Annotated in this window: 38 protein-coding genes; 16 read left to right on the top strand and 22 right to left on the bottom strand. The window is 74.8% G+C overall.

Annotated elements, in window-relative coordinates; all coding sequences use genetic code 11:
* Nucleotides 1–121 precede the first annotated feature (121 nt).
* Genes GYH36_RS12880 through GYH36_RS12870 form a run of 3 tightly spaced genes read right to left on the bottom strand, consistent with a single transcriptional unit; the run spans nucleotide 122 to nucleotide 5,009 of the window.
* Nucleotides 122–532 (bottom strand): DUF742 domain-containing protein, encoded by a 411-nt coding sequence (locus GYH36_RS12880; RefSeq protein ID WP_021483501.1) that lies wholly within the window; start codon nucleotides 530–532, stop codon nucleotides 122–124.
* 10 nt (nucleotides 533–542) lie between these two features.
* Nucleotides 543–992: a roadblock/LC7 domain-containing protein gene (locus GYH36_RS12875; protein ID WP_024839165.1), complete on the bottom strand. Its 450-nt coding sequence runs from the start codon at nucleotides 990–992 to the stop codon at nucleotides 543–545.
* 36 nt (nucleotides 993–1,028) lie between these two features.
* On the bottom strand, nucleotides 1,029–5,009 hold the full coding sequence (locus tag GYH36_RS12870; protein WP_162290031.1) for a sensor histidine kinase: 3,981 nt from the start codon (nucleotides 5,007–5,009) through the stop codon (nucleotides 1,029–1,031).
* Nucleotides 5,010–5,241: 232 nt separating this feature from the next.
* Here GYH36_RS12870 and GYH36_RS12865 point away from each other — a divergent pair, with 232 nt between their 5' ends.
* Complete coding sequence (locus GYH36_RS12865) at nucleotides 5,242–6,219, top strand: NAD(P)H-quinone oxidoreductase (protein WP_162290030.1); 978 nt, start codon at nucleotides 5,242–5,244, stop codon at nucleotides 6,217–6,219.
* Nucleotides 6,220–6,319: 100 nt separating this feature from the next.
* Nucleotides 6,320–6,958 carry a bacterial proteasome activator family protein gene (locus GYH36_RS12860; RefSeq protein WP_281351533.1) on the top strand — a complete coding sequence of 213 codons (639 nt, stop codon included), beginning with the start codon at nucleotides 6,320–6,322 and terminating at the stop codon, nucleotides 6,956–6,958.
* Nucleotides 6,959–6,985: 27 nt separating this feature from the next.
* Here GYH36_RS12860 and GYH36_RS12855 read toward each other — a convergent pair whose 3' ends face one another.
* From GYH36_RS12855 to GYH36_RS12835, 5 genes are all read right to left on the bottom strand, one after another.
* Nucleotides 6,986–7,876: an EamA family transporter gene (locus GYH36_RS12855; protein WP_115943496.1), complete on the bottom strand. Its 891-nt coding sequence runs from the start codon at nucleotides 7,874–7,876 to the stop codon at nucleotides 6,986–6,988.
* Between the two features lie 124 nt (nucleotides 7,877–8,000).
* On the bottom strand, nucleotides 8,001–8,969 hold the full coding sequence (locus tag GYH36_RS12850) for a carbohydrate ABC transporter permease (RefSeq protein WP_024839170.1): 969 nt from the start codon (nucleotides 8,967–8,969) through the stop codon (nucleotides 8,001–8,003).
* Nucleotides 8,966–9,955, bottom strand: coding sequence for a carbohydrate ABC transporter permease (locus tag GYH36_RS12845; RefSeq protein WP_024839171.1), 990 nt, complete (start codon nucleotides 9,953–9,955; stop codon nucleotides 8,966–8,968). The genes GYH36_RS12850 and GYH36_RS12845 overlap by 4 nt, the downstream gene beginning before the upstream one ends.
* A 143-nt stretch (nucleotides 9,956–10,098) precedes the next feature.
* Nucleotides 10,099–11,499 carry an ABC transporter substrate-binding protein gene (locus tag GYH36_RS12840; protein WP_024839172.1) on the bottom strand — a complete coding sequence of 467 codons (1,401 nt, stop codon included), beginning with the start codon at nucleotides 11,497–11,499 and terminating at the stop codon, nucleotides 10,099–10,101.
* Between the two features lie 260 nt (nucleotides 11,500–11,759).
* Nucleotides 11,760–12,770: a LacI family DNA-binding transcriptional regulator gene (locus GYH36_RS12835; protein ID WP_024839173.1), complete on the bottom strand. Its 1,011-nt coding sequence runs from the start codon at nucleotides 12,768–12,770 to the stop codon at nucleotides 11,760–11,762.
* A 201-nt stretch (nucleotides 12,771–12,971) separates the two neighbouring features.
* On the opposite strand from GYH36_RS12835, the gene map reads away from it, so the two are divergent.
* Nucleotides 12,972–13,763, top strand: coding sequence for a type I methionyl aminopeptidase (map, locus tag GYH36_RS12830; RefSeq protein ID WP_024839174.1), 792 nt, complete (start codon nucleotides 12,972–12,974; stop codon nucleotides 13,761–13,763).
* A gap of 108 nt (nucleotides 13,764–13,871) precedes the next feature.
* Here map and GYH36_RS12825 read toward each other — a convergent pair whose 3' ends face one another.
* From GYH36_RS12825 to serS, 3 genes are all read right to left on the bottom strand, one after another.
* On the bottom strand, nucleotides 13,872–14,294 hold the full coding sequence (locus GYH36_RS12825) for a GNAT family N-acetyltransferase (RefSeq protein WP_162290029.1): 423 nt from the start codon (nucleotides 14,292–14,294) through the stop codon (nucleotides 13,872–13,874).
* A 113-nt stretch (nucleotides 14,295–14,407) separates the two neighbouring features.
* On the bottom strand, nucleotides 14,408–15,193 hold the full coding sequence (locus GYH36_RS12820) for an HAD family hydrolase (protein WP_034603318.1): 786 nt from the start codon (nucleotides 15,191–15,193) through the stop codon (nucleotides 14,408–14,410).
* Between the two features lie 35 nt (nucleotides 15,194–15,228).
* Nucleotides 15,229–16,512 (bottom strand): serine--tRNA ligase, encoded by a 1,284-nt coding sequence (gene serS, locus GYH36_RS12815; RefSeq protein WP_024839177.1) that lies wholly within the window; start codon nucleotides 16,510–16,512, stop codon nucleotides 15,229–15,231.
* 72 nt (nucleotides 16,513–16,584) lie between these two features.
* On the opposite strand from serS, the gene GYH36_RS12810 reads away from it, so the two are divergent.
* Entirely contained in the window at nucleotides 16,585–17,712 is a 1,128-nt protein-coding gene (locus tag GYH36_RS12810) for a diacylglycerol/lipid kinase family protein (RefSeq protein WP_162290028.1), read from the top strand.
* Between the two features lie 58 nt (nucleotides 17,713–17,770).
* Here the strand turns inward: GYH36_RS12810 and GYH36_RS19330 are convergent, their stop codons facing one another.
* Both GYH36_RS19330 and GYH36_RS12800 read right to left on the bottom strand, forming a co-directional pair.
* Nucleotides 17,771–18,337: a TetR/AcrR family transcriptional regulator gene (locus tag GYH36_RS19330; protein ID WP_203231828.1), complete on the bottom strand. Its 567-nt coding sequence runs from the start codon at nucleotides 18,335–18,337 to the stop codon at nucleotides 17,771–17,773.
* Nucleotides 18,337–18,861 (bottom strand): FBP domain-containing protein, encoded by a 525-nt coding sequence (locus tag GYH36_RS12800; protein ID WP_162290027.1) that lies wholly within the window; start codon nucleotides 18,859–18,861, stop codon nucleotides 18,337–18,339. Before GYH36_RS12800 ends, GYH36_RS19330 begins: the two co-directional genes overlap by 1 nt.
* Nucleotides 18,862–19,032: 171 nt before the next feature.
* Between GYH36_RS12800 and GYH36_RS12795 the strand changes: the two genes are divergently transcribed.
* Nucleotides 19,033–23,673, top strand: a complete 4,641-nt coding sequence (locus tag GYH36_RS12795) for a RodZ family helix-turn-helix domain-containing protein (RefSeq protein ID WP_162290026.1) — start codon at nucleotides 19,033–19,035, stop codon at nucleotides 23,671–23,673.
* 6 nt (nucleotides 23,674–23,679) lie between these two features.
* Here GYH36_RS12795 and GYH36_RS12790 read toward each other — a convergent pair whose 3' ends face one another.
* The 3 genes from GYH36_RS12790 to GYH36_RS12780 all read right to left on the bottom strand — a co-directional run bounded on the left by GYH36_RS12790 (nucleotide 23,680) and on the right by GYH36_RS12780 (nucleotide 26,227).
* Nucleotides 23,680–24,435 carry an SAM-dependent methyltransferase gene (locus tag GYH36_RS12790; RefSeq protein WP_024839180.1) on the bottom strand — a complete coding sequence of 252 codons (756 nt, stop codon included), beginning with the start codon at nucleotides 24,433–24,435 and terminating at the stop codon, nucleotides 23,680–23,682.
* A gap of 65 nt (nucleotides 24,436–24,500) precedes the next feature.
* Nucleotides 24,501–25,466, bottom strand: a complete 966-nt coding sequence (gene bsh, locus GYH36_RS12785) for a choloylglycine hydrolase (protein ID WP_024839181.1) — start codon at nucleotides 25,464–25,466, stop codon at nucleotides 24,501–24,503.
* 119 nt (nucleotides 25,467–25,585) lie between these two features.
* Nucleotides 25,586–26,227: a GntR family transcriptional regulator gene (locus GYH36_RS12780; RefSeq protein ID WP_024839182.1), complete on the bottom strand. Its 642-nt coding sequence runs from the start codon at nucleotides 26,225–26,227 to the stop codon at nucleotides 25,586–25,588.
* Nucleotides 26,228–26,339: 112 nt separating this feature from the next.
* Between GYH36_RS12780 and GYH36_RS12775 the strand changes: the two genes are divergently transcribed.
* From GYH36_RS12775 to GYH36_RS12745, 7 genes are read left to right on the top strand one after another with little or no spacing between them, the layout of a single operon-like run.
* Nucleotides 26,340–27,482, top strand: a complete 1,143-nt coding sequence (locus GYH36_RS12775; RefSeq protein ID WP_024839183.1) for a mandelate racemase/muconate lactonizing enzyme family protein — start codon at nucleotides 26,340–26,342, stop codon at nucleotides 27,480–27,482.
* Nucleotides 27,479–28,252, top strand: coding sequence for an SDR family NAD(P)-dependent oxidoreductase (locus GYH36_RS12770; protein ID WP_024839184.1), 774 nt, complete (start codon nucleotides 27,479–27,481; stop codon nucleotides 28,250–28,252). The genes GYH36_RS12775 and GYH36_RS12770 overlap by 4 nt, the downstream gene beginning before the upstream one ends.
* The gene (locus GYH36_RS12765) at nucleotides 28,249–28,671 is read left to right on the top strand and encodes a sensory rhodopsin transducer (protein ID WP_024839185.1); all 423 of its coding nucleotides are present in this window, start codon (nucleotides 28,249–28,251) and stop codon (nucleotides 28,669–28,671) included. The genes GYH36_RS12770 and GYH36_RS12765 overlap by 4 nt, the downstream gene beginning before the upstream one ends.
* Before the next feature lie 40 nt (nucleotides 28,672–28,711).
* On the top strand, nucleotides 28,712–30,154 hold the full coding sequence (locus tag GYH36_RS12760) for a sugar porter family MFS transporter (protein WP_312028629.1): 1,443 nt from the start codon (nucleotides 28,712–28,714) through the stop codon (nucleotides 30,152–30,154).
* 18 nt (nucleotides 30,155–30,172) lie between these two features.
* A complete protein-coding gene (locus tag GYH36_RS12755) occupies nucleotides 30,173–30,598 on the top strand; it encodes a hypothetical protein (RefSeq protein ID WP_024839187.1) in 426 nt (141 codons plus the stop codon).
* Complete coding sequence (locus tag GYH36_RS12750; RefSeq protein WP_024839188.1) at nucleotides 30,595–30,936, top strand: transcriptional regulator; 342 nt, start codon at nucleotides 30,595–30,597, stop codon at nucleotides 30,934–30,936. The genes GYH36_RS12755 and GYH36_RS12750 overlap by 4 nt, the downstream gene beginning before the upstream one ends.
* On the top strand, nucleotides 30,933–31,499 hold the full coding sequence (locus GYH36_RS12745) for a GNAT family N-acetyltransferase (protein WP_024839189.1): 567 nt from the start codon (nucleotides 30,933–30,935) through the stop codon (nucleotides 31,497–31,499). The genes GYH36_RS12750 and GYH36_RS12745 overlap by 4 nt, the downstream gene beginning before the upstream one ends.
* Before the next feature lie 70 nt (nucleotides 31,500–31,569).
* Here the strand turns inward: GYH36_RS12745 and GYH36_RS12740 are convergent, their stop codons facing one another.
* The 4 genes from GYH36_RS12740 to GYH36_RS12725 all read right to left on the bottom strand — a co-directional run bounded on the left by GYH36_RS12740 (nucleotide 31,570) and on the right by GYH36_RS12725 (nucleotide 35,209).
* Nucleotides 31,570–32,325, bottom strand: coding sequence for a glycosyltransferase family 2 protein (locus tag GYH36_RS12740; RefSeq protein ID WP_312028628.1), 756 nt, complete (start codon nucleotides 32,323–32,325; stop codon nucleotides 31,570–31,572).
* A 288-nt stretch (nucleotides 32,326–32,613) separates the two neighbouring features.
* Nucleotides 32,614–33,438 carry a DUF5926 family protein gene (locus tag GYH36_RS12735; RefSeq protein WP_162290025.1) on the bottom strand — a complete coding sequence of 275 codons (825 nt, stop codon included), beginning with the start codon at nucleotides 33,436–33,438 and terminating at the stop codon, nucleotides 32,614–32,616.
* A gap of 10 nt (nucleotides 33,439–33,448) precedes the next feature.
* The gene (locus GYH36_RS12730; RefSeq protein ID WP_162290024.1) at nucleotides 33,449–34,552 is read right to left on the bottom strand and encodes a pirin family protein; all 1,104 of its coding nucleotides are present in this window, start codon (nucleotides 34,550–34,552) and stop codon (nucleotides 33,449–33,451) included.
* Between the two features lie 84 nt (nucleotides 34,553–34,636).
* Complete coding sequence (locus tag GYH36_RS12725; RefSeq protein ID WP_162290023.1) at nucleotides 34,637–35,209, bottom strand: dihydrofolate reductase family protein; 573 nt, start codon at nucleotides 35,207–35,209, stop codon at nucleotides 34,637–34,639.
* 74 nt (nucleotides 35,210–35,283) lie between these two features.
* Between GYH36_RS12725 and GYH36_RS12720 the strand changes: the two genes are divergently transcribed.
* Nucleotides 35,284–35,850 (top strand): TetR/AcrR family transcriptional regulator, encoded by a 567-nt coding sequence (locus GYH36_RS12720; protein WP_155099516.1) that lies wholly within the window; start codon nucleotides 35,284–35,286, stop codon nucleotides 35,848–35,850.
* Nucleotides 35,851–36,490: 640 nt separating this feature from the next.
* On the opposite strand, the gene GYH36_RS12715 is transcribed toward GYH36_RS12720, so the two are convergent.
* Both GYH36_RS12715 and GYH36_RS12710 read right to left on the bottom strand, forming a co-directional pair.
* Nucleotides 36,491–37,495, bottom strand: a complete 1,005-nt coding sequence (locus GYH36_RS12715) for a hypothetical protein (RefSeq protein ID WP_246209386.1) — start codon at nucleotides 37,493–37,495, stop codon at nucleotides 36,491–36,493.
* 58 nt (nucleotides 37,496–37,553) lie between these two features.
* Nucleotides 37,554–38,129 carry a DinB family protein gene (locus GYH36_RS12710; protein WP_024839196.1) on the bottom strand — a complete coding sequence of 192 codons (576 nt, stop codon included), beginning with the start codon at nucleotides 38,127–38,129 and terminating at the stop codon, nucleotides 37,554–37,556.
* A gap of 69 nt (nucleotides 38,130–38,198) precedes the next feature.
* Here GYH36_RS12710 and GYH36_RS12705 point away from each other — a divergent pair, with 69 nt between their 5' ends.
* The 3 genes from GYH36_RS12705 to GYH36_RS12695 all read left to right on the top strand — a co-directional run bounded on the left by GYH36_RS12705 (nucleotide 38,199) and on the right by GYH36_RS12695 (nucleotide 40,980).
* A complete protein-coding gene (locus GYH36_RS12705) occupies nucleotides 38,199–38,813 on the top strand; it encodes a TetR/AcrR family transcriptional regulator (protein WP_024839197.1) in 615 nt (204 codons plus the stop codon).
* A 98-nt stretch (nucleotides 38,814–38,911) separates the two neighbouring features.
* The gene (locus GYH36_RS12700) at nucleotides 38,912–40,216 is read left to right on the top strand and encodes an MFS transporter (RefSeq protein ID WP_162290022.1); all 1,305 of its coding nucleotides are present in this window, start codon (nucleotides 38,912–38,914) and stop codon (nucleotides 40,214–40,216) included.
* Nucleotides 40,217–40,311: 95 nt separating this feature from the next.
* Nucleotides 40,312–40,980: a biliverdin-producing heme oxygenase gene (locus GYH36_RS12695; protein WP_024839199.1), complete on the top strand. Its 669-nt coding sequence runs from the start codon at nucleotides 40,312–40,314 to the stop codon at nucleotides 40,978–40,980.
* The last annotated feature ends 69 nt before the right edge of the window (nucleotides 40,981–41,049 follow it).

Genomic DNA, 41,049 nt, shown 5'->3' with positions numbered 1-41,049 from the left:
GGGCACCCCGGCCGGGGCGCTCACCGGTGCCCAGGCGGTCTGCCGGACGGCCGGCTGGCCACCGGGCGCGCCCCCGACCACCCCCGACGGCTGCCCGGCCTGCGGCGCGCTGCCCGAGCCGTCAGAGGGTGGAAATGCCATTGAGAACACTCTCCAAGACGCTCAGGGACAGGCCCGAGTGGTTGCTGCCGTGACCCGTGTGGACGTTGAGCGGGGTCGACGTGTGGACGGTGATGTAGTTGTCCTCCTGCAGGTCCGCGACGAGCACCTTCGTCACGCCGAGCGGCAGGCGCAGGAGCGCGGAGAGCTCGGCGATCGAGACGTACGTGTGCGCGGCGTGCTGGAGGATCGAGCGCTTCTCGGGCGGGAGCCCGAAGCTGTTCACGGCGCCCGGCATGACCTCGACGAGCGCCTCGAGCGGGAGGTCGGACGTGGCGGACCGGACGCGACCGCCGGTGACCGCGTACGGGCGGACCGTCGCCGCCTCGTACCCGTCGTGGGCGCCCATGCTGCCGAAAGGTACGTTCGTCATCGATCAGTCCTCATCCCACCGGGGCTCGCGTCGCGCCGTCGACGGGAAGGCTACCCCGCATCTCCGAGATGAGCTGCGGCGTCAGGGTCGCCTCGGTGCGCGAGACCAGGAGCGCCATCTCGTAGCCGATGAGGCCGATGTCGCAGTTGGCCTCGGCGACGACGCCCAGCACCGACCCGTTCGACACGTTCATGAGGAACAGGAAGCCGTTGTCCATCTCGATGATGGCCTGGCGGACGTTCCCCCCGTTGAGCTGGCGGGCCGCACCGCGGGTGAGGCTCGACATGCCCGAGACGATCGCCGCCAGCTGGTCACCGCTCGTGCGGTCCAGCTGGTCGGACATCGCCATGAGCAGGCCGTCCGCCGACACCACGAGCGTGTGCCGGCTGCCCGGGACGGTACGCACGAAGTTGTCGAGCAGCCACCCGAAGTTCGTTGCCTCGGTGCTGAGCGCGTTCACTCTTCCTCCTCGTCAGTTGCCGCAGACGGCAGTGGGTTACCGCGCCTGGGGCGCTGAATCAGGGACATAATCCACGGCCTGGGGGTCCCACGTCGAACTCGTCTCGTCCTGCCCCTCGACGCGGCCGCGCGCCGTCGCCGACTGGAACGCCGACAGACGGGCCCGCAGCTGCTCCGGGTCGCGGTCGATCCGCGCCGTGAAGCGGTCCACGTAGCCCTCGCGCTCCTCGCCGCGCGAGCGCCGGGCGAGACCCGACGCCGTCGTCGCGTCGACCTTGAGGGGCTGGTAGATGCCGTCGTTCGAGTCCGCCAAGGTCGCTTCCTGGAAGTCGGTGCTGCCCTGCAGCAGGGTGGACATCTCCTCGTACAGCACCGCGGACGCCATCCAGTCCGACCGCGCCTCGACCGAGTCGCTGATGTACCCGGGCTCCAGAGGCTCGAGCGTCTCCGACACCGGCCGGCGCACCAGCGGGCTCGGCGGACCGTAGCCGGCCGGCTCCGTGGCGTCGGCCGGCTCCGGCGCCCAGGAGTCGCGCGCAGGGGCGGGCTCGCGCCCGGCCTCCGACGGCGCGACGTCGGGAGCGTAGGCCTGCTCCGGCGCCGCGTAGGACGGCTCGTACGACGGCTGCGGCGCGGCGGGCGCCTCGGTCGCGGAGTAGGCGGTCTCGAGCGGGGCGTACGCGGCCTCGTGCGACGCGGGGACCTGCTCCTCGGCCGGCGTCGTCGGCGGGGCGAACGACGCCGCGGGCGCGGGCTGGTCGGCGCGCGGCGCGAACGCCGAGGTGCGTGCGGGGGCCGCGGGCTCCTGCGGTGCGACGGGGATCGACGGCGCGACCGGGGCCGCCGTGGGCGTCGCCGCCGCAGCGGGGGCCGCCGGTGCGGGTGCCGACGGTGCGGGTGCCGACGGTCCTGCGGGTGCGGGCGCCGTCGCAGCGGGGGCCGCGGACGCGGACGTGCCGGCGGGACGCGCCTGGGGCGTCGCCGTCGTCCGCGGACGGCGGCCGAAGAGCCCGCGCTTGCGCGCCTGGCTCTCGCGCAGCGACCGACGCGTCGGGAGGTCCGCCATGAGCTCCTCGAAGCGCGGCAGCGCCTCGAACGTCAGCTCTGCCGGGATGTCCTCGGCCGGAGCCGCGGCGTTCGCGCTCTCGACGACCGGGACATCCTCCGCGGGCCGGGCCTCCGGAGCGGCCGGGGCGGACACGGCGGGCGCACGCTCGGCGAGCGGGACGCGCGCGACGGTCGCCTCCTCCGCGGGCTCGGCCGGGACCGGCGGCACGACGCGCGTCGCGTCCAGGGACTCGTCGCCCACGGACGACGGCGCCCAGGTGTCCGCGGCCTGCGCGGGCGCCCAGGACTGCTCGGCCGGCTGCTCGGGCGCCGCGGGGGGCTGCTCGGCCGCGACGGCAGGCTGCTCGGGAGCCCACGCCTGCTCCGGGGCCCAGGCCTGCGCCTCCGGCGCCGGCCAGGCCTGCGCGACCGGCTCCTCTGCCGGGGCGGGCTGCGGGCTCCACGCGTCCTGCGGGACCGGCGCGGAGCCGGTCGGGACCTCGGTCACGAGAGGGATGTCCGTGGCGGTCACGTCCGGGGCGGCCGGCAGCTCGACCGGGTTCTCCGCCGGGCGGTCGCCCATCGGGCGGAAGCTCGAGAACAGCGCGCTGCGCGTGCTCACGTCGAGCACCGGGATCTCGGCGGAGACCGGCTCGACCGGCGTGGCGGCCGGGCGCGCACGGCTCGGGAGCGCCGAGCCGGCGTCGGCGACCTCGGCGGGCGGGGTCCACGCCTCGTCGGCCGCGGGGAGCTGGTCCGGCAGCGCGGGGGTCGCGAGCGGCGGCAGGACGATCGCGCCGGTCTGCGGGCCGGACGCGAACGACGCGCTCGGCGCCGCGGCGGCCGGGTCGACCGTGCGCGAGCGACGGCGGGGCATGCCCGTCTGCGTCGTGCCGTCGGTCAGCGCGTCGATGTCGACCGGCACGGCCGCGGGAGCCTCGGGCTCGACCGCGGGGAAGGAGGCCGTCGCCGCGGGCGCCGCGAACGGGGCCGGTGCCTCGGGCGCGGGGAGCGCAGGCGCGGCCGCCGGGCCCGCGAGCTGCTGCGCGGCGGCCTGCGTGCTCGTCTCGAGCGGGTCGGTCGGCTGCGGGAGCGGGACGCTCGAGTCCGGGACGAAGAGGACGGCCGGGAACGACACGACGACCTCGGTGCCCTGCTCGTCGCCGCCGGCGCTGAAGCGGACCTTCGCGCCGAGGCGGTCCGCGAGGCGGCCGACGACGAAGAGACCCAGGCGCTGCGCGCCGACGACGTCCGACGCGGCGTGCGTCGCGACCTTCCGGTTCGCGTCCGCGATCTCCTCGGGCGTCATCCCGAGGCCGTGGTCGCGGACCGTGACGTAGACGAAGTTCTCGTCCCGCCCGGTCGTGACCTCGACAGGCGTGTGCGGCTCCGAGAACATCGTCGCGTTCTCGAGGAGCTCGGCGAGCAGGTGCGCGGCGTTGAGCGCGTTGTGCCCGAGCATGAGCGGGTCGACCACGAGGTTGAGGCGCACGCGGTCGTACAGCTCGATCTCCGACGACGCCGTACGGATGACGTCGGAGGCCGGCATGGGCTGGCGCACGCGACGGCCGGAGTCGATGCCCGCGAGGACGAGGAGCGACTCGGCGTTGCGGCGCATTCGCGTCGCGAGGTGGTCGAGGCGGAAGAGGTTGGACAGCGTGCCCGCGTCCTCCTCGGAGCGCTCGAGGTCGTCGAGGAACGCGAGCTGGCGGTTGAGGAGCACCTGGTCGCGGCGGGCGACGTTGACGAACATCTCGGCGATCGAGCCGCGCAGCGCGGCCTGCTCGCGGGCGACACGGATCGTCGTCTCGTTCACGTCGTTGAACGCGGTCGCGAGCTGGCCGACCTCGTCCGTGGACTCCACGGCGATCGGCGCCAGGTCGATGCCCGGACCCTGACCCGGGACGGCGACCTGCTCGACGAGCTTCGGGAGCTGGTCGCGGACGTCCTCGGCCGCGTCCGTGAGGCGGCGCAGCGGGTTGACGATCGCGCGGGCGATGAGGCCCGCGACGAGGACGGAGAGGATGACGGCGGCCAGGGTCACGAGGATCGTCACGACCGCGCGGGTCGTCGCGGCGGCGGCGAGGTCCGACGCCTTCTTCTCGGTCTCGACGCGGACCGCGTCACGCACCGGGGCCGTCTGGTCGCGGTCGGCCTGCGAGAGCGCCGGCCACTCGGCCGCCTGGCTCGCGGGGGTCGCACCGGGGCGCGAGCCCATGAGGTTCTGGCGGATCTGGTTGTACGTCGCCGTCGCGGTCTCGAGGCGGAGCTCGCCGGGGAGCTGGCGCACCGCGGTCTGCGTGCGCTTGGCGAGCTCGTCACCGGTCGTCACGAGGACGGCGGCCTGCTGGTTGGTCGCGATGCTCTCCTGGCCCACCTGCGCGGCCTGGAGCACCGCGCCGGCCACCGGCTGCTCGAGCGCCTGCTGGGCGAGCAGCTCGTCGAGGAGCACGTACGTGTCGAGGTACTGCGCGAGGCCGCGGTCGGGCGTCGTGTCGGCCAGCGTGCGAGGCACCTCGAGCGCGTCGTCGATGAGGTTCCCGTACAGCGAGTTGCGCTGCAGCTGGCCGAGGCCGGAGCGGTCGATGGCCTGGCGGACCGACTGCAGGTCCGAACGGTCGGCGATCGTGTCGGCCAGGGCCTCGCGCACGCGGGGATCGAGCGCCGACGTGTCGAGCCGCTCGTACGCGCGGTCGCGCACGTCGAGCGCCTTGTCGGTCTTCTCGCGCTGCGCCATCATCTGCGCCTCGGCGTCCTCGGTCGCGCCCCGCGCGTCGAGGAAGGCGTACGTGCGCTCGGCCGCGATCTCGGTCCCCGCGACGTCCTGCGCGGCGAGCGCCGCGACGAGCGCGCTCGTCTGGCTCGCGTCGCGCGCCGTCGAGATGGCCTGCGCGGAGATGATCGCGGCGGCCGCGAAGAGGACGAGGACAGGCACCGCGAGGGCCGCAAGGATCTTCCCGCGAACGCTCAACCTGCGGAGCATACGAACCTGCCTCCATCACCCTGGTCCACCCGGTTCGGCAGCGCGGTCGGCGCGCGGCAGCGGCGCCTCCCGGGCTCCGGTCCCCGGTCGTGCGTACTAACTATCGGTGCACATCTCCCGGACACCTAATCCGTGAGCAGCACGGCCACGCGTGCCGTTCCCCACGGCGCCCCCGTCGGCGAACCGGCGCCCCCCGGGCCGCCCGCGTAGTCTCGGCGATGTGCGAGGCGTCACGATATCGGGCCCCGGTGGCCCTGAGAAACTAACGGTTTCCACGCTCCCTGACCAGACCCCCGGGCCGGACGAGGTCGTGGTGCACGTCGCTTCCGCTGGCGTGAACCGTGCTGACCTGCTACAACGCGCCGGTTCGTACCCACCGCCGCCCGGCGCGCCCGACTGGCCGGGCCTCGAGGTGTCGGGGACGATCGCGGCCGTCGGCGACGCCGTGACGGGGTGGTCGACGGGCGACCGCGTCGTCGCGCTGCTCGACGGCGGCGGGTACGCGGAGCAGGTGCGCGTCCGCGCGACCCAGGTGCTCCCCGTGCCCGACGGCGTCGACCTCGTCGACGCGGCGGCGCTCCCCGAGGCGGTGTGCACCGCGTGGAGCAACCTCGTGGACGTCGGCCGCCTCACGTCGGGCGAGTGGCTGCTCGTGCACGGCGGGTCCGGCGGGGTCGGGACGGTCGCGGTGCAGCTCGGCGCGGCGCTCGGCGCCCGCGTCGCCGTGACCGCGGGCGGGCGCGCTCGCGCCGACCGGTGCGTCGCGCTCGGGGCGAGCGTCGCCGTCGACCACCGCGAGGAGGACTTCGTCGCGGCCGTGCGCGAGGCCTCGGGCGGGCACGGGGCGGACGTGGTGCTCGACGTCGTCGGCGCCGCGTACCTCCCGGGGAACCTCGACGTGCTCGCGACGGGCGGCCGGCTCGTGGTCATCGGGATGCAGAAGGGTCGACGGGCGGAGCTCGACCTCGGCCTGCTCCTGGCCCGCCGCGCGACCGTCGCCGGCACGACGCTGCGCTCCCGGCCGCCCGCCGAGAAGGCGCGGATCGTGCACGACGTCCTCACGCACGTCTGGCCGATGGTCGAGGACGGGCGCGTGCGCCCGGTCGTGCACGCGCGACTCCCCCTCGACGAGGCGGCGCGGGCCCACGAGCTGCTCGACTCGGGCGAGGTCTTCGGCAAGGTGCTGCTCGTCCCCTGACGCTCGCGCGGTCCGGGCGGCGCGCAGGCACCTCGCCGCGGCCACGTCGCCCACGGCCCGCGTCGGTGCGCGCGTCGGCGGCGCGCGCCAGACTGGACCCATGGCTGACGAACCGCGCGACCCCCGCCCCGACGAGCCCACCCCGTCCGACCCCCGGTCGGCCCCGGACGACCCGAGCGAGCGCGACGACCCCGGCCGCGCCACCGTCGTCATGCCCGACGGGACCGGGGTCGGCGTCGAGGGTGCCCCCTCGCAGGACGACGACGGCCCGACGACGGTGATCGAGGAGCCCGCCAAGGTCATGCGCATCGGCGGCATGATCAAGAAGCTCCTCGACGAGGTGCGCGACGCGCCGCTCGACGAGGCGGCCCGCTCGCGCCTCGCCGAGATCCACGAGCGGTCGCTCACCGAGCTCGAGGAGGGGCTCTCGCCCGACCTGGTCGACGAGCTGCACCGCATCACCCTGCCGTTCTCGGACGACGCGGTCCCCACGGACGCCGAGCTGCGCGTCGCGCAGGCCCAGCTCGTGGGATGGCTCGAGGGGCTGTTCCACGGGATCCAGACCGCGCTCGTCGCGCAGCAGATGGCCGCGCAGGCCCAGCTCTCCCAGATGCGCCGCGCGCTCCCGCCCGGGTCGCTGCCCGGCATGGCGCCCGGCGGTCCCGGCGGGATACCGGGCCAGCAGGGCGGGCGCCCCGACGAGCACGACGGACGGCCGTCGCCCGGCCAGTACCTCTGAGAACGGGCGGCGGGCCGGTCCCGCGCCTCAGGGGAGCGGCGGGTCGGGCGGGGCGTCGCCCGGCGGCGCCCCGCCCTGCCGCCGGTCCCGGGGCGCTGCCGTCATGGCGATCGCGCCCGAGACGAGCAGGAGGCCCGCCACCTCGGGGAGCGTCGGCACCTGGCGCAGCACGACGGCGCCCACGACGGCCGCCGACGCGGGCAGGAGCGCGAGGAGCACCGAGAACGTCGCGGCGCTGACGCGACGCAGGACGACCTGCTCGAGCGCGTACGGCACGACGGACGAGAACAGCGCGATCCCCGCGACGGCGGCCACGTGGCGCCAGTCGCCGAGCACGGGCAGCGCGTCCGGCGCGAGGACCGGGGCGAAGACGAGCGCGCCCACGGTCATCGCGACCGCGAGCGACGTGACGCCCGAGCCGGCGACCGCGACGCGCCGCCCGAGGAGGATGTAGGCCGCCCAGCAGGCCGCGGCCACCGTGATCGCGGCGAGGCCGTGCACGGCGTCCTCGCGCGGGAGGTCGGACTCGATCGTCACGCCCGCGAGGAGCACGACCCCGGCGCACGCGACCGCGATCGCGCCGCGCTCGCGCCACCCGCTGCCCGTGACCGCCGCGACGGCGACGGGGCCGAGGAACTCGATCGCGACGGCCGTCCCGAGCGGCAGGTGGTCGATCGCGACGTAGAACGCGAGGTTCATCGCGGCGAGCGCGACCCCGAAGACCGCGACCCCCACGAGCTCACGGCGCGTCCACCGTCGGCGCCACGGACGGCGCCACGCGAGCAGGAGCACCGCAGACGCCGCGATCCGCAGCCACCCGACCTCGATCGCGCCCGCGACGGCGAACAGCCCCACGGCGATCGCCGCGCCGAGGTACTGCGTCAGCCCCGAGACGACGAAGAGGACCGGGACGGGCACCCGCTCGAGAGCGGCGACGGGGCGACGGGACACCTACGAACTCTAGGCACGCGCGGGTCGACGTCCGCGCACGACGACGGCCCGCCCCCGGAAGGGGACGGGCCGCGTCAAGCGGTGCGCCGGGTCAGCCCTTGACGGAGCCGGCCAGGAGACCGCGCACGAAGTACCGCTGGAGCGCGACGAACACGATGAGCGGCACGATGATCGAGATGAACGCGCCGGCGGTGAGGATGTGCCAGTCGCCGCCGCGGGAGCCCGCCATCTCGGCCACGCGCACGGTGAGCGGGTAGGACGACGTGTTGGCGAACGTCAGGCCCACGAGCAGGTCGTTCCACACCCAGAGGAACTGGAAGATCGCGAACGACGCGATCGCGGGCACGAGCAGCGGCAGGAGCACCTGGAAGAAGATCTTCACGTGCCCCGCGCCGTCGACCCGGGCGGCCTCGACCAGCGACCGCGGGATGTCCTTCATGAAGTTGTGGAGCAGGAAGATCGCGAGCGGCAGCGCGAAGATCGAGTGCGACAGCCAGACCGTCCAGAACGTGCCGTTGAGGCCGACGGTGACGTAGTCGCGCAGGAGCGGGACGAGCGCGACCTGGAGCGGCACGACCTGCAGCGCGAAGATCGCGACGAAGAGGATCTCGCGGCCCTTGAACTCGATCCACGCGAACGCGTACGCCGCGAGCAGCGCGAGCGTGATCGGGATGACCACCGCGGGCAGCGTGATGACGAACGAGTTGACGAAGTACGTGGAGAGGTTGCTGCCGCTCCCGTACAGCGCCTGGTCGTAGTTGTCGAGCGTGAACTCGGCCTCGCCCGTGAAGATGCCCGGGATGACCGTCCACCAGCCGCTGCGGCGGATGTCGAGCTCGGGGCGGAACGACGTGACCAGCAGACCGACCGAGGGGATGGTCCACAGGAGGGCGATGAGGATCGCGAGGAACGACGCCCACGGGGAGCTGAGCTTGCCCTTGGCGGCGATCGCGCGCTTCTCGAGCCGGGTGAGCTTGCGGGGGCCTCGGGGGCCCTCGAGCTCCGCCTCGGTGGTGAGGTCGGTGTCCGGGACGACCGGGGGGATCGGCGTGCTGGTCATCGGATCTCCTCCGCGAGGCGCATCTGCCGGACGTTGTAGACGATGATCGGGATGACGAGCACGAACAGGATCACCGCGAGCGCGGAGCTCAGGCCCTGGTTGTTCTGCCGGAACGCCTGCGTGTAGAACTCGTTCGCCACGACCTGGGTGCCGAACTGGCCGCCCGTCATGGTCCGCACGATGTCGAAGATCTTGAGCGTCGCCATCGCGATCGTCGTCAGGACGACGACGAGGGCCGGGCGCACGCTCGGGATCGTGATGTAGCGGAACATGCCGAAGCCCTTGAGCCCGTCGAGCCGCGCGGCCTCGACGATGTCGTCGGGGATCGCCTTGATCGCGGCCGAGAGGATCGTCATCGCGAACCCGGTCTGGATCCAGATCATGACGACGATGAGGAAGAACGTGTTCCAGGGCTGGCCGATGAGGAACTGCTGCGGCGGGAGCCCGAGCCACACGAGCACCTGGTTGAGCAGGCCGATCTGGTTGACGCCCGGCTGGTCGGGGCGGAACTCGTAGACGAAGCCCCAGATGATCGACGCGCCGACCATCGAGATGGCCATCGGCAGGAAGACCAGCGCCTTCGCGAACTTCTCGAAGCGCGAGCGGTCGACGAGCACCGCGTAGACGATCCCGATGAACGTCGAGAGGATCGGCACCACGACGACCCAGATCGCCGTGTTGCGCAGGACGAGCTGGAACTGGTCCGTGGTGAACGCGGTGACGTAGTTGTCGAGCCCGACGAACTCGTTGCCGCGGCGGTCGAACAGGGAGTTCCAGATCGTGATGATCGCGGGGCGCACGAGGCCCCACGCGAGCCCGAGGACCGCGGGGCCCACGAACCCGAGGACGACGACCCAGCGCGGGATGCGCTTGGGGCGGTCCACCGCGAGCAGGATCGCGCCCATGACGACGACGAAGAGCAGGATCGCGAGGAACATCAGCCCGAACTTCTCCACGGGAGAGCTCGGGTCGGTCAACCAGTCCATGGTGGCCTCCGGTCTGGTCGCCCACGGCGTCGGGGGCGAACGTGGTCTACATCCTGGACCCGGGAGCGGGGGGTCCGCCACAGTGGGCGGACCCCCCGTCCGGTCGTGCGTGCGTCAGACGGGCTCGCGCCCGTCCGTCCGGGTCAGGACGACGGCCAGGACGCCTCGATCGTGTCGACGACCTCCTGCGTGTCGGAGCCGGTGAACCAGTTCACCATCCCGGTCCAGAAGGTCCCCGCACCGACCTCGCCCGGCATCAGGTCGGACGCGTCGAAGCGGATCACGGCGTCGGGGTCGGCCAGGATCTCCGCGGAGAGCTGGTCGAACGACGTCGCGAGGTTCTCCGGGTCGAGACCGTTGTTGGCGCTGACCCAGCCGCCCTGGGGCGTGGTGAGCGCCTTCGTGTTGGCCCAGTCCGCGCTCGAGAGGTAGGTCTGGAAGGCCTGCACCTCGGGACGGTCGTTGAAGGCCGCGACGAACTCGCCGCCGCCGAGGACCGGCTTGATGTCGGTCTGGTCGGTCGGCAGGTAGAAGGCGTAGACGTCGCCGTCCTCGGCAACCTCGGTGCCCTCGGGCCACTGCGTCTGGTAGAAGTTCGCGGCGCGGTGCAGCCAGCACGTGCCGTCGAGGATCGGGTAGCCCGCGTCGGTCCACGCGGTGGTCGCGATCGAGTCGACGCCGCCGAGGCCCGCGTTGACGAAGTCGGGGTTCTTGAGGATCTCGCCGGCCGTGTCGAACGCCTCGACGATCTGCGGGTCGTTGAACGGGATCTCGTGCGTGTACCACTGGTCGTACACCTCGGGACCCGCGGTGCGCAGGACGACGTCCTCGATCCAGTCGGTCGCGGGCCAGCCGGTCGCGTCACCGGACTCGACGCCGGCGCACCAGGGCATGCCGCCGTCCTCGACGATCTGCGCGGAGAGGTCCATCATCTCGGTCCACGTCGTCGGGACCTCGTAGCCGGCGTCCTCGAACATCGACGGCGAGTACCAGACGTACGACTTGACGTTCGACCCGAGCGGCGCGGCGTAGAACGTGCCGTCGACGGTGCCGTACTCCTTCCACGACTCGCTGAAGAACTCGTCGACGTTCGCGACGGTCTGCTGCGGCGCGGGGACGATCTGGTCCGGGAAGTCGTTGACGATCGTGTTGAGCAGGCCGGGCTGCGGCAGGTACGCGATGTCGGGGGCGTTGCCCGCCTGGATGCGGACGAGCAGCTGCGCCTCGAACTCGCGCGAGCCCTCGTAGTTGATCGTGACGCCCGTGCACTCCTCGAACGGGTCGTACGACGCCTCCTGCGTCGCCTGCTCGGGCTCGACGATCGACGTGTAGACGGAGACCTCCGTGCCCTCGAGGTCGCCGAACTCCTCGTAGGCGGAGCAGTCGATCTCCGGGGTCGCGGCGTCGCCGCCGCCGTCACCGCCGTCGCCGTCCCCGCCGCCGCCACCGCTGCACGCCGCGAGCACGAGCGCGAGGCTCGCCCCGCCGGCGGCGACCGCCAGCGTGCGGCGACGTGCCGCGCTGGTCCTCGTGGTCCTGGTCATCTCAGCCTCCACCTCGTCGTAGGTCCGGACGTCGGCCGCCCCGGTCAGGTACGGACCGGGCGCATCGCGACGTCGCGAGCGCGGGTGCGCTCTCGCCCCACCCCCCATGCAAGCGATTGCATCGCGCTGCCGCAAGCACAGCAGGGCGCGTTTGCGTAACGATTCCGTCACATGGGGCGGGTGCGCGCTCTCTCGGGGTCGATCCCCTGGTCACGCTCCCACGCGCGGGTCCGAGCGCGCGTCGAGCGACGGACGGCCCCCTACGCGACAGGCCGCGGCGGCGCGGTCGAGCGACGGCGCACGAGCTCCGTCGGGTACGTGAGGCTCTCCGGCACCGGGGCGCCGTTGATCATGTCGAGGAGCAGCAGCGCGGCGTCGAAGCCCTGCTGGTAGGCGTCCTGGGCGATCGTCGTCAGGCCCACGAGCTCGCCGAGGTCGTGCCCGTCGACCCCGACGACGGAGAGGTCCTCGGGCACGCGCAGGCCCCGGTCGCGCGCGGCGAGGATCGCCCCCATCGCCATCTCGTCCGAGGCGGCGAAGACCGCCGTCACGTCCGGGCGCCGCCGCAGGAGGTCCGCGGTGGACTCCCGCCCGCCCGCGACGTCGAAGTCGCCGTTCACCTCGAGCCCCGGGTCCCGCGCCACGCCCGCGCCCTCGAGCGCCTCGGCGTACCCCTGCGACCGCTCGACGGGCGGCGACCACGACGAGACGAGGTCGGGCACGCCCGTCACGTGGCCGATCACCCGGTGCCCGAGGTCGAGCAGGTGCTGCGTCGCCGCCCGGCCCGTCGCGACGTCGTCGAGCCGGACCGTCACCTGGTCGGCCGGGCCGGAGCCGACGAACGCGAGCGGGCGGCCGAGCCCGACGAGCGAGCGCACCTCGTCGTCGTCGAGCGGGAGGCCCACGACGAGCGTGCCGTCCACGCGGTGCCGCAGCACGCTCGGGTCCACGCGGCGCCGCGCCGCCGTGCGCCGCACGTCGAACGTGTAGAGCAGCACGTCGTAGCCGAGGTCGCGCAGGGCGCGCTCCGCGCCCTCGATGACGTTGGCGAAGAACCACCGGTTGACCCACGGCGTCAGGAGGCCGATCGTGCGCGTGCGGCCCGTGGCCAGCGACGACGCCGACGGCGTGGGGACGTAGCCGAGCCGGGCCGCCTCCGCGAGCACCCGGAGGCGCGTCGGCTCGGAGACGTTCGGCAGGCCGCGCAGGGCGCGCGACACGGTCGCCGTGGACACCCCGGCGGCCTGGGCGACGTCGTCGATACCTGCCACGACGGGTGATGCTGCCACGCCGACCGGTGCGTGGCGAGGCACCGTGCCACATCGTGAGCAGATCGATGCAAGCGCTTGCCCCCTCCGGGGGCCGACGGCGCCCCGCGCCCCGGCGGCGGGCCGGGCGGATATCGTGGTCGAGCCTGCGCGCCGCACGACCCGTGCCGCCGGGCGACACCACCACGAGCCGGAAGGACCACGATGATCGAGCTGAGGACCCCGCGGGAGATCGAGCAGATGCGGCCCGCAGGACGGTTCGTCGCCGACGTCCTCACGACCGTGCGTGCCGCGGCGAAGGTCGGCACGAACCTGCTCGAGCTCGACGAGATCGCGCACGCGATGATCCGCGAGCGCGGCGCGGAGTCCTGCTACATCGACTACCACCCGTCGTTCGGTGCGAGCCCGTTCGGCAAGGTCATCTGCACGTCGGTCAACGACGCCGTCCTGCACGGCCTCCCCCACGACTACGCGCTGCGCGACGGCGACCTGCTGAGCATCGACTTCGCGGCGTCCGTCGACGGCTGGGTCTCCGACTCGGCGCTGTCGTTCGTCGTCGGGACGCCGCGCGCCGGTGCGCTCGGCGAGGCGGACGCGAAGCTCATCGAGACGACGGAGCGAGCGCTCGAGGCCGGCATCGCCGCGGCGCAGCCCGGCAAGAAGGTGGGCGACATCTCCGCCGCGATCGCCGACGTCGCGCACGCCGCGGGCTACTCGGTGAACACGGACTTCGGCGGGCACGGCGTCGGGCGCACGATGCACGGCGAGCCGCACGTGCCCAACGACGGCCGCCGCAAGCGCGGGTTCCCGCTCAAGCCGGGCCTCGTCATCGCGATCGAGCCGTGGTTCCTCGAGACGACGGACGAGATCTTCACCGACCCGGACGGCTGGACGCTGCGCTCCGCCGACGGCTCGCGCGGCGCGCACAGCGAGCACACCGTCGCGATCACCGAGGACGGCCCGGTCGTCCTCACGGCACGCGAGCCCCGCGACTGACCCCCTCCCCCCCCGGCGAGGGAGTCCCCGGCACCGCGAGGTAGGGCCCCGGTCCGCCGAGGTAGCGCCCGGGTACCGCGAGGTAGAGGCGTGGTCATGACCACGCCTCTACCTCGGCGGAAGAACCTTCCGGAAGAACGCCGCCGACTCGTCGTAGCCCAGAGCCGTGTAGAACGGCGCGGCGCGCCGGGTCGCGAGAGCGACGTACGCCGCCCCCGCCGCGGCGGCCCACTCCTCGGCCGCTTCCATGAGCAGGCGCCCGGTCCCGCGGCGGCGCGCGGCGTCGTCGACCATGACCTCCTCGACCCACCCGACAGGAGCGTTGGCGAAGAGCGTCGCGTGTCGGTGCGCCACGAGGTAGCCGACGTCGTCCCCCACCTCGGCGACGAGCACCAGCGCGTCGTCGTCCGCGAGGAGCGACACGAACGACGCGTCGAAAGACGCACGCTCGGGGACGAACGACGTCGCGAAGGCGACGACGAGCCGCCAGACCCCGTCCGCGTCGTCGGGCAGCGCAGCCCGGACGGCCACGCCATCGAGTCGACGTCGAGGCCCGGTCACGACCACGCCTCTACCTCTCGGTACCGAGGCTCTACCTCGCGGTACCTGGCTTCTACCTCGGCGACCACGGCGCTGCCTCGCGGTCAGGGCAGGAGGCCGCGCAGGACGTCGGCCGCGCCGTCGTCGTCGATCGTGCCGGTGACCTCGTCGGCGGCCTCCTGCACGGCGGCGTCGGCGTGGCCCATCGCCACGCCGCGGGCCGCCCACTGCAGCATCTCGACGTCGTTGTGGCCGTCCCCGACGGCGACGGTCCGGTGGGGCTGGACGTGCAGCGCGCGCCGGACGAGCTCCAGGCCCGTCGCCTTGGTCACGCCGAGCGGCGCGAGGTCCATCCACGCGGTCCAGCCGACGGCGTACGTGACGTCGTCGAGGCCGAGGTGCTCGACGAGCTCGTGGAACTCCTCGCTCGTCGACCCCGGTGAGCGGACGATCACGCGCGTGACCTCGCCCGACCACAGCTCGTCGAACTCGACGACGCGGTGCACGCCGTCGAGCTCGCCGTCGGGGAAGAGCTCGTTCATGCGGAACCCGACGCCCACGTCCTCGACGGCGTACCGCGCGTCGGGCAGGTGCTCGCGCAGGAGCCGCAGGGCCGGGCCCGGGTCGAACGTCACGACGTCCTCGAGCGCGTACCCGTCCGGCTCCTCCGGGTCGAGCCGCGCGGTCACCGCGCCGTTCGACGCGACGACCCAGCCGCGGTCGATCCCCAGGATCTCCGCGACGGGCGTCATCGCGATGAGCGAGCGCCCGGACGCGAGCACCACGTGGTGACCCGCCGCGCGCAGGCCGGCGACGGCGTCGCGCACGTCCTCCGACAGCTCCTGGTCGTACGACATGAGGGTGCCGTCGATGTCGAGCGCGACGAGCATCGGCCCGGGCGCGTCGTCCGGGACGAGGGGACCCGTCACGCCACCACCGGCTCGAGCACCTCGAGGCCCCCGAGGTACGGACGCAGGCCCTCCGGCACGCGGACCGAGCCGTCGGCCTGCTGGTGGTTCTCGAGGATCGCGACGATCCAGCGCGTCGTGCCGAGCGTGCCGTTGAGCGTCGCGACGGTGCGCGTCTCGTTCTTGCCGTCGACCTCGACGCGCTCGCGCACGTTGAGGCGGCGCGCCTGGAACGTCGTGCAGTTCGACGTCGACGTGAGCTCGAGGTAGCGCTGCTGCGTGGGCAGCCACGCCTCGCAGTCGAACTTGCGCGCGGCGCTCGACCCGAGGTCGCCCGCGGCGGTGTCGATGACGCGGTACGGCAGGTCGACGAGACGCAGCATCTGCTCCTCCCAGCCGAGCAGGCGCTGGTGCTCCGCCTCGGCGTCCGCAGGGTCGCAGTAGGAGAACATCTCGACCTTGTGGAACTGGTGCACGCGGATGATGCCGCGCACGTCCTTGCCGTGCGAGCCGGCCTCGCGGCGGTAGCACGCGCTCCAGCCGGCGTAGCGCAGCGGCCCGGCCGACAGGTCGACGATCTCGTTCGCGTGGTAGCCCGCGAGCGCCACCTCGCTCGTCCCGACGAGGTAGAGGTCGTCCTTCTCGAGGCGGTAGATCTCGTCCGCGTGGGCGCCGAGGAACCCGGTGCCCTGCATGACCTCGGGCCGCACGAGCGTCGGCGTGATGACCGGCGTGAACCCGGCCGCGACCGCCGTGTCCATCGCGGCGTTGAGCAGCGCGAGCTCGAGGCGCGCGCCCACGCCCGTGAGGTAGTAGAACCGGGCGCCCGACACCTTGGCGCCACGCTCGGTGTCGATCGCGCGCAGCCCCTCGCCGAGGTCGAGGTGGTCGCGGGGCGTGAAGCCCTCCGCGGCGAAGTCGCGGATCGTCCCCTCCTCGCGCAGCACGACGTAGTCGTCCTCGCCGCCGGCGGGCGCGCCCGCGACGACGTTCGAGATGCGGTACAGCAGCCCGCGCAGCTCCTCCGCCGCGGCGTCGGCGTCGGCCTGGCGCGCCTTGACGTCGGCCGCGAGCTGCTTGGTGCGCGCGAGCAGCTCCTGCTTCTCCTCCCCCTGCGCCTGGGCGACCTGCTTGCCGAGGGACTTCTGCTCGGCGCGCAGGCTCTCGAACTCGCTCAGCGCGGCGCGGTGGCGGGCGTCGGCGTCGAGGGCGGCGTCCACCAGCGCGGGGTCGTCACCACGGGTGACCTGGCTGGCACGGACGATGTCGGGGTTGTCGCGCAGGAGGCGGAGGTCGATCACGCCAGCAGCCTAACGAACTGCGCGCTCCGAGGCCGCAGCCCTTTCCCGCCCCGGCCCCGCTACGGTGTCGCCATGTCCTGGACGCTCTGGCTCGCGATCGCGGCGCTCGCCGTCGCGGTCGTGGCACTCGTGGTCGCGCTGGGCCTGCGCGCGCAGCAGACCCGGCAGCGCCGTGCGCACGGCGACGCGCCGCCCGCCGGGGAGGCCCCGGTCGAGGACGACCCCCGCGAGCTCGTCGCGTTCGTCGCCAACCCGTCGAAGCCCGACGTCGCGGGACTGGAGACGGTCGTCCGTGCCGCGTTCGCGGACGCGGCCCTGCCAGACCCGCTGTGGTTCGAGACGACGGTGGAGGACCCGGGCGTCGGGCAGACGCGCGCGGCGCTCGCGCAGGGCGCGGACGTCGTCGTCGCCGTGGGCGGGGACGGCACGGTCCGTGCGGTCGCCGAGGGCATGGTGGGCAGCGGCCGCACCATGGGCCTCGTGCCCGTGGGCACGGGCAACCTCCTCGCGCGCAACCTCGACCTCCCGGTGGGCGACGCGCGCGCCGCGCTCGCCGTCGTGATCGCCGGGACGGACCGCCCCGTCGACGTGGGCTGGGCCACGGTCCTGCGCTGGGCCGAGGATCCCGACGGTGCCGAGGGGGCGGAGCCCGGGTCCACCAGGGACGTGCGCAAGGAGCACATCTTCCTCGTGATCGCGGGCCTGGGGTTCGACGCCGCGATGGTCGCCGACACGGACGACGACCTCAAGGCGAAGGTGGGCTGGGTCGCCTACTTCGTCGCGGGCATCCGGCACCTGCACGGGCGCCGCATGCGCGCGCAGCTCCAGCTCGACGACACGCCGCCCGTCGACGCGCGCCTGCGCTCGCTCCTCATCGGCAACTGCGGGCGGCTCCCCGGTGGCCTCACCCTCCTGCCCGACGCCGTCATCGACGACGGGATCCTGGACATCGCGGCGATCGACACGCGCGGCGGGGTCGTGGGCTGGGCGCAGCTCTTCGGGGAGGTCGTCATGCAGGGCCTCGGCGTGCGCAACGACCTCCCCGCCAAGATCGGGCGCATCGACCACGCGCGCGCCCGCCGCGTGCGCGTGCGGGTCGAGGGCGGCGAGCAGGCGCAGGTCGACGGCGACGTGCTGGGCCTCGCGGTCGAGATCGCGGCGCGCGTCGACCCCGGTGCCCTGGTGGTGCGCACGGCCTGACGCTCTGCGACGGGGGACGACGCACACCCGGTCCGCGCCGCGCGGTCGGTCCACGCGGTCAGTCCCCGCAGGCGGTCTCCGCGTCGATCGCCGACCGCATGACCGCCGCCGGGGGGACGACCTGCTCCCCGCCGACGCGGGTGAGGGCGGCGAGCCCGACACCGACCATGAGCAGGCGCCCCGCCGCCTCCCGGCGTCGCGCGTCACCCCGGTCGCCGAGGGCGTCCGCCAGGACGTCGGTCAGGAGCCCGAGCGTCTCCACGTAGGCCCGCGCGACGACGGGCCGCAGCTGCGCGTGCGCCCCGGCCTCCGCCCACCGGGCGAGCGCCTGCCCGTCACCCGCGGGCCCGAGCAGGTCCTCGAAGAAGAGCTCGAGCGCGGCGCGGGCGGTGCGACCACGGGCCGCGTCCTCGAACCGGACGATCTCGACCTCCGCGTACCGCCGCCACGCCTCGGCGACGAGCTCGTCCGTCGACGCGAAGTGGTGGTGGATCTGCCCAGGGGACCCGCCGAGCTCGTCGGCGACGACGCGCGCGGTGACGGCCCCGAGACCGTCGCGGCGCACGACGGCCGCGGCTGCGGCGACGATGGAGTCCCGACGCTCCGCGCGCGGCAGGTAGGCCATCAACGACTCCTCGTCCGCGCCGGGGGGGCGCCGTCGGTCAGGGTGTGCAGGAACGCGACGGTACGCGCCCGCAGGCCCTCCCGACGAGCTCGCACGACCTCGTCGGGCGGGGGGTCGATCGGACCGCCCGACCGGACGGTCCGGACGTTGCGGTGGCAGTCGAGGTCGGTGCACAGCAGGAGGCCCACGCTGCTGAGCCGCTTCCTCGGGTCCCGCGACGGCCGGTGCGCCGCGAAGAGCGCGACCTCGTTGAACCGCCGCGAGAACCGGCACAGCGCGCACATCACGGCGCGCGACCCGACCTCGGCGTGGCTCGGGCTCTGGCGCAGGAGCGCCCCGACCGCGCGCCCGTCGACGTCCGCGACGAGGAACGCGCGCGAGGGCGCGCGCGGGTCGCGCCACTCGAGGTAGTCGAGCTCCTCCCAGCGCAGGTCGTCGAAGTGGCCGGGCAGGCGGACCTTCCCCTCCGCCGGGTCGACGTTGACGATCGCGGCCCGCGCCTCGGCGCGGGTCAGCGCGCGCACGGTCGGTCCTGGAAGTTGTACATGGATACAAGTTGTACACGGTGCCAAGTTGGTGCGTCCAGCAGATTGCGCGCAGCCGGCGTGGAGGCCGCGTGAGCGTCGCGCGCGGACCTGCGACGACGCTGCCGCCACGGTCGGGGGCGGTGTGACGCACCCCCGTAGGCTGGTCCGGTGACGTTCCCGGCCGCCGCGCTCCCCCCTGCCCGCACCCAGCCCGCCCGCCGGGACCGGGGCCTCGGGCCGCGGACGACAGCGCTCGCCACGGCCGTCGCCCTGCTGCTGACGCTCCTCGCCACGGCCGGCCCGGCGGCGGCGACCGCCGCGGCCGGTTCGGCGGCGGCGACCACCGAGGACACCGTCGCCGCCGGCCCGCTCGCCGCCGATCCCGCGCACGACCCGCGGCCCGTCGTGCTGGTCGCGGTGGCCGGCCTGTACTGGAGCGACGTCTCCCCCACCGCGACGCCCACGCTGTGGTCGATGATCCGCACGGGGTCCGTCGCCTCCCTCAACCTCGGGCGCACGGCGTGCACGACCGACGCGTGGCTCACGCTCTCGGCGGGGCGCATGGTGTCGGCGCAGGCGGACGAGCCGCCCGCGGAGCCGCTCCCCGCCGACGCCGAGGAGCCCGCGAGCGGCTGCCTCCCCCTGCCCGTGCCCGACGTCACGCCGACGGGGGCGACCACGCCCGACGCGCGCCCCGCCGACGTCCCCGGCTGGGCCGTGCTCACGGCACCGGCCGCGGAGGAGACGCCCGCGCAGGCGGCGCGGCACGACCCCGGGACGGCCGCGGCCCGGCTCGCCGAGACAGGGGTCTGCACGACCGCCGTCGGGCCGGGTGCCGCCGTGATGCTCGCGGACGCCGTCGGTCGCGTCGAGCGGTACGCGCCCTCGCTCGCCGCGCTCCCCGACGACGGCCTCGACGCGTGCGACGTGACGGTCGTCGACCAGGGCGAGATCGTCGACTCGGCCACCGGCCGCGGCGAGAGCCTCGACGAGCTCGACGAGGCGCTCGCCCGGGTCATGGACGAGGCCGACCGGGGCACGCGCGTCCTGGTGGCCGGCGTGTCGGCAGGACCGGTCGGCGAGACGGGGCTCCAGGTCGTCGTCGACTGGCGCAAGGGGCAGCCGACGAGCCGCTGGCTCCACTCGCCCAGCACGCAGAAGGACGGCATCGTCCAGCTCACCGACCTGACGGCGACCGTCGTGGAGTCGGCGGGCGGCAGCACGGAAGGGCTCGAGGGCGCCGCCCTGGAGCAGGGCGAGGTGCGGCGCATGGACGTCGCCCGGACGGTCGAGAACCGGCAGTACCTGAACGTCCTCACCAGCACCATCCCCACCCTCTACCCCGTGCTCGTCGGGCTCCTCGTCGGCACCCTGGTCCTCGCGCTCGGCGGCGCCCTGTGGGCGCGTCGCGCCGCCGTCCGCCGCGGGCGCGAGCCCGGCCCGGGGCCGCGCGGCCTGCGCGTGCTCTCCGCCGTGCTCATGGTGGTCGCGGCGGCGCCGGTCGCGGCGTCGCTCGCGAGCCTGTCGCGCTGGTGGGTGTGGAGCGCGCCCGCGCCGGCCCTCACGCTCGCGCTCGCGGTGAGCGCGGTCGTCGTCGCCCTCGTCGCGTGGGTCGTCTCGCGCCTCCTGCCGCGACGCCCGTGGGCACTGCCGTCGGCGCTCGCCGGGGTCACGTGGCTCGTGCTCACCGTCGACGGCGCGACCGGCACGACGCTCCAGCAGGCGTCCCTGCTCGGGACGTCGGCCGTCGTGGGCTTCACGCGCTTCTACGGCTTCAACAACGTCACCTTCGCCGTGTACGCCGTCGCCGGCCTCGTCCTCGCGGGCAGCCTCGCGTCGGCCGCGACCGCCCGCGGACGACGCCGCCTCGCGGCCTGGACCGTCGTCGCCGTCGGGGCGGTCACGGTCGTCATCGACGGCTGGCCCGCGTTCGGCGCCGACTTCGGCGGGATCCTCGCGCTCGTCCCCGCGTTCGCCGTCCTCGCGCTGCTCGTGGGCCGGGTGCGCATCACGTGGCTGCGCGCGCTCGTCGTCGCGCTCGCGACGGTGCTCGTGGTCGTGGTCGTCGCGGTCGTGGACTGGCTGCTGCCGGGCGGGAGGTCACACCTCGGCGGGTTCGTCCAGACCGTCGTGGACGGGGCCGCGCTCGACGTGATCGGCCGCAAGGCGCTCGGCGCGTGGGCCACCCTCGCGAACCCGCTGGGCGCGGTCGCGGCGGTCCTCGTGGTGCTGCTCGCCGTCGCCGTGCTGCGCCCCGAGCGGTTCCGCCTGCCGGAGGTCGCGCGGGCCTACGAGACCTGGCCGCTGCTGCGCCCGCTGGTCGTGGCGCTCGTCGTCGTCGCGGGCGTCGGCTCCGTCCTCAACGACTCGGGCGTCATCATCGCGGTCATGGTCGTGGTCGTCGCGACCGCGATGATCGTCCCCGGCTTCCTCGCGCGCCCCGCGCCCCCGCAGACCGTGCGGGCCGTGCCCGAGCCGGGGATCCGGCGCATGCCGACCATGCTCGCGACCGTGGGGGGTGGGCTCCTGCTCGTCCTCCTGCTCGCCTCGACGGTGCTCGCCTCGTCGGGGCTCCGGCCGGCGGCCAGCGCCGCCCCGGCGGGCGGCGAGGCCTCGGTGACCCGCTCGGACGCGATCGCGACGGACCGGCCGATCGTCGTCGTCGGCACCACGGGCGTCACGTGGGGCGACGTCACGTCGTCGGCCACCCCCACCCTCCACGCCTTGCTCACCGACGGCGCGGGCGCGGGCGGCGTCTCCCAGCCCACGGGGGCGGCGAGCCGCTGCACCGTCGGCGGCTGGCTCGCGCTCTCCGCCGGGCAGCTCGCCGAGGTCGCGACCGAGCGCGCAGCCGACGGCGCATGGGCGTGCCCGACGCCGCAGCCCGCCCCCGACGGCGCGGACGGGGCGCAGGTCGAGGGGTGGGACGACCTGGTCGCCCTCCAGCGCGGCTCGGGCTACCAGGCGCGCCTCGGCGTCCTCGGCGACGCGCTCGCCGCAGCCGGCGCCGACGGAGCGGTGTGCGCGACGGCGGTGGGCCCGGGCGCGGCGGTCGCCCTCGCGGACTCCACGGGCCAGGTCGCCCGCTACCGCGACCTCGCGGACGCGACGGCACCCGGCTCCGACGCGTTCGCGTGCCCCGTGACCGTCGTCGACGCGGGCGACGCGACCCCGCCGGTCGTCGACCCCGACCTCCCGGCGGACGAGCGCGCCACGCTGCGCAGCACCCTGCGCGCCGACCGCCTCACCGCGGTCGACGCGACCGTCGGCGCCGTGCTCGACGCGGCCCCGAGCGGCACGACCGTGCTCGTCGTGGACGTCGCCGGCACGCCCGGCACCCGACCCGCGCTCGGCACGACGCTCGTGCGCCCGTCGTCCGACGGCCCCGACCAGTCCCGCTACCTGACGAGCGCCGCCACCCGGACCGACGGCGTCGCGCGCGTGCTCGACGTCCCGGCGACGGTGCTCGATGCCGCGGGCGCCGCGACGCCGGCACGGATCCAGGACACACCGGTGGCATGGGGCTCGCCGCGCCCGGCCGACGCGACGTCGACCGCCGACGCCCTCGCCGACCTCACGACGCGCGACCACGTGCGCCGCGCCGTCTACACCGCGTTCGTCGACGTGCCGCTCTACGCGGGGCTCGTGATCGCCGGGCTGTGCCTCCTGCTCGCGCCGCGCGCCGCGCGCGCGACGGGCGACGGGCGACGTGCCCGGTGGGCCCGGGCGGCGCACTGGGCCCGCGGGTCCGCGCTCGTCGTCGCCGCGGTGCCCACCGCCGCCTTCCTCGTGTCGCTCACGGGCTGGTGGCGGTTCGGGAACCAGACGCTCGCGATCGTCGTGTCCACGGTCCTCGCGACGGCAGCCGTCGCCGGCCTGGGCGCCCTCGCCCCACGCCGTCCGGTCTGGCTCGGCCCCGGCATCGTCGCAGGGCTCACGTTCGCCGTGCTCACGCTCGACGCGCTCGTCGGCACCCCGCTCAACCGGGCGAGCCCGCTCGGTTCGGCGCCCACGTTCGGCGCCCGGTTCTACGGGTTCGGGAACCCGACGTTCTCCGTGTACGCGGTCGCGGCGCTCGTCGTCGCCGCGGCGCTCGCGCAGTGGCTCGTCGCGCGCGGCCACCGGTACGCCGCCGCCGCGACGGTGGGCGTCATCGGTCTCGTGACGATGGTCGTGGACGTGTGGCCGACGCTCGGCGCCGACCTCGGCGGCGGTCTCGTCGTCGTGCCGGCGTTCGCCGTGCTGGGCCTCGCCGCCTCGGGCGCGCGCGTCACGTGGCGGCGCTTCCTGCTCGTCGCGGCGGCGGGCGTCGCGCTCGTCGCCGCCGTCGGCGTGCTCGACTGGCTGCGCCCGGCCGACGAGCGTTCGCACCTGGGCCGGTTCGTCGGGCAGGTGGTCGACGGGTCGGCGTGGGAGACGCTGCTCCGCAAGGCAGGCTACGCGGCGCGGTCCGTGCTGGGCGGGGTGCCGGTGTGGCTGACGATCGCCGTGCTCGTCGCGGCCGCGCTGCTGCTCTTCTGGCCCCGGCGCTTCACGCCGCAGTGGTTCGCGCGCACGGAGGCCGCGTGGCCGCTCGTGCGACCGACCCTGCTGGCGCTGTGGATCGTGGCCGTCGCGGGCTCGCTCGTCAACGACTTCGGCGTGCGGATCGCGCTCATCGCGCTCATCCCGGCCGTCCCGCTGCTCACCGTCGCCGCGCTCCACGCGGCCGACGACGGCGGCGGCACGGGCGAGAGCGCGGACGACGACCCGGACGACCGCTCCGGCGCGGAGGGCCCCGCGGCGCGGGTCGGGAGCACCACGTCCTGACGCAGGTCAGTCCCGCACGTCGGTCGCGACGTCGTGCAGGACGAAGGTCGCGAACCCCAGCTCGCGTCGGGCACCGTCCAGCCAGGCGTCACGATTCCCGCGCGCGGCGGCGAGCGCCTGGGCACGGTCCTCGGCCGTCGGGGCCTCCCGGACCGCCCAGTCGACGAGCGACCCAGCCCAGCTGAGCTGGTAGTCGTCCCACTCGGCCAGGGTGCTGACGTGCCCGAACGACGGCTCGAAGCCGTGCGCACGGACGGCCCGCACGAAGCCGGCGAGATCGGGATAGGCGTCGGCGGGGACGTCGAGCGCCGCGAGCGCCGAGTCCGACGGGGTGCCCTCCCAGATGCTGTCACCGACGAGCGCCTGGCCGCCGGGGCGCAGTCGCTGCCGGACGGCGCCCAGCGTGGCGTCCAGTCCCCCGAAGGCGTGGCTCGCGCCGACGCACAGCACGACGTCGAACGCCCCGTCGTCCCAGGTGGCGGCGTCCGCCTCGATCCACCGCACCCGGTCGCTCAGCCCTCGCTCGTCGGTGCGCCGTGCCGCCGAGGCCGGGAGCATGTGGTCGATCCCGACGCCGGTGGTCCCGGGGTGGGCGAGCAGCAGCTCCTGCAGCCACTCGCCCTCGCCGCACCCGAGGTCGACGGCGCGGGCGCCGTCGGCCGGGCTCAGCCAGCCGACCAGCTCCCGCAGCCGCTCGGGCGCCACGGGCGCCCCGATCGGATGGCGCAGGTGGGCGATGTCGAAGATCTCGGACCGTTCCATCCCGCGACGCTACAGGCCGCCCACGCCGCGCCGGTGCCGCCCTCCGGGCCGCACCACCGGGTGGCTCACGCGCGGAGCGCGCCCTCGGTGAGCACGAGCCCGCTGCCGCTCGCCACGAGGTCGGCCATCGCGACGCTCCGGACCGCAGGGTCCTCGTACGTGTTCCAGTAGTAGGTCTGCGTGCGGGCGGAGAACAGGCCCGTGTAGACGGTCTTCTCGAACTCGCCGGACCCCATCGCCGCGCAGCCGTCGACCATCGCGACCTGCTGCAGCGTGTGGAAGGCGCGGCTCACGTTCTCCTCCTCGGTGCCCTTCGTCGGGTAGTGGGAGTTCACGTAGGCCGCGCGGACGAAGCGGGACGGCGAGTAGTAGTCGCCGGGGACGCCGCGCATGTGCGAGCCCGAGCCGAACGGGGCGAGGTGGGCCCGGCCCACGAGGGTGTCCTCGGGGAAGTCCGGCGAGACGTTGAGGTAGTTGCGCAGGTTCTCGTGGTGCCAATCGAACCCGGGCTGGTTCGTGAGGACGTCGACGTCGTCGTCGAACACCTGCATGCCCGCGCTGGTGTACTCCACCACGATCGCGCGGCGCGCGTCGCCGATGATCCAGTGGAGCAGCGAGCTCGGGTACCTGTCGTTGATCGGACGGTCCACGATCGCGACGTCGCGCAGCGCGGCCTCGACCTCGTCGACCGTCGCGAACTGCGCGCACACCCACAGCGGGAGCTCGAACGCGGCCACGTTGACCGCGCCGTCGACCGGGCCGGAGGCGTACTCCGCGTACCCGGGGAAGTTGAGGCCCGCGACGGCGAGACCCGCGTCGTTGCCGCAGTCGAAGTACAGCGGGGTGTCGTCCTCGACGATCCCCATGCCGAGGACCGCGTGCTCGATCCCGCGCACCGCGCCGAACGGCGACCGGGGCGTGTAGCCCGTCGGGGTCAGCAGCACCTGCTGCCCGTAGCCCGTCGTCCAGTCGAGGTTGCGGGCGAGATAGAGGTTGCCGTCGTCGTCCGTGAACCTGATCCCTGTGCACATGGCGCTGCCCCCGTCGTCGTCGGTCCGGCTCGCGCGGCGAGCCGCCCGGGCACGCCGTCGTGCCCGCCCTCCCATGGTGCGTCCGTGCGGGCTCCGGGGCCACTGCCGGCGCCGGCCGGTCAGGGCTGGAGGTACACCGAGACGTGGGCCTCGATCGCGCGCTCCGCACGGCCGGGGTCGCCCGAGCGGAGCGCGTCGAGCAGCTCACGGTGCTGCTCGACGACGGCGTGCGGGTCCTCGTGGTGCGGCGCGTCGCGGACGAAGTACGCGCGGACGCGCGGCTGGATGAGCCGCCAGATCTGCAGCGACTGCGTGTGGCTCGCGGCGGCGATCACCGCCTCGTGGAACTCGAGGTCCAGGTCGGCGAGGCGACGGGCGTCGAGCGGGTCCGCCGCGCGCTCCATCGCCGCCACCGTGCGGTCGAGCGCGTCCAGGAGCGCGGGGTCCTGCGCGCGCGCCGCCGCGCGGAACGCGACCTTCTCGATGACGGTCCGCACCGGGACGAGGATCTCGGCGATCTCCTCCTGGGAGACGTCCACCACGACGGCGCCGCGGTAAGGGTGGGAGACGACGAGCCCTTCCTGCTCGAGCACCATGATCGCCTCCCGCACCGGGCCGCGGCTGATGCCGTAGGAGGCGGAGAGGTCACGCTCGACGAGGCGGTCGCCGGCGGCGAGGTCGCCGGAGGCGATGCGTTCGCGCAGGTGGCGCAGGACCCAGTCGCGCCGGGACTCGGGCGGCGATGCGGGCAGGACGGGCACGACGGCGACCCTCTCACTCGGAATGGCCCCACCCTAATCGATGGCCGATGGTTGACCATCTACCATCGGCCCACCTAGAGTCACGGTCCACGGCACCGACGAGAGGACACCCATGAGGATCACCGCCATCACCGCCGCCGGCCTGCGCGGCGCCACCCCCGAGGGCGGCTGGCAGGAGGAGCTGCGCCAGGACGACGTCGTGCACACCCTCGTCGCCGTCCACACCGACGAGGGGCTCGTCGGCGTCGGCAGCGTGTTCACGACCGAGGACCTCGTGCGCGGCGCGCTCGACGTCCTGCGGCCCCTGCTCCTGGGCGCGAACGCGCTGGAGCCGGAGCGCACGAGCGAACGGCTGCACCGCACGACGTTCTGGATGGGGCGCGGCGGGTCGATCACGCACGCGATCAGCGGCGTCGACACCGCGCTGTGGGACCTCCTCGGCCAGGCGACGGGACAGCCCGTCGGGCGCCTCCTCGGCGGGCGGTACCGCGACCGGGTGCGCCCGTACGCCTCGCTGCTCATGGACCAGCCCGACGCGCTGCGCGACCACCTCGCCGCGCTGCGCGCCGAAGGATGGACCGCGTTCAAGATCGGCTGGGGCCCCTTCGGCCGGGTCGACGAGCGGCTCGACGAGCGCATCGTCGCCGCGGCGCGCGACGCCGTCGGCCCCGACGCGATGCTCATGGTCGACGCCGGCGGCAGCGACAGCGCGTGGAGCCAGGGCTACAAGTGGGCCCTGCGGACCGCCCGGATGCTCGACGCGTACGGCGTCGCCTGGTTCGAGGAGCCGCTGCCGCCGGACGCGATCGAGGACTACACCCACCTGCGCCGGCGCTCGCCCGTGCCCATCTCGGGCGGTGAGGTGCTCACGCGCCGCCAGGCGTTCCAGCCGTGGATCGAGGGCGGCGCCCTGGACATCGTGCAGCCCGACGTCACGAAGGTCGGCGGGACGAGCGAGCTGCGGCGCATCGCGTGGTCCGCGCACGACCACGGCGTCAAGCTCGTGCCGCACGGGTGGAACACCGCCGTCGGGCTCGCCACCGACCTCCAGCTCGCCTCCGCCCTGCCGGACACGGACCTCGTCGAGTACGTCACCGGCTCGCCCTACATCGACGACCTGACGACCGACCGCTGGACGCTCGACGAGGACGGGATGCTCCCGATCCCGGACGGCCCGGGCCTCGGCGTCACGCTCGACCGCGAGCGCCTCGCGCGCTACTGCGACGTCGACGCGCTGCTCGGGAGCGCGGCGTGAGCCCCCGGTCGCTCGTCGTGACGGGCGCGGCGTCGGGGATCGGCCGCGCGGTCGCCGTGGGCGCCGCCCGGGACGGCTGGTTCGTGCACGTGCTCGACCTCGACCCCGACGGCGCCGCGGCCACCGTGGACCTCGCCCGGGAGTCGGGTGGGGACGGGCGCGCACACGTGCTCGACGTGACCGACGCTGCCGCCGTCGCGGCGGCGGTCGGGACGGCCGCGGACTCCGGGCCGCCGCTGCGCGGCCTCTTCGCGGGCGCCGGGATCGACGTGGGCGGGGCGGCGCACGAGCTCGAACCGGCCACGTGGCGCCGCGTGCTCGACGTCAACGTGACGGGCACGTTCCTCGTCGTGCGCGAGGTGCTGCGCACGATGGTCGCCGACGGCGGCGGGAGCGTCGTGCTGTGCGGCTCGCCGGCCGCGACGGTCGGCTTCGCGGCCGGGGGCGCGACGGCGTACGGCGCCTCGAAGGGGGCGATCTCGTCCATGGTCCGCACGCTCGCGGTCGACTACGCGCGCCACGGCGTCCGGGTGAACGCGATCGTGCCCGGCCCGACGGAGACCCCGCTCATGTGGGCCAACGTGCCCGCCGACGAGGTGGACGCGACACGCGCGCAGATCGAGCGCGAGGTCCCGCTGGGCCGGCTCGCGCGGCCCGAGGAGATCGCCGAGCCCGTGCTCTGGCTGCTGTCGGACCGCTCGTCGTACACGACCGGGTCGCTCGTCGGGTGCGACGGCGGCGTCCTCGCCAAGTCGTCGATCAGCGTATGAGCGCGCCGGGCGCCCCGGCACGTCGCCCCCAGGTCGGGGCGACGTGCTGGGCGATCGGCGACGGCTGGATCCCGCCGTACGGCACGGGCGAGGACCCGACCCTCGCGAGTCACGAGAGCCTGTGCCTGCTCAACGCCGGTCCCGACGACGCGCGCGTCGAGATCCGGCTCTACTTCGCCGACCGCCCGCCGGCCGGCCCCTACGTCGTGGTGGTGCCCGCCGAGCGGGTGCGCCACGTGACGCTCAACGACCTCGACGACCCCGAGCCCGTGCCCCGCGGCACCGACTACTCGGCCGTCGTCGTCGCGTCGGCGCCCGTCGTCGTCCAGCACACGCGGCTCGACTCGCGGCAGGCCGCCAACGCCCTGTTCAGCACGATCGCCCATCCCGTCGACACCTTCCGAGAGGACCTCCGATGACGCAGACCTCCACCCCGACGACCTTCCGCCGGGGCACGCCGTGAACGCCGCGACGGGCCGCCTGGGCCACGGCGCCCTCACCCCGCTCGTCGTCGCGTCGACCGTCGGGGCGGCGCTGGGCGGGTTCATGTTCGGCTTCGACACGGCCGTGGTCAACGGCGCCGTCGACGCCCTCAAGGCCGAGCTCGGCGTCGGGAGCGCGCTCGTGGGCGTGATCGTCGCGAGCGCGCTCCTCGGCGCGGCGGTGGGCGCCTTCTCCGCGGGCACGATCGCGGACCGCTTCGGACGACGGCGCCTCATGATGGTCGCCGGGACCCTGTTCGTCACCACGTCGGTGCTGTGCGCCGTCGCGCACGACGGCCCGACCCTCGCGCTGTGGCGCTTCCTGGGGGGCGTCGGGGTGGGCATGGCGTCCGTCGTCGCGCCGCTCTACATCGCCGAGATCGCGCCCGCCCGGCTGCGCGGGCGGCTCGCGACAGCGCAGCAGATGTCGATCGTCCTGGGCATCTTCGCCGCGCTCGTCTCGAACGCGTTCCTCGTGCGCGCCGCGGGCGGGGCCGAGGCGGAGCTGGCCCTCGGCCTGCCTGCCTGGCGGTGGATGTTCCTGGTCGCGGTCGTGCCGTCGGTGGCGTACGTGGTCGCGGCGGTCCTGCTGCCCGAGTCGCCGCGGTACCTCGTGATGCGCGGCGACCGCGACGGCGCCGCCCGCACGCTGCGGCGCCTCCACCGCGTCCCGGAGGGCGACGCGCTCCTTGCCGTCGCGACCATCGAGGGGACGCTCCACGAGGCGCGGCCGGCGTGGTCCCACCTGTTCTCCGGGCCGGGCCGCCTCAAGCCCATCGTCTGGCTGGGGATCGCGCTCGCCGCGCTCCAGGCGCTCGTGGGGATCGACGTCATCTTCTACTACTCGACGTCGCTCTGGGCGCAGGTGGGCTTCGGCGAGCAGCAGGCCTTCTGGCTCTCGGCCCTGACGTCGCTCGTCAACGTCGCGGCGACCGTCGTCGCGATCTTCCTCGTCGACCGCGTGGGGCGGCGTCGCCTGCTGCTCGTGGGGTCGGTGGGCATGACGGTCGCCCTGGCCGTCATGGCGACCGGGTTCGCCCAGGCGCGGCAGACCGCGGACGGCGTCGTGTTCGTCGACGCGTGGGGCGTCGTGACCCTGGTCGCGGCGAACGTCTTCGTCGTGGCCTTCGCCGTCTCGTGGGGTCCGGTGGTGTGGATCCTCGTCGGGGAGATGTTCCCCAACCTGATGCGCGCCCGCGCCGCCTCGCTCGCCGCCGCCGCGAACTGGGCGGCGGGCATCGCCGTCAACCTCACGTTCCCCTCGCTCCGGGACCTGTCGCTCCCCGGCAGCTACGCCCTCTACGCGGTGTTCGCGGCCGCGTCGTTCGTGCTCGTGCTCCGCGCGCTGCCCGAGACGGCGAACCGCCCGCTCGAGGAGATGCGGGAGGAGACGGCGTCGGGTGGACATCGATCACTTTAGGAGTGTTAAAGTGATTGCATGATCCAGAACTCCATCACCCCGGAGCAGGCCCGTCGTCAGCTCGGCCAGGCGGAGGAGGTCGCCGCCCAGGCCCACCGCGCGACTCGCTGGTACCCCTGGCTCAGCGTCGGGCACGCCGTCACCGCCCTCGCGTACACGATCGCGATCGACGTCCTCGACGCACCGTGGTGGCCTGCCACCACGGTGCTCGTGGTCGTCCTCGCCCTGCTGTGGTCCGCCGTCGCGCGGCACCACCGGACGGCGCCGCGGCACTGGGTGCGCGACATGGGCATCGCCCTGATCACCTGGGCGGTGCTGTACTTCGCGATGCTCGACCCGGCGCTCCAGCTCGTCGGCGCGGCGTCGCCGGCCTGGTGGGTCCTCGCCGGCGTCGTCGCCGCCTCCCCGTTCGCGGCGTGCGCGTTCGCGAGCGCACGCCGGTGAGCCACCCGCGCAAGGGCCTGGACGCGCTCATCCACTCGCCCGTGCGCTTCTCGATCCTCGCCGCCCTGGCGAACGTCGAGAGCGCGGACTTCCGCTTCCTGGCCGACCTGGTCGAGCTGAGCGACTCGTCCCTCTCCCAGGCCCTCACCGCCCTCTCCGACGCGGGTCTGGTGGAGATCCGCAAGGAGGCCGCCGGGCGCCGGACGCGCACGTGGGTCCGCATCAGCGACCGCGGGCTCGACGCGTTCCGGCAGCACGTGCGCACCCTCGAGCAGATCGCCCGCACCGGCGCGATCGAGCCGCGACCCGACCCGACCCCGAGAGACACCGCACCATGACGCCCACGTTCCGTCGAGCCACCGCCGCCGACGTCCCCGCCGCGGCCCGCACCCTCGCCGCCGCGTTCCACGACTACCCCTGGACCCGCTGGGCCGTCCCGGAGGACGGCTACCCCGAGCGCCTCGCCGCGCTCCAGGAGATCTACCTCGAGCACGCCCTCGCGCACGGGATCGTCGTCGTCCACGAGCCGGTGGACGCCGTCGTCGCGCTCATGCCGCCCGACGCCCCCGCACCCCCCGACGACGTCCAGGAACGGGTCGCCGCGCTGCACGGCCCGCGCCTGCAGGCCGTGGCAACTGCGGAGCTCCCGCCGCCCCGCCCGGACGCCTGGGTGCTCGCGACGGTAGGGGTCCTGCCGTCGCTCCAGGGCACCGGGCTCGGCACCGCGGTGTGCCGGGCGGCGCTGCGCGAGCCCGCACTCGGGGACGCGCCCGTCGCGCTCGAGACCTCCGACGCGCGCAACGTCACCTTCTACGAGCGGCTGGGCTTCGTGCGCACCGCGACCACGCAGGTGCACGACGGCCCCGTCGTGCACGGCATGGTCCGCACGCGGACGCTCTGAGCCCCGCCGCCGAGCCGCCGCGCCGATCGGCCTGCCGTGCCGGGTCGCCCGGTGCGGCGGCCCCGCGTGGCTAGTGGTCGCCCGCGCGCACCCGGTCGACGGCGGAGCGCATCTTGCGCGCGTTCACGGCGAGCAGCACGTCCCGGTACTGGGCGGCGCGGTGGAGCTGGCCCTTGAGGTCGTTCGACGACGCGCGGTGGCGCAGGTCGCACGGCACCTCGACCGCGACGTACCCCTTGCGGAGCAGGTCGATCGTCATGCCGGTCTCGACGCCCCAGCCGCGCGCGAGCGGGGTCGCGGCCTCGAACGCCTCGCGCGTCAGGCAGCGCATGCCGGAGAGCGGCTGCGTGGGCGTCCAGCCCGTGAGGGACTGGATCGCGCGGCGCGCGGCGCCGACGACGATGCCCCGACCGCCCGCGCCCGGCTGTGGCGGCAGCAGCGCGATCGCGAGGTCCGCGTACCCGTCGAGCACGGGCGGGACGAGCGGTGCGGTGTTCACGGCGGTCTCGCCGAGGTCGCCGTCGATGAAGAGCAGGAGGCGCGGGGGGCGGTCGGCGGCGTCGCGCATCGCCACGACGGCGGCGCCCGTCTCCATCGCCGCGGCCTTGCCGCGGTTGTGCGAGTGGCGCACGACGACGGCGCCCGCCTCGCGCGCGACGTGCTGGGTGTCGTCCTCGCTGCCGTCGTCCACGACGAGCACGAGGTCGACGTGCGGGATGGCCTTCGCGGCGCGGACGGTCGCCGCGATGCGCCGCGACTCGTCCTTGGCGGGGATGATGACCGCGACGCGCTGGCGCACCGCGCGGGCGCTGCGCCCCTCGCCCACGACGGGGCGCGGGGTCCGTGCGCGCGTGCCGGAGGCCGAGAGGTACGTCGGCGGCGCGCTCGCCCTGTCCGCGGGGCCAGTCCCCGCTCTGTTCCCCGACTCAGTCGACCGATGGTCCGCGTTCACGCCGCCCAGCCTAGTAGTGCAAAGAGTTGGCCGCAGAAGTGTCGTCGTTCCACCAGGAGATCCGCTCGGGATCTTCGCAGGGCGACCGGGCTGCGTTCCCGGGTCCCCCGGATCCTACTCGACGCGGGCGCCCGCCGACAGGGAGCCGGCGGGCCGGCGACGTCAGCGCAGGGTGACCTGGCGCGAGACGATCCCGGCGCGCGCCCGGCGCTCGTTCGCGTCGAGCGGCTCGGTGACCGCGAGCGCCTCCGCGAGACGCGCGTCGAGCTCGGCGACCGGGCCCTCGAGCTCGTCCGCCTCCGTGCCGCGCGGCAGCTCCCACACCGGGACGAGCAGGCCGCTGGACCGGAACGCGCCGACGAACCTGCCGTCCGCGAGGCCGGACTCGCGGCGCGCGTGCAGGCGCGAGATCGCGTCGATGAGCGCGTCCTCGGGCTCGGGCCGCGCCCACCGCAGGAACTCGCGCGACATGCGGCACCAGTACGCCGAGGGGACGGCGTCGAGCTTGACCGTGGGCACCATGGACTCGGCCGCCTGGTCGAGCGACGCGCGCAGGTCCGCCGTGATCTCCTCGGCCGGGTCGAGCCAGAACGCGAAGTCCTCGTGGACCGTGACGTCGAACGGGACCGAGAGGTCGAGGACGTCCTGGAGGCGCGGGCCGGCCTCCGGCAGCGCGCTCATCTCGATGGACGTGCCCGGCTCGGCGTCGATCGCCTCGAGCAGGGCGGCGGCGAGGTCGCGGCTCGTGTCGCCCGAGCCCGCGAGCGTCTGGACCGCGAGGAGGATCGTGCCGTCCTGACGGTGCAGCGCGGCCCACCCCGCGGGCAGGACCGTGACGACGAGGACGTCGCGCGCGCCGTGCTCGGCGGTCGTGCGGGCGGTCGCGGTGGCCGAGGGCACGACCTCGCGCATCGCGACCCAGTCGGTCTCGCCGGGGAGCCCCTCGAACGGGCGCAGCACGAAGTCGGGCGTGGAGTTCTTGGCCATGCGCGGCAGTCTACTGGCGCGCGGTCGGCGGCCCCGGCGGCGCGGGGCGCGTGCGCGGGCGCAGCCGGACGTCGGGGAGCGCGGGCGCCGGGAGGGGACCGCCGTCGTACCCGACGACCTCGCCGAAGCGGCCGTCCCGCGCGCCGTCGGCGTAGCGCGTCCCGCCGTGGTTCGGCCCTCCGCCGCCGGTCGTCACGAGCTGCGCCTGCCAGTCCTCGCGGGCGCGCGCGACGTCGTCGTGCGACCGCCCGACGAAGTTCCACCACATGACGATGTCCTCGCCGAACGGCTCGCCGCCCACGAGCACGGCGCGCGCGGGCCCGTCCGCGCCCGCCTCGACCGTGAGGGTCGCGCGACCGGGGGCGACGTACCCGAGCGACGACGCCGGGACCGGCGCGCCCTCGAGCCGCACGGCTCCGTCGTCGACGAGCAGGCCGTGCTCGAACGCCGGGTCCACGTCGAGCACCACGCGCGCACCCGGCTCGAGGTCCACCTGCGCGCCGACGAGCGGGGTGTACGCGGTCGCGGGCGACCGGAGCAGCGTCCCGGCGACCCGCAGGCCACCGAGGAAGACCTGGACGCGCGCGCCGCCCGCGGTCGCGACGGGCAGGTCCGCATGGTGCTCGAACGCGGGCGGGTCGCCGAGCCGGTCCCCGGGCAGCGCGACCCAGAGCTGGACCCCGTGCAGAACGGGCGGCCGGGCGCCGCGCGGCGACTCCTCCGAGTGCGAGATGCCGCGTCCCGCGGTCATGAGGTTGAGCTCCCCGGGGCGGACCGTCCGGAGCGAGCCGACCGCGTCCCGGTGCAGGATCTCCCCCGCGAAGAGCCACGTGACCGTCTGGAGGCCGGTGTGCGGGTGCGGGGGCACCTGCATGCCGTCGGTGCCGTCCCCGATCTCCGGCAGCGGGTCCGGGCCGTAGTGGTCGAGGAAGCACCACGCGCCGACGAGCGAGCGGGCGCGCTGCGGGATCGTGCGCCGCACGCGCATCGCGCGCGTGCCGCCGAGCGGGACGTCCCGGTGCTCGAGGATCTCGATCACCCCGGCCGCGCCGCCCTGCGGGGTCGCCCCGGCGGAGCCCACGCGCTCCTCGGGACGGGTCTCGAGGTTGCTCATCCGTCGAGCGTAGGCGCTGCGGGGCCGCGCGGGGAGGTCTCGCGCGTCACCCCGGCGCTCCCCGGTCGGGCCCCGGCCCCGCGCTCAGCCTCGCGCGTACTCGGCGAGCACGACGCCGGACTCGTACGGCGTGACCGCCACGGGCCGCAGCGCCGCCGGACGGTACGGCCGGTCGCCGAACAGCCGGACGCCGTCGCCGAACAGCACGGGGTTGATCTTGAGCACGAGGCGGTCGATCTCGTCGGCGAGCACGGCGGCGAGCGCGCCCCCGCCGCAGAGCCAGATGCCGGCGCCGTCCTCGGCCTTGAGCTCGCGGACGACCTCGACCGGGTCCCGGTCGGTCAGCTCGACGCCCGCGGCGCCGTCGGGCGCCTCGTGCTCGCGCGAGAACACGATCTGGCGCAGGTGCCGGTAGGGGTCCGGCTGGGCCGGGAGCCCGACGGCGTAGGTGTTCCACCCCATGAGGACGGTGTCGAACGGGCCGCCGTCCACGGCGAGCCCCGCGGCGGCCGCGAGGTCCGTGGGGGCGGTCCCGCGGTACTTCTCCCAGATCCCCGCCATGTGGTCGCCCTCGAAGAGGAACGCGTCGAACTCGCCCGACGGGCCGGCGATGAAGCCGTCCGCGCTCACGGCGACGTAGTAGGTCAGGTCTCGCATGCTGCCTCCTGGCACAACGGGTGTAGTGGTTGGAACCATAACAGGTGTCGTGGTCGGGCGGGTACCCTGAGGCCATGGCGAAGAACGACGCACGCCGCCAGGCCCTCGCGGACGCGGGGATCGCGGTGCTCGCGCGCGAGGGCTCCCGCGGCCTCACGCACCGGGCGGTCGACGCGGAGGCGGGCGTCCCCGTGGGCACGACGTCCAACTACTTCCGCAGCCGGGAGGCGCTCGTCACCGGCCTCTTCGACCGCATCGGCGCGCGGCTGGCGCCCACCCCGGAGGACCTCGCCGCGCGGGCCGACGAGCCGCCGAGCCGCGCGCTCTTCGCCGCGTACGTGCGCGACATCGTGCGCCGCCTCACCACCCACCGCGAGGTGACCCTCGCGCTCTACGAGCTCCGCCTCGAGGCCGCCCGACGGCCCGACCTCGCGCGCTCGCTCGGGGAGTGGCAGCGCGCCGGGCTCGACGCCGACGTCGCGTTCCACGAGGCCGCCGGGCTCCCCGGCGGGCGGCGGGAGGTCGCGCTGTTCCACTACGCGATCGAGGGGCTCGTCCTCGACCGCCTCGTCGCGCCCGTCGACCCGGAGACGTCCACCGACGAGATCGTCGACGCGCTCGTGGCCGGCCTGCTCCCGTAGCCGTCGCCCGGGTCGGCGCGCACCGCGCGTCGCGCTGGACGGCCTTCGCACGGCGCGGATCCCGCGGGAAGATGGCAGCGAGGCCCCTCGGAGCAGGATTCCGAGGGGCCTCGCCGTTCCGCGCGACCCCGGGGCGGTCGGGCCGAGGCCCGTCGGGGCGCCGCTCGCGACGAGGCGGCCCGGCGCCGTCGTCGTGGCCCGGGGGTGCCCGGGCGGGCGGTGGCGCCGATCGCGGTCGGCCTTCCGGGTCCGTCGGAACCTGCGTCGTCGCACGCAGCCCGCAGCAGGGGGCGCGGGTCGTCCACCGTTCTCCGGTCGGCCGTGCCCTCGCGTTCGCCCGAGGACGTCGTGCGCTCCTGGCGGGGCCCTGGGGCCCCTGGGTGTGCGTGCCGGAACGTCGTCGTCCACGTGCGGCCGTCCGGGCCGTTAGGCACGTTTGTAGTCCTCGCCCCGGGGGTCTGCAAGGGTTCCGACCGATGTCATTCTGGCGTCCCCGAAGGCCACAGGTTCGTCCACAGGCCGCCCCGCGCCGTTCCCACGCGACCCACAGCCCTGTGGACGAATTCTGTGGACGACCGCGCGGCTCGCCGCGCCCCGCGACGCGCCCGTGCGCACGTCGTGCGCACGGCCTTCGGACGCGTCAGACCCAGAACTGCGTCGTCGGGGTGGCGGCCGGCGTGAGCCGCTCGTCGAGGTCGAGGTCGCGCACGACGAACCCGCCGTCGTCCACGAGGGCCCCCGCGAGCCGGCCCTGGAGCATCGCCGCGAGCCGTGCGACGAGCACCCGGGCGCGCGAGCGCGCGATGACGTGCAGCCCCGACGGGCGCTCGACCTCGAGCTCGAACGGGTCCGGGGGCACCCACGTCACGCCGTAGGCGTGCGGGCCGTGCTCGCGCCAGTCGAGCGCCCCGAGCGCGAGCGGCACCTGCGGCACGCGCCGCGCCCAGAGCCGGACCGCGCCGTCGTACGGGGTCTCGCCGGACAGGACGTACTCCGCGAGGCCGTCGGGGCGCGGGTGGACCGCGACGACGCGCGCGCTCGGCACGGTCGTGCGCAGCACGCCCAGCGCGTCGTCCGGCCCGAGCACCTGCGCGCTGTACAGCGTGAGGTCGACGCCGGACGCCGGGTCGGGCGTGAGGACCGTGCGGCCGTCGGCCACGACCGCTCCCCCGACGCGGCGCGCCGCGGCGACGGCCCAGCCGAGCACCTGGAGCTCCAGCCCCTGCGGCAGCCCGGCGGCGAAGGCGCGCGCGAGGCCGTCGCGGTCGTCGGCCACGGCCGGCACCTGGCGCGGCGCCGGGTCGTCGACGTGGAGCGCGAACGCCTCCGCGGCGCCCGCCGCGAGGTCGAGCGCCTGCGTCTGGGCGGGAGTGAGCGGGAACGGCCCGACGGCGCGCGCGCCGTCGGCGAGGCGCAGCTCCCCGGGCGCGACGACGCCGTCGGGCACGACGCCGCGGAACCGCGCTCCGGCCATCGGGCGGGCCGCTCCCCCGCCGCCGGGCGGGGACGTCCAGGCGGCGTCGGCGAACCACGCGCGCGCGAGCGCGTCCACGGGCGTGCGCGCCGCGCCGCGCGAGCGGGGCAGCGCGAGGAGGTGGGCACCGGCGTGCGCGTCTGGCACGAGACCGGCGACGGTGGCGTCCATGACCGGAGCGTAGTTGGTCCGGAATGCCGGGATGTTACGCGCGTGTCACGGGATCGGGTCAGGCGCGGACGTCGTGCAGGTGGTGGACGACGTCGTGGACGAAGTACTGCCCGAGCGTGCGGACGGTGAACACCGACCCGTTCGAGCGCCGTCCGGGGCGCTCCCACTGGTCGGGGACGAGCGCGTCGAACCGACCGGCGACCCGCTCGCCGGCGACCCGGAGCTCGCGCGCGACGGCGGCCGGGTCCTGGTGCGCGTAGTCCTCCTCGACCGCGGTCGCGTCCTGGTCCCAGTTCGCGAACTGCGGGTCGTCGCCCTCGACCATGGACTGCACGCGCACGTCGAAGACCGAGAACACGTCGCGCACGTGCGCGGCGTACTCGAGCACGGACCACGTCGTCGGGGCCGGACGGTCGCGCACGTCATCGCGGCCGAGGGCGGCGACGTAGCGCGGGATCGCGTCGCGCACGGCCGCGCCGACCTGGTCGGGCGTCACCTCGGCGGCCACGAAACCGCACTCGGGACAGGGTCGCTCCATGACCCACGTCCAGTCCTTGGTGTCCGCGGGGACGGGCGGGAACTGCGGGTCCGGCGCGGCGGCGGGCACGCCCTCGGGCGAGGCGGTCGGGTCCATGGCGGCAGTGTGCCAGACGGCGCCGACCAGGCGATTAGCGTTCTGACACGACCTCCCTATGATGTCAGCATGCCCAAGATCATCGGAGGGTCCCTCCACGAGCACCGCGCCCAGACCCGGCAGAAGCTCTTCGCGGCGCTCTCGACCCTCATGACGGACCGGGGCTTCGACGCGATCTCGCTCGCCGACATCGCGGCGGCCGCAGGGGTGGGTCGCACGGCGGTCTACAACCACTTCCCCGACAAGGAGGCGCTCCTGCTCGGGTTCATCACCCACGAGACGGAGCAGTACGTGGGCACGCTCGAGCGCGCGCTCGAGGACGTGGACGACCCCGTGGAGCAGCTGCGCACGTACATCCGCCAGCAGGCGCAGCTCAAGCGCGTCTTCCACCTCGCCCCGGGGCCGGACCTGCGGACGGTGCTCTCGCGGTCCACGCGGCAGCGCCTGCGCGAGCACGCCGAGCTCGTCGAGGCGATCCTGCGCCGCATCGTCGGCTCGGGGATCGAGGCCGGGGAGTTCCCGGCGCAGGACATCGACACGACCGTCCAGCTCGTCAACGCGTGCCTCTCGGGCCGGCTCGTCCCCGACGACCCGGCCGCGCGCGAGCAGGCGATCGAGGCGACCGAGGCGTTCGTGCTGCGCGCCGTCGGCGCCGACGTCCCGTCGCCCGCGCTCTCGCGCTGACGCCCGTCCGGCCGACCGCCCCGCTCGGTCTTCTGCTGCGTGCGGAAGAGCCGGGAATCACGGTGCTGCCCGCAGCAACCGTCACCTAGCCTCGGGGGATGCCGACCGTCCGCCGCCGCACGCGCCCACGCACGACCGCGCGGACGCGTGCCGGGCTCGGGGTCCCGTTCCGCAACGTCTTCACGGCGAACCTCAGCTCGAGCCTCGGCGACGGCGTCGCCCGGGTCGCGGCACCGCTGCTCGCGGCCCGGCTCACCGACGACCCCCTCCTCGTCGGCGGCGTCGCCGCTGCCTCGCTCCTCCCGTGGCTCTTCCTCGCGATCCCCGCCGGCGTGCTCCTCGACCGCGTGGACCGCCGCCACGCGCTCGCGCTCGCGAACGGCGCGCGCACGCTCCTCGCGCTCGGCCTCGTGGCGCTCGCCGCGACCGGCACGCTGACGATCTGGTGGCTGTTCGCCGTCGTGTTCCTCTACGGCGCGCTCGAGACCGTGTACGACGGCGCGATCCGGGCCGTGCTCCCCTCGATCGTCGCGCCCGCCGACCTCCCGCACGCCAACTCCCGCATCGAGGCGGGCGAGATCACCGTCCAGAACTTCCTCGCGCAACCCCTCACGTCGGCGCTCTTCGCCGTCGCGGTCGTCGTGCCGCTGGGCACGGGCGCGGCCGCGTACGCGGTCGCCGGGGCGCTCGCGCTCTTCCTCCCCGCCGTCGCCGCGGGCGAGCACCGCACCCCCGGTCCCGACGGCGCCGAGCCCGCCCCTGCGTGGTTCCGCCAGCTCGGCGACGGCTTCCGCTACCTGTGGGCTCACCCCACGCTGCGCCCGCTGTGGATCCTGTCGACCGTCGTCGCGCTGTGCTTCTCGGCAGCGACCGCGACGACCGTGCTGTACGTGCTCGACGTGCTGGGCGTGCCCGAGGCCTGGTACGGCACGTTCCTGCTCGTCGGCGCGGTGGGCTCGCTCGTCGCGGCGGCCGTCGTGAACCGGGCGAAGGAGCGCTTCGGGACGGGCCGTTCCATGGCGGCGGCCAACCTGCTGTCGCCGCTGACCGTCGCGCTCCTCGGCCTCGTGCCGCTCCTGCCGTCGGGCGGCGTCGCCGTCGCGGCCGCGCTGCTCGCCGTGGGGTTCGGCGCGGTGACGCTGTGGAACGTGCTCGTCATGTCGCTGCGCCAGGCGATGATCCCGGGTCGGCTGCTCGGGCGCGTGCACGGGACGTGGCGCACGCTGCTGTGGGGCGTCATGCCGCTCGGGTCGTTCCTCGGGGGCCTGCTCGCGCGGGTCGACCTCACGACCCCGCTCCTCGTCGGCGGCGGGCTCGGCACGCTGGCCGCGCTCGTCGGATACCGGTTCGTCGCCGGGCTCCCCGACCCGGAGGACGTCGACCAGATCCCGGAACGAGGATAGGCAAGCCTCACCTGAGTGGGCTACAGTTCGTGACGCATCGTCATGACAGGACGTCATGACGCGCGAGTCCCACCCCCACGCACGCAGGAGCCACCGTGACTGCTCTCACCCACGACCTCGACCGCACCGACGAGACCGTGCCGCTGTCCCAGCGCCTGCGCGAGGGCACACGCCCGGAGCACGAGCAGGCCGAGGCCTCGGGGTTCGTCGAGCGGCTCATGTCGGGACGGCTCGACGTCGCGGCGTACGCCGACCTCGCGGCGCAGCAGTGGGCGATCTACGGCGCGCTCGAGGACGCGAGCGCCGCGATGCGCGAGGACGCCCAGGGCTCCACGCTCGTGTTCGACGAGCTCACGCGCACGCCCGAGATCGAGAAGGACCTGACGTTCCTCGTCGGCCCGGACTGGGCCGAGCGCATCGCGATCCACCCCGCGACCGAGCGCTACGTGGCCCGGCTGCGCTCCGTCGGCGCGTCCCTGCCCGCGTACGCGGCGCACGCGTACACGCGCTACCTCGGCGACCTCTCGGGCGGGCAGATCATCAAGCGCATGCTCGAGCGGCACTACGGCCTCTCCGGCGACGGCCTCGCGTTCTACACGTTCGTCGAGATCCCCAAGTCGAAGCCGTTCAAGGACGTGTACCGAGAGCGCCTCGACGCGCTCGTCCTGTCGCCGGAGCAGCTCGACGAGACCGTGGCCGAGGCCAAGCACGCGTTCCGCCTCAACAGCGACCTGTTCGCCGACCTCGGCGCCGCCCACCCCTGACCCCCAGCGCCGAGCATGCGCTTTTTTGGAGCCCCCCGCCGGACAGCCCGAACAAACTCCATAGGAGGG

Origin of the sequence: Cellulosimicrobium composti, assembly GCF_010287905.1 — a bacterium.
GTDB lineage: Bacteria > Actinomycetota > Actinomycetes > Actinomycetales > Cellulomonadaceae > Cellulosimicrobium > Cellulosimicrobium composti.
The sequence above is the reverse complement of the archived record's forward strand: the minus strand, read 5'-3'. Positions and strand labels throughout refer to the sequence as shown.

Bases quoted from the DNA above. Each gene is read 5' to 3' on its own strand.
- GYH36_RS12845 (WP_024839171.1), bottom strand. From the start codon at position 9,955: ATGGACTGGTTGACCGACCCGAGCTCTCCCGTGGAGAAGTTCGGGCTG.
- GYH36_RS12730 (WP_162290024.1), bottom strand. From the start codon at position 34,552: ATGAGCAACCTCGAGACCCGTCCCGAGGAGCGCGTGGGCTCCGCCGGG.
- bsh (WP_024839181.1), bottom strand. From the start codon at position 25,466: ATGTGCACAGGGATCAGGTTCACGGACGACGACGGCAACCTCTATCTC.
- GYH36_RS12720 (WP_155099516.1), top strand. From the start codon at position 35,284: ATGGCGAAGAACGACGCACGCCGCCAGGCCCTCGCGGACGCGGGGATC.
- GYH36_RS12775 (WP_024839183.1), top strand. From the start codon at position 26,340: ATGAGGATCACCGCCATCACCGCCGCCGGCCTGCGCGGCGCCACCCCC.
- GYH36_RS12705 (WP_024839197.1), top strand. From the start codon at position 38,199: ATGCCCAAGATCATCGGAGGGTCCCTCCACGAGCACCGCGCCCAGACC.
- GYH36_RS12880 (WP_021483501.1), bottom strand. From the start codon at position 532: ATGACGAACGTACCTTTCGGCAGCATGGGCGCCCACGACGGGTACGAG.
- GYH36_RS12700 (WP_162290022.1), top strand. From the start codon at position 38,912: ATGCCGACCGTCCGCCGCCGCACGCGCCCACGCACGACCGCGCGGACG.
- GYH36_RS12765 (WP_024839185.1), top strand. From the start codon at position 28,249: ATGAGCGCGCCGGGCGCCCCGGCACGTCGCCCCCAGGTCGGGGCGACG.
- GYH36_RS12715 (WP_246209386.1), bottom strand. From the start codon at position 37,495: ATGGACGCCACCGTCGCCGGTCTCGTGCCAGACGCGCACGCCGGTGCC.
- GYH36_RS12735 (WP_162290025.1), bottom strand. From the start codon at position 33,438: ATGGCCAAGAACTCCACGCCCGACTTCGTGCTGCGCCCGTTCGAGGGG.
- GYH36_RS12725 (WP_162290023.1), bottom strand. From the start codon at position 35,209: ATGCGAGACCTGACCTACTACGTCGCCGTGAGCGCGGACGGCTTCATC.
- GYH36_RS12820 (WP_034603318.1), bottom strand. From the start codon at position 15,193: ATGCTCGTCGCGCTCGACATCGACGGCACCCTCATGTCGTACGACCAG.
- GYH36_RS19330 (WP_203231828.1), bottom strand. From the start codon at position 18,337: ATGGCCTACCTGCCGCGCGCGGAGCGTCGGGACTCCATCGTCGCCGCA.
- GYH36_RS12840 (WP_024839172.1), bottom strand. From the start codon at position 11,499: ATGACCAGGACCACGAGGACCAGCGCGGCACGTCGCCGCACGCTGGCG.
- GYH36_RS12745 (WP_024839189.1), top strand. From the start codon at position 30,933: ATGACGCCCACGTTCCGTCGAGCCACCGCCGCCGACGTCCCCGCCGCG.
- GYH36_RS12710 (WP_024839196.1), bottom strand. From the start codon at position 38,129: ATGGACCCGACCGCCTCGCCCGAGGGCGTGCCCGCCGCCGCGCCGGAC.
- GYH36_RS12755 (WP_024839187.1), top strand. From the start codon at position 30,173: ATGATCCAGAACTCCATCACCCCGGAGCAGGCCCGTCGTCAGCTCGGC.
- GYH36_RS12810 (WP_162290028.1), top strand. From the start codon at position 16,585: ATGTCCTGGACGCTCTGGCTCGCGATCGCGGCGCTCGCCGTCGCGGTC.
- GYH36_RS12790 (WP_024839180.1), bottom strand. From the start codon at position 24,435: ATGGAACGGTCCGAGATCTTCGACATCGCCCACCTGCGCCATCCGATC.
- GYH36_RS12860 (WP_281351533.1), top strand. From the start codon at position 6,320: ATGGCTGACGAACCGCGCGACCCCCGCCCCGACGAGCCCACCCCGTCC.
- GYH36_RS12850 (WP_024839170.1), bottom strand. From the start codon at position 8,969: ATGACCAGCACGCCGATCCCCCCGGTCGTCCCGGACACCGACCTCACC.
- map (WP_024839174.1), top strand. From the start codon at position 12,972: ATGATCGAGCTGAGGACCCCGCGGGAGATCGAGCAGATGCGGCCCGCA.